Raw genomic sequence first — 57,671 nt, forward strand, 5'->3', positions numbered from 1 at the left:
GCTCACTTAAAATTTAACGTTAGCGCTTTGTTTTGTTCAGTTTTCAAAGAGCAATTTCGATGTCGTCTACTTCGTAAGCGACTTTTACATCTTATCATGTTTTCAACTCTGTTGTCAACATGTTTTTTTATTTTTTTTGTTTTGATGAAGCTGCGAAAGCTGATGTCCCGCAGCGACATGTATTAATATAACACCTATATTATTATTGGTCAACAATAAAAATGCATTTTTTTAAAAGTTTTTTGATACACGATAAAACCGATGATATACCTCGTGCCCTTTTGTCTCCGCTTTGATGACATCGATTACCTTCTTCTCTATCAAATATTCCAATAAAACGCCTAGGTCGACTGAATAAAACTTAACTTCCGGATGCTCCATAAGCTCTGCAATCGTCCACGGGTCTTCTTTCATCCCCATTATTTCGACCAAATGCTGTGAACCTGCATTCGTCCTCGAATATATAAGAAATTCGCTCGCAAGGAATAGAAGCTCCAATCTTTTTTCGAGCGTTTCCTCACTGCTGATCAATTCTTTATACAGCTTATAAATTTCAGGTTCCATATGCTTCACTTGGTTCCAGACAGTAACCTCCGGATAAAAGCCCTGTTCTATTATCTCCAAACGGGCCAAATGATGCAGGGAATGAACGATATGATTGTATGCCTCAAGATGATGGCCTTTTTCAAAGAAGCTTTTCCCATCCATGTACCTGCGAACTAACTTCGCGAACTCCATCCCCATCTTTAACTTCCTTCCATAGAAGGGGAACTCCCGGATTTCAGTTTTCAAACGGTCCAAATATTCATTCCGGTCAAAAAGGACCTTCCCGTTATATATCCAGTCAACCACTTTGCGGTTCGTGCCTAATAGGAGCCATTCTTTTAATTGGTCTTCCTTTACGATATGCAGGGCCGCCTTTTTATCCTGGTATGTGTAATGTTTTAAAAACACGGCCTCTTCTGCTTCGTCTGCAATTACAAAAAGGATGTAGTCAAACGTATCGGTAATCGGGCTATTATCATCTCTTTTTTCTACTAACAAGATTCCAAGTGTAGATTTTAAGCTTGCTCGCTCTTGATAAATCGGGCGAAGGATATCTTCCATCATAAATTCCTCCAAAACCTTTTTTTTAGATTTTCGACAAAACTCTTCAAATTCCTGCTTAGTTCCCTTACCCCAAACCATTTCAATTCAAAAGTAATATGTATCCTTTATTTCTTTTTTGTTCCATCCATTGTTTATGTTATAGTTAAAGTTATATTTTAGGAGGGACAATCCATGGCTAAATATTCTAGCAAAATCAATAAAATACGCACTTTTGCTTTGAGTTTGATTTTCATTGGCTTTATCGTAATGTACCTTGGGCTTTTCTTCAAAACACATCCTGTTGTCATGACGATTTTCATGGGGCTGGGCCTTTTATTCATAATCGCAAGCACAGGGGTTTATTTTTGGATTGGAATGCTTTCTACTAAATCGATCCAGGTTGTCTGCCCTAACTGCAGCAAACCTACAAAAATACTAGGACGTGTAGATATTTGCATGCATTGTGAAGAACCATTGACACTTGACAAAAAGTTGGAATGCGAAGAATTCAATGAGAAATATAACCGGAAAAGCCTGCATGACTAAGTCGATTAGCTGAATTCCCTTTCAAGAAGGCTTTAAACAATTGTACCATTTCTTCATAACATGAAAAAAAGTTCCAACCAAGTGGAGGAACTTTTTTTAATGCGATTCTTTTTTCGCACAATCCATACAGTCGCCGTAGATTTCCATCCGATGGTGACTAACATTGAAACCAGTGACTTGTGCTGCGAAATGCTCGACTTCATCCAGTGCAGGATAATCGAAGTCCACAATTTTCCCGCAAGTTTGGCAAATTACATGATAATGATTCGTCGTCACAAAATCAAACCTTGCCGAAGAATCACCATACGTAAGTTCTTTTACCAAACCTACCTCACGGAACACACGCAGGTTGTTATAAACCGTTGCCACACTCATATTCGGAAACTTGCCTTCCAGCGCTTTATATATATCATCAGCGGTAGGGTGGGACATGCAGCTTATCAAATACTCAAGTATCGCATGGCGTTGAGGAGTTATTCTTACACCGGTATCTTTTAAGGAATCCAACGCTTCTTTTAACTGAACTTCAGACACCGTCATCCACCTCTTTTTCTAATTAAGTATGCATTCTTAAATTATAATGTTTATAAATAGTGTACCTTTTATACGTTGAATTTGTCAATAATTCAATGGCTTAACCATTCTTTTTTAGTTTATTCATGAAGACATTGATTCTTTCCCATTTTTGCATTGGGTTTAGTATCCCCTAGATAAGTCGATTACGTTGGTGAAGTCTTTTCCAGCTCTCAGGTATTCACGCATATTTTTTTCGAATATGGCAAAGGTTCTTGGTAAATATTCTCCGCTTTTACTTGAAAGATGCGGTGTGCCTGTAACATTCTCCATCCTCCAAAACGGATGCCCTTTTCCTAAAGGTTCCGGATCAAATACATCCAAGATGGCATGAGACAAATCTTCGGAATCCAAGGCTTCGATCAGCAATTCATCGTTAATCAGTCCCGCGGTCAATATTCACGAATACTGCAGATTCTTTCATGGCTTTGAAGTGTTCTTTTTGCAGAATGCCCTTCGTTTCATACGTACTTGGCAGGACGGATACACTATAATCGGCTCCCGGTACGGCTTCCAATTAATGATCCAGGACATAAAGGTGATCGATGGATTCCACCGGTTTCCCGCTCCGGTTCATTCCTATCGTCTTCATCCCAAAGGCTTTCCCAAGACGAGCCACTTCCCCTCCAATTGCACCTACGCCCATAATGAGCATAGTCTTGCCATTCAATTCCCCTACTTCAATCTTTCTATTCCACAATTCTTCCTTTTCATTCTTCATAAGCAGCTTCAATTTCTTTTCATATTGCAAAAGCATCCCTATCGTATACTCGGCCATCGGGATTTTATGAATGCCTCTTGCGTTGGTCACCATTATGCCTCGTTCCTCGATGGCGTTAAATGGCATTAGTTCCATCCCTGCACTCATGACCATGATCCATTTCAATTCCGCCCAATGATTTCTTCAGTTAAATCTTCACCATATGTAATTAAGATTTCCGCTTCACGAAGCGGCCCATCCGTCCATCCTTTTTGATAAATGAAGTTCAAATCAGGAAAGGCTTTCATCATTTCCGTTTGGATACCTTCATTCGGAATGACAGTCGAAAGTATTAACATGTTTATCTCTCCCTTTTAATTAACAAAAAAAAACACGGGCTCTATGTGTCCCGCGCAACTTTCTCTGAGGAGGTATTCCCTTAATAAAGCATATTCGGCTGTCCCCTTTTTGAGTTGGACAAAAGCCTCACCCTTATTAAAAAAGGCTTTATTTTAAAGAATTTGGGTTTAATGCATGTAATTCCGGCAAAACAAAAAAGCCATCCCTTCTGATCAGGACGTCGTCGAAATAGATGTCACCACCCCCATATTCCGGACGCTGGATCAAGACCATATCCCAATGTATCGATGACCGGTTTCCATTATCCGCTTCATCATAGGCATGCCCAAGAGCCAAGTGCAGGCTCCCGCTTATTTTCTCATCGAACAAAATATCGTCCATAGGTTCCAATATGTATGGATTGATTCCAATAGCGAACTCCCCTATAAACCGGGACCCTTCATCAATATTCAGAATTTGGTTCATTTCAGGGGCACGATTGGAAGTCGCTTTAATGATTTTCCCCTTTTTCAAGTTCAATTCTATGTCACTAAAGGTGATTCCTTCATAGGTTGTGGGTGTGTTGAAGGATATCCTTCCATTAAGACTATCTTTTATGGGTGCCGTAAATACTTCCCCATCCGGTAAATTCTTTTTTCCGGCACATATGACGGCCGGCATGCCTTTGATGGAAAAGGTCAAATCTGTCCTTGGTGAAACGATCCTGACTTTGTCAGTACGTTGCATCAAATGTTTTAACGGCTTCAAAGCCGCCTCCATTTTCCCGTAATCCATTGTGCATACGTTCAAAAGAAAATCTTCGTACCTATTGAAGGTCATGCCGGCTTTTTGCGCTGATGCCTTGGTGGGATAATTAAGTAAGACCCAACGTCGGTTGTTTACATAAAAAAGTGTAGGGGAATTCATGGCCTCCCCTTGGAGCCGGTGCCTCTCGACGGGAACATCAGTCATTTCCGCATTGTTTTCTTCCCCAGTGATGATGATGACCGCATCGATATCCTTATATTTGTTCAAGGCCCATTGTGAAGCTGTGTCAAGTTGCTCCTTCACATTCCCTAGTAACAGGTGGCGGCTTATCTCATCGTCCTCGAGTTCCACATATGGATAAGCACCCACTCTGTATATTTCATCAATCAACTCTTTCAATAATGGTTTCGTGTTGATATGCCCCCGTATGAGGATTCTCTCTTTAGGCTGTAATTGTATCGAATGATGAATCAGCCTGGCTGCAAGCTTCGTTATCCTCTCATCCTTCATCTGCCTATCCCTTATTTTTCGAGTTTGCGAAGAGTTTCAAGCGCTTCTTCGACGTGGCCTTTAACCTTTACTTTACGCCATTCTTTGACTACATTCCCAGCCTTATCAATCAGGAAAGTTGAACGTTCAATGCCCATATACTCCTTGCCGAAGTTCTTTTTCAATTGCCAAACATCAAATGATTCAGCCGCTTCATGATTTTCGTCAGCCAGCAGCAGAAAAGGCAATCCATGTTTTTCGATGAATTTTTCATGACGTGCCGCTGGATCTGGGCTGATGCCAAGGATGACCGCGTTCAATTCCTCGAATTGCTCATTATGGTCCCGGAAATCACAGGCCTCCGTCGTGCAACCTGGCGTCATGTCTTTTGGGTAAAAATATAAAACAATGTTTTTCCCCTTAAAATCCGATAGGGAAACCACTTCACCATTGTTTGCAGGGAGTTTGAAATCAGGTGCTTTTTCTCCAATTTTAACAGTCATATTGAACCCTCCATTTCTTTCATTATGGTAAGAGTACCCAATAATCGAAAGAAACACAACTTTCATTTATCCTTCCTATCTTTCTGCTCCAGATCGATCACCGTCCGAATCACGAACGCTGCCGGCAGTGTATATCCAATGAAGGCCTGAATGGTAGCTATCATCCTGCCCATGCCAATCGGGGCTATATCTCCATAACCTACAGAAAACATCGTCATCGCACTAAAATAAAAAGAAGTCTTCAATTGTTCATAGAAAGTCCCATCCAACCGATTGCCCATATCAAGAATCACCGAATGATTCTGAAGCTCGTATAATAAATATATCAGTGCAAATCCAACTAATATCGTCGCATATAAATTGCCAAGCCACAGCATATCCTCAAGAGAAAACTTCTTTCCTCCCGACTCAACAAGAAATAACGTACGAATGCTCATCACCATGCAAAAAATGATTCCTGCAATCAAGATGTAGAAAGTCATCCTCCACGCCCCATTTCAAAACGCCACTCCCTCTATACATACTCCCTGTCCAAACAATATATTCTTTTTTAGGAATCAGCCTTATCACCGACAAACGCATTAAACAGAAACTTTTCCGAATCTTCTTTCCATGTTGACCCTTTTGGTCGGATATGTTAAGATTGTCTAAATTTTTATAATAGTTTTTATTTTATAAATATTTGACCTGCAAACAGTTAAAGAGGCAGGCTTTGCAAAATTTCATATGTGGAAATAGGTTCTTAATTTTCATTAGGATTAAAAGGGAAGTCCGGTGTAATTCCGGCACGGTCCCGCCACTGTAATGGGAATGTTAGCGTCAATCAATATGCCACTGATCAACGGATCGGGAAGGCCAGCCGCTAATGATATTCCCTAAGTCAGGAGACCTGCCTATTTCGACAACACTGTTTTAACCTACGGGAGATAGGGAGGTGTTAGGGACCTTATAATTGTAAGGGGCATTTTGCATGCCTCTTTATTTTAAGCATTTCTAACTTTCTTTTTTGACGGTTAGGAATGCTTTTTTTATTGTTCGATCAAATGAATGTAGGAGGATGGGAATTTTGAAAAGCAGCAGTTTGGGTTACCCTCGAATCGGGGAAGATCGTGAATGGAAACGTACATTGGAAGCTTACTGGTCCGGTAAAATCGATGAAGCGGAATTTACGTCACAACTAAAAGCCATCCGTTTAGGCAACTTACAAAAACAGAAGCAACGAGGCATTGATATCATCCCTGTCAACGACTTCACTTTCTATGATCAAATGCTCGATATGTCCGTCATGTTCGGTCTTGTTCCTGAACGTTATTCAGCTTATGAAGGAGGAAGCGTCCCCCTTTCCGTTTATTATTCAATGGCCCGCGGAAACAATGATGAAGTCGCTTCCGAAATGACGAAATGGTTCAATACGAACTATCACTATATTGTCCCTGAATTAAAACTGGCACAGCTTACTTTAACAGAAAATAAACCACTTACAGCATATCGGGAAGCCAAGGAAAAGCTAGGGATCGAAACGAAGCCCGTTTTGATCGGACCTTATACTTTCCTCTCCCTTTCAAAAGGCTTCAATAAACAAGAAATCCCTGGCATCATCCTGAGCCTGCTTCCCCTATACACGCAAATCCTGCGGGAGTTGGAGCAAGAAGGCGTGAAGTGGGTTCAAATGGACGAACCTTCCCTTGTTTCATCCATTTCCAAGGATGATATGCAAACCGTTGCTTACCTCTATGAAAAACTGAATGAAGCAGCACCAAACCTGAACATCATGCTACAAACATACTTTGATGCCGTGGAACATTACCAAGAAGTCATCGAATTACAAGTCCAAGGGATCGGTCTTGATTTTGTACATGATAAAGGGAGGAATCTCAGTAACCTTGAGGCATTCGGTTTCCCGAAGGACAAAGTGCTTGCAGCTGGTGTGATTGACGGAAAAAACATTTGGCTATCTGATTTATCCAAAAAAATCGAATTGATCGAGACACTTAAGAAACAGGTGGCCGAAGACCAAATCTGGCTACAGCCCTCTTGTTCCCTGCTTCATGTCCCGGTGACCGTTCGTAATGAAACCGCCCTTTCAAAAGAAGTGAAAGAGGCCCTTGCTTTCGCTGATGAAAAACTTGAGGAAATTACACTTTTGGTCAAAGGGAATAATCAAGGCATTGAAGCAATCGCCGAAAAAGTCGATGCCAATAAATTTACGGTTCAAACGTTAGCAAATTCAAATGTCAGAAATCACGAGTCTGTACAATCCAATGTCGAAAAGGTTAAAACCAGGACCGCCGGCCGCAAGCTTCCATTTAAAGACCGTTACCAAAAACAACAGGAGTTTTTCAAATTGCCTTTTCTCCCTTCGACTACGATCGGAAGCTTTCCGCAGACATTTGAAGTTAAACAAGCACGCGGGAAATTCAATAGAGGAGAATGGACAGCTCAGCAATATGAAACATTCATTAACGGAGAGATCGGCAGGTGGATCGACATCCAAGAAGAAATCGGTTTGGATGTTCTCGTTCACGGGGAATTCGAACGGACGGATATGGTTGAATACTTCGGCCATAAATTAGGAGGATTCGTCTTTTTAGAAAAGGGTTGGGTACAATCCTATGGATCCCGCTGCGTGAAACCGCCAGTCATCTACGGCGACATCCATTTCATCGAACCGATGACAGTCAGGGAAAGTGTATATGCACAATCACTGACGAAGAAGACGGTGAAGGGAATGCTGACAGGTCCTGTTACGATTTTGAACTGGTCTTTTGTCCGTGATGATATTTCCAAGGAGAGTGTTTGCTATCAGCTGGCGCTCGCTTTGGAAAAAGAAGTCATTGCCTTGGAATCTGCTGGAATTAAAATGATTCAGGTTGATGAGCCTGCACTTAGAGAAGGTCTGCCATTGAAAAAAAGCGATCGCGAAGAGTATTTGAACTGGGCAGTGAATTCATTCTTGATATCCACATCAAGCGTGGAGGATACAACCCAAATTCACACGCATATGTGCTATTGCGACTTCAACAGTTTCATGGATGTCATCTCCTCCCTCGATGCCGATGTAATTTCCATCGAAACATCCCGTAGTCATGGTGAGCTTGCTTCCGCATTCGAGGAAAAAACATATGAAAAAGGAATTGGCCTGGGGGTGTATGATATTCACAGCCCGCGTGTGCCGGCAGTCGAAGAAATGGTCGATATGATTGAACAGGGCATCAAGGTATTGGATAAAGACCAGTTTTGGATCAATCCCGACTGCGGCCTGAAAACAAGGGGTATCCCGGAAACCGTCGCTTCCCTGAAAAACATGGTCGAAGCAGCAAAAATCGTCCGTGAAAACCTTTTAGTAAATCAACATGCAAATGATTGAAAAGAACGTTGCCCATCCAACACAGCAGTCACGGACTTTTTTAACCGACCTTGTTTTTCCACCGGATACAAATCATCATAATACCATCTTTGGCGGAAAAGTAATGGCCTATGTTGATAAAATAGCTTGTATTTCCGCTATGCGACATTGTCGGAAACCCGTTGTGACTGCTTCAAGCGACTCTTTTGATTTTTTGGCCCCTATCAAAGCAGGGGACGCGATCAACCTAGAAGCTTATGTCACATGTGCTCATCGCACATCAATGGAGGTATACGTGAAAGTGGAGCGTGAGAACCTATTAACAGGTGAAAAACAGCTTACGGCACGCGCTTTTTTAACGATGCTTGCCATTGATGAAGACGGTAAGCCAACAAACGTACCCCAGGTCATTCCGGAAACGGAAGAGGAAAAACAGCAATACGTTCAAGCCCAAGCAAGATATATTGAAAGAAAGACAAAACGGAACTAAACAAAAACCCCTTCAACTGAATCTGTTGAAGGGGTTCTTTCAGTTCCCTGCACCGCGGTACCGCTTCACTCCCTGATTCCATATGAAAACGGATATCACGAAAAAGGCTACCCCAATTACAGGTGTGGCAAATGCATATGCATACCACTCTTCTTTTCTTAGGAAATAAGATGCAGGATAGACACCGACAAACGCGAATGGCAGCACCCATGTAAGGACAAAACGGATGACCTTATTATAAATATCTACAGGATAGCGCCCGTAGTTCCCGATATTGTACATCATTGGCATGATGGATGTTTTCGCATCCGACCAGAAACCAATGCTTGCTATCGCAACGAATATGGCTGCATAGGCAAGTGCCCCGCCTATTGCAAAAACGATGAAAAGAATCGGGTCATACCACACAAGCTGCAGATCCAATGAAATCGCCGAATAGAATATGATGATCAAACCGGTCACAACACCAAATAACGCTTCAAGCTCGATTCTTTCTAAAATGACTTGAAAAAGGCTATGTATCGGTCTTGTTAATATCCGGTCCATTTCACCTTTGACGATATAGCGGTCATTAAAATCCCAAATGTTGAAAAAGGCAGAAAAAAGGGCGAATGGAATAAGGAAGAATCCATAAATGAATATGATTTCTTCACGGCTCCAGCCGCTTAAAAATTGGGTATGCCCGAAAACGACTAAGATAAATACCAGATTCACGACCTGATTCAGCAGATCTGATAGGATTTCCATGAAGAAATCCGCTCTATATTGCAATCTTGTTTTCATATACTGACTCACATATTGAAAAAACATCGATACATAAAACATCCCGTCAACCTCCTTGAATAATCAGCTGTTTTTTTGCGACTATCCATAAAAGCTGAATCGGTATTAAGAGAATGATGCACCAAATTAACTGCTGTAAAAGCGCCATGCCAATTTCGCCTGAACTGTACCCATTCGTAAAAATCATGCTTGGTACATAGCTGATCCCTTGAAAGGGTAAATATTTCATCACTTCCTGCGCCCATATCGGGTAGAAACTGATGGGCAGCAGCAGACCGGAAAATAAATCAATGATAACCCTTTTAGCGCGGATCAATCCGGCATTATTATATAAGAAAAAGGTAGTGATTCCCGTCAATAAGTTAATTTGTGTATTGATGATGAAACTGAACAGCAAGGAAATGCCGAAGATCCCCCACACAGCCGGATCGCGCGGCAATTCAATAGGAAAAATGAAAGCTACCAGCAGCATCCCCGGAATCGAGAAGAAGAAGAAACGGAATATCCCTTCCCCAAGTCCTTGCATCGTTTTCATGCCTAAATAGTTATAAGGCCGGATCATTTCAATGGCGACCTTTCCGTCTTTAATTTCAGTGGCGATTTCGCGGTCAATATTATTGAAATAAAAAGCGCGCGCCATCCATGCAACCGCAACATAGGTTGTCATCTGCATACCTGTAAGTCCTTCGATGGAGCTTTTTTCTCCATATATCGCATTCCATAAGAAATAATAAGCACCGATATTAATGCTATAAATTAAAATGCCGGTATAATAATCCGTTCGATACGCAAGCATCATCAAAAAACGCATGCGGATCATGGCAAGATACTTCCCCATGGCCCTCCCCCTTCTTGATAGACACGTTGTTTCTTAATGATAAGAGAGTCAGACAGTGCCTTCTTCGTAAATGTTGCGAACAATTTCTTCAATGGACGTTTCATGAATTTTGATGTCTTTTATTTTAAAATGAGATACGACAGCCGAAACAAGCTGTGAAATATGATCACTTTCTTCTTTCAACAAGGCAATATAAGTTTGATTTTTATCATCATAAACCCAGTTAGCGGTAAATGGGAGCGCTAATGATTGCAATTCCTTCAATGCGATCGGCTCGATGAATTGAAAATGGATCTGTTTTTCCTCTGCCCAGTTATCTTTTAAACTCTGCAATTCCCCATCATAGATGATCTGTCCTTCATCAAGCATGATTACACGCTCACATAATGCTTCAATGTCCCCTAAATCATGGGTGGTCAAAAGGATTGTCGTATTATATTTCTCATTGATTTCTTTCAGGAACTCACGAATCTTCATTTTCACGAGCACATCAAGTCCAATCGTCGGCTCATCGAGGAACAGCAAAGGCGGATTATGGATCAAGGCTGCCGCAAGCTCGCAGCGCATTCGCTGACCAAGCGAAAGTTTACGCACTGGTTTGTCCAGCAAAGGACCGATATCAAGCGTCTTGATGACATGTTCCATATGATCGTTATATTGTTCATCCGTTACCTTATAGACCTTTTTTAACAGCCGGAACGATTCTTGAACCGCAATATCCCACCAAAGCTGTGAGCGCTGACCGAATACGACTCCGATAGTCTGTGTGAACTTTTCCCTCTCTTTATGTGGATTCATGCCATTGACCGTGATTTCGCCTGCTGTCGGTTCCAAAATACCTGTAAGCATTTTGATCGTGGTCGATTTCCCTGCACCATTTTCCCCGATATAAGCTACCATCTCACCCTTTTTTACAGTAAAATTGATATCATTGACGGCAGGGACGACCTTATAATTTCTGGTAAGTAAATCCCGGAAGGCACCCTTTAGCCCTGAACGGCTTGATGCCGACTTAAATTCCTTCCGAAGCTGTTTCACTTGAATTGCATCACTCATCCTGTTACATCCTCCGTAATCTCTTGTCCTAATGAATTAGTTTATCCAAACCAACCTTTTTAGACAATAAAAATGCTTGGATGCCATATACCATTTCCAGGGAGGAAATGGCCGTTGTACCAGATACATATATAAAGGAGACGAGTATGCTATGAATATAAAAAATTTATTACTATCCCAAATTGAAAAGATCGTTTTCGACCTTCGATATGATTTCCTTTATGAAGATGAGTACGGTGAATTATTATGCCAGGTCATCCAAAGGGATTCCAGCGGGTCGATCGAAAGTACACCCATAAGTTTCCACATTGGCATCAATGAAGAAAAAGGAACCGGCCAGCTAATCTATTACCAAGCCCAGGGCGAGATGAACCGCCAATCCTTCGACATCGAAAACCCAGCCACCATCTTGGCCATTCTCACTTACATATCCGGAGTTTTGGGATCCCCCCTACCGAAACAAAATGATGCTTCGGAATCCTGATCCTTCTAGGATTGAAGGGTCTCCACCAGTGTACGAATCACTTTTCCTGGCCATCCACCCCAGATTTACGGAGAAAAAAGTGCTATGATTAAGGGGAATTATGTTTATATTTATAGGAGGTTTTAAGATTGGATTTTAGTAATTCGGAGCTTTTACATAAAGAGGCATTGGAACATATCGTTGGCGGGGTTAACAGCCCATCCCGTTCTTACAAAGCTGTAGGCGGTGGTTCGCCGGTTGCGATGGATCATGCCAAAGGGGCTTATTTCTGGGATGTTGATGGCAATAAATATATCGATTATTTAGCTGCATATGGCCCGATCATCACAGGGCATGCGCATCCACATATTACGGAGGCTATCGTTAAAGCAGCGGAAACCGGCGTTTTATACGGCACTCCGACAAAACATGAAGTCAAATTTGCCAAAATGCTGAAAGAAGCCATACCTTCCATGGATAAAGTCCGCTTCACCAATTCAGGCACCGAATCAGTCATGTCAACAATCCGTGTTGCCCGCGCTTACACAGGACGCGATAAGATCATCAAGTTTGCAGGCTGTTACCATGGACACTCCGACCTTGTTCTCGTCGCTGCAGGTTCCGGCCCGTCCACTCTAGGTACACCTGACTCTGCAGGCGTTCCAAAAAGCATTGCACAAGAAGTCATCACGGTACCTTTCAATGATATCGGTTCATTTAAAGAAGCACTTGATAAGTGGGGCAACGAAATTGCAGGCGTGCTTGTAGAACCGATCGTCGGCAACTTCGGAATCGTGGAACCAAGTCCCGGCTTCCTGGAAGAAGTCATTTCATTATCTCACGTAGCCGGATCACTCGTCATTTTCGACGAGGTCATCACAGCTTTCCGATTCATGTATGGAGGGGCACAGGACTACTTAGGAATTCAACCCGATTTGACCGCGCTTGGAAAAATCATCGGGGGCGGGCTTCCCATTGGTGCCTATGGCGGTAAAAAAGAGATCATGGATTCTGTCGCACCTCTGGGACCAGCCTATCAAGCTGGTACGATGGCAGGAAATCCGGCTTCCATGCTTTCCGGGATAGCTTGCTTAGAAGTACTTAAAGAAGAGGGGCTTTACGAAGAGCTTGACCGCCTGGGGAAAATCCTTGAAGAAGGTATCCTGAAAGCGGCTAGCCAATATAATGTTCCGATCACCATCAACCGCCTTAAAGGGGCTTTGACGATTTATTTCACGACAGAAAAAATTGAAAACTATGAGCAGGCGGAAAATACGGATGGCGAAATGTTCGCCAAGTTCTTCAAACTCATGCTCAATCAGGGAATCAATTTGGCACCGTCCAAATACGAAGCCTGGTTCTTGACAATCGCTCACACGGATGATGATATCGCTTATACTCTAAAAGCGGTTGAACATGCATTCAAAAACCTAATACAATAAATCGAATCAGCATAATTATGCATTTTTTATACACCCTCAGGATGTACATCTATCTTGAGGGTTTCTTATTTCCCTGTAATAAATCTTTAATATTGGCATTTGAAGCCAATCCTCACAAAAAGCCCATCCATCACAGCATCCATCCCATTGTATAAAAAATTGATTTCTGAATATTTAAATGATATGATATGGATACATTTATATACATTTATACACTTTCTTTCAATCTATCAAAACTTGGACTATTGTTCGGGTTTACTAATATTTCCCCCATTAAACACACATGCTACAGGAGGTGAATGGCAGAGAATAAGGGTAACCTTATTCAAGCCGCAAATATGGCCCAACAATGGACACCTGCTACATTCAAAGAATTTCACATGGAAGAACATGATGCCTGCGGAATCGTTTCCTGCATCGAAAAAAAGAAGATCCCTACTAACGAAAACATCTTTGCCTGTATCGACGCCCTGGTTAAAATGAACCATCGCTGCGGCTTCATCAATGGTGAGGGCGATGGCGCCGGCATCCATATCGATATTCCCCGAGCTCTTTGGAAAAAGAAACTTGAAGAGGCAAATGTCGATTCAGGCATCGTCGATCAAGATAGCTTCATAGTCGGCCACTTATTTTTAAGCAAAAAAACAGATGCGAACGACTTAAAGATCGAAGTTAAGGAGAAACTGCTCCAACATGGTCTCTCATTGATATTCGAAACAGATAAAGCCTACCGTTCAGAGGCATTGGGACCGATTGCCATTCAAGAAGACCCGGTGTTCTGGCAATTTGCCTGTTCCTCCACCATCAATAACAGCCAGCAGCTTTCAAATGTGCTTTTTGAGCTGACTTCCGACATCGAAAAAAGTGATTTCATCCATGTTGCCTCTTTAAGCCAGCATCATGCGGTATACAAAGTGATGGGTGCGGGTGATACGCTCCCTGCCTATTATCTTGATCTTGCCGATCCTTTGGCTGCCTCCACCATGACATTGGGACATAATCGTTTTTCAACCAATACTCTATCAAGCTTCTTCCGGGTCCAGCCTTTCAGCGTGCTTGGTCATAATGGCGAAATCAATACCATTGCCAAATTGCGTGATGAAGCGAAAATGATCGGAGTTCCCATCGCTAAAGATGGAAGCGACTCTCAGGATTTAAACAAGACGATCGAAACTTTCATCTGCCGTCATGGATACTCTTTATTTGAGGCTGTCGACCTTATGTTTCCGCCAATCATCAATGAAATCAAGGAATATCCCGAGCACTTACAAGACTTATATACGTATTTACGGGAAGCATGGGGGCATTTTGCACAAGGTCCGGCGGGCATCATCTCCCGTTTCGGCGATGAAGCCGTGTTCTCTGTCGACTCTTTAGGCTTGCGCCCGTTATGGAATATTGAAACGGAATCATCTTTTATGTTCACTTCCGAACCTGGAATCATCCCTTCCAGTGAATATACCGGAGATCCGAAACCGATGGGTCCAGGGGAAAAAATCGGTCTGAAATGGAACGGCGACCGAATTGAATTGTACACTTACAAGGATTACCAGGATAAAGTGTTTGAACTATTCAATGATCGTTTCGTCCTTTCCAATGACCGAGTCCGCTTACAGCCCCAAGTTTTTGAAAAAGTTGTTTCCATGACAAACACGCAAGCGATTCATAATGGTCAGTATAAAGCCTTTGGGTGGGAAAGGGAGCATGTCCAACTAGTGGAACAGATGGCCGAAAAAGGCGCTGAGCCAATTCGTTCACTCGGTCATGATGCACCACTGGCAGCACTTAATCCCCAACGGACCAACATTGCTGATTTTATCAAGGAAAGTGTTGCCGTTGTAACCAACCCAGCGATCGACCGGGACCGGGAAACTGAGCATTTCTCAACAAGGACGATCATCGGAAGGCGCCCTTCCCTTTTCGAGGCGAATAAGGCAGGCAAGGTGACGGAGCTGCTGACTCCCCTGTTGATTGAAGGATCACCGGGTTATGAGTGTTCATCCATTCTATCGCAGCCTAGCTACGACCAGTTCATTAAATTTAATCAAGATCAAAAACTCGTGCACATCATTTCAAGCACGTTCAAAGAGGATGAAAACATCACGGATGCCCTGACAAGGATTACGGATGAAAGTGTCAATGCTGTGGATGAAGGAAAAACGCTGCTCGTTCTGGATGATGCCCTTGCCCATCAAAACGGCAACCTTTGGCTCGATCCACACCTCGTCACTTCAGCCGTCGACCAAGCGTTGGTCCGAACAGGCAAGCGTCGTGATTGTTCCATCCTTTTACGTTCAGCATCTCTAAGGTCACTGCATGATATCATCGTTTCTTATGGGCTTGGGGCCAACTTAATAAGCCCCTATTATATGTTCCTTTCCTTATCTTCAGATGACCATAAGGGGATTACCAATCTATATAACTCCTTGACGAAAGGGCTTGAGAAAGTCATCTCAACCATTGGCATTCATGAGCTGCGCGGCTATGGAAGACTTTTCTCAAGCATCGGTTTACATGAGGAAATCGCGAATTATCTAAATGTGGCTAATTTCTTCGGATCCAATGATCTGGACTATAATTTTGATAAAATCAAGGCAGATGCCATCCAGCGTGCAGAGGATTACGGCAATGAAAAAGAACGGATGGGCAAGACTTTCCATTTATTCCCCAGAATCTGGAAATCTATCGGGGAAGTTGCTTCAACCGGGGACTATGATGCTTATCGCGAAAAGATCACTGAACAGGAAGAATCCAATCCGACGACGATCCGCCACTTGACATCATTAAAAACTTCAGATGCTTCCGTCCCTCCTGAAGAAGTCAGCCTTTCGGTCGGTGAACAGGAATTGCCGTTCGTCATAGCCTCCATGTCCTTTGGATCACAAAATGAGATTGCTTTCCGGGCCTATGCAGAAGCAGCCGAGAGGCTAGGCATGATCAGCATGAATGGCGAAGGCGGGGAAATAAAGGATATGCTGGGCAAGTACCCGAAATCCCGCGGACAGCAAATTGCTTCCGGACGTTTTGGTGTCAATGCAGAACTCCTGAACTCTTCAAATCTATTGGAAATTAAAATTGGGCAAGGGGCAAAACCCGGTGAAGGCGGTCACCTTCCCGGTTCCAAGGTCACAGCTAAAATCGCAGAAGCCCGAAATGCAACAATCGGTTCCGATTTGATCTCCCCTTCCAATAACCATGATATATACTCAATTGAAGATTTGGCCCAAATGATCCATGAGCTAAAAACGGCAAACGACAAAGCAAAAGTTGCCGTCAAAGTGCCAGTCGTTCCAAACATCGGTACGATTGCTGTCGGCGTCGCAAAAGCCGGGGCCGATATCATAACGCTTTCCGGTTTTGATGGCGGAACGGGTGCCGCTAGGATCCATGCACTCGCACATGTTGGCCTACCAGTCGAGATAGGTGTGAAAGCGGCCCATAATGCACTGCTTGAGTCAGGTATCCGGCAGAACGTTGAAATTTGGGCTGACGGCGGGTTAAAAAGCTCGATGGATGTATTGAAGGTAATGCTGCTTGGGGCAAATCGTGTAGGCTTTGGGACCCTTTCGATGATAGCCGTCGGCTGCACAACGTGCCGCGGATGTCACCTTGATACTTGCCATGTGGGAATCGCCACCCAAATTGAATCGGAAGCACAGGCGAAAGAACATGGGCTGCGCCGTTTTGTTCCACGAAAATTTGATTTAGCCGTTCAGGGGTTAACGAATATGTTCAGTGCATTTGCAAAAGAACTCAAATCTTTGACCGGATCACTTGGGGTGAAGAATCTTCAGGATATCGTCGGGCGTTCTGATTTGCTAGAGCAAGTTAAAGGTCAACAATCATTGGATTTAAACTATTTATTAAAAAATCTGGATATAACACCGTTCTCGCATAAGGAAGCGGCGGCATATTTGAATGAAGGCTCCATGCAGGTAGCCGTTGGCGCTGAATATCTTGATTCTCATGTAGATGACCTGCAGCAATCCCGCAGCTATAGCTCGATCACTTCCGAGCAGCGTGTACTCGGCAGCAGGGTCTCCTGTCACCGCGTTAGGGGCAGATTGGATGGATCATACAAAAAACTTCCTCCCGTTCACCTATCCTACCAGGATGGATCCATTCCCGGTAATGGACTTGGGGCATACAATACGGAGGGAATTTCAATCAGCGTGAATGGCGGTGCACAGGATGGTATCGGCAAAACATCGATTGGCGGAAACATTGCCATCTTTAAATCCCCAGGAAAAGATGGGAAGTTCTACAATGGCTCTGTCGGTAAGGGCTTTGGTTACGGTGCACAGCATGGTCTCCTCATTGCCCAGGGTGATGCCGATGCCAGGGCGGGAATCCGGCTTTCCGGAGCGGATATGATCATTGGCGGATTATTGAAACAACCGCTTCCTAAAAAGGAAAACGGTAATATTGCGGTAACATCCAATATTAAGGGATTCGCTTTTGAATACATGACAAATGGAAGAGGTTTAGTACTTGGTGATCCCGGTCCATGGATTTGTGCAGGGATGACAGGCGGTGTCGTTTATTTACGGCAACAGCCTGAATTTGGCTTGACCAAAGAGGTCATTAAGAAACGGGTTGCGAAAGGTGCAAAGATTTCCATTGAGTCCCTATCTGCAAAAGGCCTGCAGGATGTGGCCGAACTCCTTGGCAAATACACGTCCCTCTTGAAAGATCATGGCCAAACCGAAGAAGCGGCCTCTTTAGAGACACTGCTTCAGAACCCTGGAGAGCACTTCCTTCAGGTCGTTCCAGTTAAAGAACAGGCGGATCCTGCTGTATCCACGGAGTGATGTCGAAAATAAATATTAAAAAGGCTGATGCTCTTCAATTCGAGCATCAGCCTTTTCCCGTCATATACCTCTGGGATCGTCTTCAAATGATTGAAAAACAATGCTGAAAGAAAGCAAGAAATTGCCTATCGTTTCTTTATATATTAAACTTGATTTTAACTATTGTAACTCTTAGGAAATTCCTGTATATTACTTTTTGTTTACATCATCTTATTTTAGTGTAAAGTACTAACAAATAAGTTAGAATACAACTTTAAGCAAAGGCCTATAATTAATAGAGCCCTTGCTTTCCAGATCCATTACAACACAAAGAAAGGATTAACCCATATATGAAGTTTGGTGCCCGCATTCTCAAAACAGGAATAGCAATAGTTTTAGCGCTTTACCTATCGGAACTGCTTAACCTTCCTGCTCCTGTCCTTTCTGGGATTGCTGCAATTTTTGCAATACAGCCGACCATTTACCGTTCATATCAAACGGTATTGGAGCAAATTCAAGGAAATATCATTGGCGCATTGGTTGCTGTCTCCTTCGTTTTGTTGTTCGGAAATGATATTTTTATGATCGGTCTTGCCGTAATGGTTGTCATAACCATCAATTTAAAACTGAAAATGGATAAAACGATTGTCCTTTCCATCGTGACGGTCATTGCCATCATGGAAAGCCAGGACGGGGAATTCCTTAATTTTGCCTTTATTCGTCTCTCATCCGTTTTGCTTGGAATCGTTTCTTCGTTTATCGTGAATCTTGTTTTCATTCCTCCAAAGTACGAAGCAAAGCTTTATACACGCATTACAGATGTAACGGAAGACATCTTGAAATGGATCAGAATCAGCACAAGACATGCTACAGAACACACTTTATTGAAAAAGGACATCAGCCGATTGAAGGCGGAGTTACTCGATTTGGAACATATCTATTCCATGTACAAAGAGGAACGGGAATATTTCAAGAAGAACAGTGTTGCTAAAGCAAGAAAGCTTGTCGTTTATCGGCAAATGATCATAACGACGAAAAAAGCGTTTGAAACCTTGAAGAGAATCCATAAATTCGAGAATGAAGTATATCAAATGCCTGAAGATTTCCAACGGAGCATCTTACAGCAGCTTGATTCCTTGATCCGCAAGCATGAGCAGTTGATCTTACTGCATATCGAAAAAATCAAGTCAATCGAGGAGATTGAAGATTGGGACCAGGATTGTTTAAGCCGTAAAGAACTGCTCGCCCATTTTTTCGAACAGCAGAATCAAGTGGACGAAATGCATGATAACCTAGGCCATCTCTCTGCCCGCCTTGTACCATTGATTTCTGCAGTCATAGAATATGACGAACAATTGGAACACCTTGAAAAGCTGATCGTCAGCTTCCAGTCCTTCCATAAGGAAGATAACGAAATATCTGTCCACTATGAAGAAGATTAAAAAAAGACGGTTCCCGGGAACCGTCTTTTTTCGTCTCTATTTAGAGCATGCCCTCATTCAATCATCCAAAAGGTTCTTATCGGCAGCCTTTTCAATCGTATCCAATTTCTTCAAAAGATCCTGCAGCTCTTCTTCCGAGAATGAATTGAAGTTCTTGCCCATCAATTCGTTATGCTCCGCGAGGACTCTCCCCAAAATCGCTTCCCCAGCCTCTTTCAATTCAAGGTTGATGACCCTGCGATCCTTATCAGAGGGCTGCCGTTTCACATAATCCATTTCGACCAACTTATCTACAAATACGGTAATCGCACTTGGCTTTACGGTTAAGAAGTCAGCCAGCTGGGTCGATTTAATTGACCCCTCTTTTTTCAATATCAATAAAATGAAAAACTGAGGCGATGTTAATCCATAAGGCTGAAGATTTTTTGCTACGATGGCCCTAAGCTTCTTCCTGATCCGAAAAATCTGCATTTCTATACTATTAGTTACTTCCCATTTAAATTCCAGCCTTCTCACTCCTTATATAGGACAATCCTACCTCTTAAATTTAATTAAATGGCATTCCAATGTCAACTTTACTTTCCATATATCCTTAAAACTAAAAAAAATTCAAATTTTTACTATTTCACTGTATTTATTTCCCACCATTTTTCCGAATAAATTACATGACAAAAAATAATTAAACTGGTAAACTCTTTACTTAATAATATTAATACTTATAAAAATTAATATTTATTAAAATTAATAAATAAACATTAGAATGGGAGGATGTCATTTCTAGCTAATGAACGTTAATCAAAAAAGAAATACAATATCAATATTTTTTTGGAGGCGAAACAAGTGAATAGAGGACGTTTAGTTTTAATCAATGTCATTGGTTTGGTTATTATAATAGCGGTATTGGCCGGTGGGGCTTATTACTATTATGAAAGCACGAATTTCATTAAAACGGATGAAGCGAAAGTGTCAGGTGAGTTATATACCATCGTTGCCCCCGCTGCCGGTAAACTAGCAGATTGGGACTTGCACGAAGGAGACAGTGTAAGTAAGGATGACAAAGTTGCCAATGTAACCACCTTAGACGGTAAAGAAGCGGTAAAAACCGCAGCACAAGGTACGATTGTTAAAACACAAGTGCATGATGAGCAGCTTGTTCAAGCAGGTCAAACGCTAGCTCAAACCATCAATATGGAAGATCTGTCCATAACGGCTAATATTGAAGAAAATAAATTGAAGGATATCGAAAAAGGTGACAGCGTCGATATTATCATCGATGGAGATCCCGATACGGTCTTCGAAGGTACTTTGGAACAGATCGGTTATGCTACAACGTCTGTCTTTTCAGTGATGGGCAATCAAAACAGCAGCGGGAACTATACGAAAGTCACTCAAAAAGTACCAGTGAAAATTTCCATCAAAGCACCATCCGATAAAGTTCTGCCTGGCATGAACGCAGAAGTGAAAATTTCGACTAAATAAACCGGCTACACAGTTATACAGAAAGGAGGCTTTTCTTTAAATGGCTTCTCAAACCATCACAGTAAATGAAAACAGGGGAATGAAACAGTTTGCCCCCATGTTAATTATCCTAATGCTAGGTTTGTTCATGGTCATTTTGAATCAAACCCTGCTTAGTGTCGCCATGCCTAGGATGATGGCAGAGTTCAATGTAGCTGCGACTACGATTCAATGGTTATCAACTGGATTCATGCTCGTGAATGGAGCCTTGATCCCGCTTTCCGCTTTTTTAATAGAACGGTTCGGCACGCGCATTTTATTCCTGGCTGCCATGTTTCTATTCACCGTCGGGACATTCATCTGCGGTATCGCACCAAACTTCCCCGTCATCCTTACAGGACGGCTGATTCAGGCCGCTGGCGGCGGAATCCTGCAGCCTTTGGTCATGACGATCATTCTTTTCATCTTCCCTCCGGAAATGCGCGGGAAAGGAATGGGGATCTTTGGACTTGCCATTATGTTTGCCCCTGCAATCGGCCCGACGTTATCAGGTTGGGTCATTCAGGAATATAGCTGGCGTGTCATGTTCTACGCAATGGTGCCATTAGGCATGATCGTCATGACACTCGCCTTTTTAAGTATGCGTAATGTAGCGGAACCAAGGAAAATCAAATTGGATTTGCTGGGTGCCACTCTATCCTTGCTAGGAGTAGCATCATTACTATACGGTGTCAGTGAAGCAGGTTCCAAAAGCTGGACGGATCCCATCGTTCTGGGAACGATCATCATTGGGCTGATCCTTTTGACGCTTTTTGTGGTTCAACAGCTAAAATCGGAAACACCTATGCTCGACTTCCGTGTATTTAAGTATGATATGTTCGTATTATCCAATATCATTTCTGCAATCGTCACAGTGGCCATGTTTACCGGGATATTCTTATTGCCTATATATTTGCAGACTTTAAGAGGCTTCACACCAGTTCAATCCGGCCTGTTGATGCTACCCGGAGCCCTTGTGATGATGGTGATGTCACCCATTTCAGGAGCATTATTTGACAAAATCGGACCTCGTCCATTAGCACTAATTGGGTTGGCGATCACTGCCGTCACAACCTTCGAATTCGCTAAATTGACTACGGAAACAACCTATTCGACTTTGGTCATCATTTATGCCATCCGCGCACTTGGAATGTCTTTACTGATGATGCCAATCATGACTGCTGGGATGAATCAGCTACCCAAGCATTTGAATACACATGGTACGGCAATGAGCAATACGCTGAAACAAGTGACCGGAGCCATTGGTACGAGCTTCGTGACGACCATTTATACAACCCGTGCTTCTTTCCATGGAACTGCTTTAGGAACGGAAATGAGTACGAGTGATCCCGGTTTTGTTCAGAATTTCCAAACTATCGTTCAATCCATCATGACTTCGATGAATCAAACTAGTGAACAGGCACAGGAAACTGCCATGTCGCTGATTTCTTCTCAAATCCAGGGTCAGGCAAATGTAATGGGAATCAATGATGCATTCTTTTGGGCAACAGGCTTCGCAATTGCCGGCATCGTTCTCTCACTATTTTTGCGCGACGTTCGGAAGGATAAAGCAATGAAACAAGCTAAACAAGAACCTTTGGATGTACCTTTGCTTCCTTCACCAGTAAAAAAATCGGTTTAATTAAATGGAGGAATTAAAATGAAGATCTATGTTGTTTACGACAGTGAAGGTAACCATACGAAAGCACTTGCCGAATCAATAGCTCAAGGAGCCGCTGCGGTTCCTGGGGCTGAAGTTCTCATTGACCATGTAAACGAGGCTGATGTTTATAAGCTTCAGGAAATGGATGCGATCATTTGGGGCTGTCCCGGTCATTTCGGAACCATCAGTTCGAGTTTGAAAACATGGATCGATAAACTTGGGTATCTATGGGCGGAAGGTGCGCTGATCAATAAAGTGGGTGCTGTGTTCTGTACCACGGCCACCGTACATGGCGGAATCGAGGCTACCATGCTGAACTTAATCACCCCTATGCTTCATCAAGGCATGATCATTGTCGGCTTGCCCGGCACTGTCCCGGAAAATGCCTTATATGGTTCCTACTATGGAGTAGGGATAAGCTGTCCGCCCGGTGTGGATGACAATATCACCAAAAATGACTTAAAGCTTGGAGAAGCATTAGGAAAACGGGTAGCCCATGTCACCCGTTCATTCATAAACGGGCTCTAGGAGGCTTGATTAAATGGGCATAATTCTAATTATCATCGTTGCCATATTAGCGGTTACGGGCTTAATCACATTCAATATCAAAGCCTTATCACCTGAAGGTAAGCCGCCTGCAGTCGAGGAAGAGAATTCGTCGGATTCATCCGCTTTCCCTACAGCAGATGAATCCATTACCGAAATCATCACCCCGACAGACAATGATGAATTGAAAATGAAAGATCAAGATTATCGGTTGGCACTTTCCAAGCTACACAAACAAAAACCAAATGAAGAGCAAACTTCAGAAAAAAAACCTGATCTTCGCAAAATGAAAGACAAGGAATACCGTGGTACATTGGAAGACTTCCGACAGAATGGCGATTGAAACACGCCCCCCATCCGGCTTATTTGCCATTTGGGGGTTTTGTTTTATATGCCATGATTGGATCTTCTCTTATCTCTGCGGCCACCTTCAACTTAGTGATTGACGTACAGTCTTTAACTTTATTTTCTGGTTGACAAATATTCACAAAGACTTTAAGCTAAGGTAATGCAACGCATACAATTTGTTAAACTCAGCTTTTGTTGAGAGACGGAATTTTAAAAGGATTTCCTTTTTTCGTTCGTCACTTGCCTTTTTGGCAGGTGGCGATTTTTATTTTTATAGGGGTGAAAAATATGCAACTTTTGAAGTATTCCATAATGGTCTTAATCGGTTCGATTTCATATGGCACTTTATCCACCATGATGAAGTTTGGATTCATGGATGGCCATTCTTCTGGAGAACTGGTCGGCAGTCAATATCTTGTCGGTTGGCTGATTGTCTCCGTTATATTTCTCTTTTCGTTTAAATATAAAGTTTCATGGAAGAGTGCCGGATTACTTTTAATCACGGGCATGATGTCCACTTTCGTCGGAAAGGCATATGCCGTTTCCGTATCCGAGCTTCCCGCTTCCATTGCCGTTGTTTTTTTATTTCAATTTACCTGGATAGGCGTCCTTATTGAAAGCTTCTTAAATAAAAGACGCCCGGATAAAAATAAACTCATTTCCATTTTCGTTCTTTTCATCGGTACATTATTGGCAGGGGCAATCTTTGGTCAGCCTCTATCTGGCCTAAGCCTAAAAGGCGTATTGTTCGGACTATTGTCTGCATTGCTTTTTGCGCTGTATATGTACTGCAACTCTCAATTCGCTGTTGGGGAATCTTCCATGAAACGGCTGTTTTTCATTGCAACGGGTGGTATGCTGACTGCTGTATTCACGACTAACCCCGTCACACTTGTGACGAATCTTGTCCAGACGAACTTATGGTACTACGGTCTGCTGCTTGGCACATTGGGTGTTTTAGTTCCTTTCTTTTTCTTTGCTGTCAGTTTGCCGAAAGTGGGGGTCGGGCTTGGAACGATTCTTTGTGCTGCAGAACTGCCTTCAGCGATGGTCGTTTCCGTCATCTTCTTGAATGAACAGGTTACGTCACTGCAATGGTTCGGGATGTGCTTGATCATCGTCGGCATCGCCTTGCCTGAGGGAATAAAACATCTGCCGCATTTCCTTCCTGGAAAAAAAACGCTGCATGAAAAAAGGATTTCATAACGTTCATGCACCAGTTCGTATCAGAAAAGAAGACCATTCCTTTAGCGGAATGGTCTTCTTTTTTATCTTGGATTCCTTAAGAATCCAATTGTTGTACTTGAAATAGGTTGTAGTAATGCCCTTGCTTTTTCATAAGTTCTTCGTGTGTTCCCATTTCCGTAATTTCCCCATTATCGATATGAATGATCCGATCGGCATGGGTGATGGTTGATAACCGATGGGCGACAATGATCGTGGTCCGGTTTTTCGCCAAAATATCCAGCGCCTCCTGGATAAAGTGTTCACTTTCCAAATCCAATGCCGAGGTGGCTTCGTCGAGAACAAGGATTGGCGGGTTTTTCAAAAATACCCTCGCAATGGCCACCCGTTGCTTTTGGCCCCCGGATAATTTAACTCCCCGCTCCCCGACTTTCGTTTCATATCCTTCTTTTAGACCCATGATGAAGTCATGGGCATTCGCCGCTTTTGCCGCTTCAAATACTTCTTCATCACTTGCATCAGGTCGTCCCATAAGGATGTTGGCCTTAACCGATTCACTAAATAAGATATTGTCCTGTAGAACCATTCCTATTTTATCTCTTAGGCTGCGGACTTGATATTTACGGATATCCGTCCCATCCAATAATACCCTTCCCTCCGTCACATCATAGAAACGGGAAATCAAACTGACGATCGACGATTTCCCGCCGCCGCTCATACCGACAAGTGCAATGGTTTCCCCTGGTTTAACATCCAAGTTTATATGTTTCAAAACGGGTGCCTCTTTCTCGTCATAAGCAAACGATACATCCTGAAAGGTTATTCGGCCATCTACATGCTTCAGCTCTTTCGCCCCTGGTTCGTCATCGATATCATACTTCTCATCCACAAACTCAAAAACCCTGTCCATGGACGCCAATGTCTGGGTCATTGTCGTCGAAGAGTTAACTAAACGTCTGAGGGGATTATATAGCCGGTCAATGAAACCGACGAAAGCAACCATGGTACCCAGTGACAATTGTTCATGAATGACCTGATAACCGGCAAATCCTATCACGAGCAAGGGCGCAATATCCGTGATCGTATTCACGACAGCAAATGACTTGGCATTCCAGCTCGTATGCTTTAGGGCCTTATCGAGGAAATTCTTGTTCTGCTTCGCAAACAATTCCTGTTCCCTGTCTTCTATCGCAAAGCTTTTGATGACTGACATCCCTGAAACCCGTTCATGAAGGTGACTCTGTACATCCGCTAAGGCTTGGGACCGAATCCTTGTATAGGTTCTCAACTTGCCAAAAAAATGCTTAATCGAAAATGCGTAAAATGGAAGCATGATGATGGATACGATGGTTAATTTCACGTCCATCGTAAACATGATGACTATCACTATGATGATCGTTGCGATATCGAGCCAAAGGTTCATCAAACCCGTGATGACAAAGTTCTTCGTTTGTTCCACGTCCGTGATCATCCTTGAAATGACCTCGCCCACCCTTGTATTGGAATAATATTTAAAACTCAGTTTCTGTATATGAGTAAATAAATCATTACGAATATCATATAAGATTTTCGTTCCGGTCCATTGAGCGAAATATTGTCTGTAATACTCAATCGGCGGTCTAACTGCAACAAAAATGAATATCATGATGGCCATCGCCCATATAAGGCGTTCGGACTTCACCGCTTTGGACAGATCACCGTTTCCGATGATGTCATCCACTATATACTTACTGAGCAATGGAAGCAAAAGCGGAATCGCGAACTTTAGCATTCCAATCAGTACCGTTCCGATTATCTGCCATTTATATGGTTTGACGAATTGCAAATATCTCTTAATGCTCCCCACGGAATTCCTCCTTTTCTTAATCAATAAATCCAAATGCTAAAAAAGCCAATAACGGTCAATTGGGAATCTTATATGCACTATTCAATTATATTTTCCTTTTCGGTAATTAACTATCAATAGGATCACTTTCATAAACATTTGTAGGAGGTTTAATGGTTCCTGCGCCTAGAAAGATTTAATCAGAAGTGTAGGTACGATACACAATGAAAAAGCCTGCCAATTATGCAGCAGGCCTTTTCTATCATCGATAGGTTAAAAAGCGTTCATACCAACTATCAATAAACTCTGCGGAGAATGGTCCTTTTCGCTGGCGTATCATATAAATCAAATAGTCTACGTTCTGTTTCAATATTGAATCGATGGCATCCGGGTAATTCATTTCTTTCCGATGCCTTTCATATTCATCCTCATCCAGCAAATTAAACGTCATATCTGGGAATACTTTAATGTCCAGGTCATAATCAATGTATTTCAATGCTCCCGAATCGTATGTGAACGGCGAACTGATATTGCAATAATAATAAACCCCGTCCTCTCTCAACATACCAATAACATTAAACCAATACTTTGAATGAAAATAGCAAATCGCCGGCTCTCTCGTAATCCAGGTCCTTCCATCTGATTCCGTTACCATAGTACGGTCATTCGCTGCTATCACCAGATTTTGGGTCCCTTTTAAAACGGTTGTCTCTTCCCAGATACGATGGATATGTCCATTATGTTTATAGCTATGGATTTGGATTTTTCCTCCTTCGGCAGGAACAATCCCCATTTATCTCTCCCTACTTTCTATAGACACCCTGACAGCGTACTGTGCCCTATTCCGTTTGCAGTTGTTATGTGTATTTAAAATATATACTTTTTTCCATTTACCCTATATTCCTATATTATAGCGATTTATTCATAAATTTAAAACAAAAGTGGCTAATCTCCCAGTGAAAATGTGTAAATAAGTCGAAAAAGTCTGACCATCCACCCATTTCATCTAAGAAATTAGCCGGTTATTTATCGTATGGCTGCCTGTCCTTGCTGAAAATAACGGATGACTTCTTCCGTTTGCTGTTCGAACATTTCATGGATATTTTTCAATTCCTGCTTTTTAAGTTGAATCTCTTCCTGAATGGTGACCGCTTCACTCTCCTCTTCAAGGGCAAGGAGTTGCTTCTCTATATCTTGGCATCTTTCGATTTCGGATTGTAAAAGTAAAAGCTTATCCATCGTTTTCAACTGGTTGTTTATAAGCCGGTTAAATTCCTCCATGAATGCACCTTCCTAATCTGTATTTTTTCTATAGTATGTATATTCTATTTTTATCAGCTTTCTCCTTTGACATAAAATGTAAACACAACGAAACATTTGTCGAATTCAATGGAAGCCAAAAAAAAAACACCCTTCATAAGAAGGATGCTTTTCATCGGCAATTAGCCTTGGTTTTTATTGCTTTGAGATTTTTGGTTTTGTTGTTTCACTTCTTGAACGTTAGTTTCAGAAGCAAACTCTGTACCGAATTGGCCTTGTGCTTGACCTTGGCCTTTTCTTTGTTGAGATTGCGCGTTTTGTTGTCTTACTTCTTGAACGTTAGTTTCAGAAGCAAATTCTGTACCGAATTGGCCTTGGCCTTGCTGAGATTGCGCGTTTTGTTGTCTTACTTGTTGAACGTCAGTACCTGCTTGTGATTTATTCATGTTGTTTTTAGCCATTGATATCACCTCCACGATAATAAGATAACCATTATCCAGGAGTGCTATCCAACAAAAATCATTTAAATTTTTCCAGTTATATTAAACAAGCAATGAAATGCCTCCATCAACTATTACGGTTTGTCCACGAATCATCCTGGCTCCATCGGAAATTAAAAACAGGATGGTATTAACCATATCTTCCACCTCGACCATCCGTCCAGCGGGAGTCTGTTCTGCCGCCTCAGCAAGCATTTCATCCCGATTCGGGAAAGACTTCAGGGCATCCGTATCGATCACACCGCCTGAAACGGCATTGACACAAATATTTTTAGCAGCCAATTCGACCGCTAAATATCTTGTCAGGGCTTCAAGCGCAGCTTTGGAAACTCCAACAGCTGTATAATTTTTCAAATAGCGAATGGATCCTAACGAACTGATGCTGACGATTTTCCCCCCGCCGTTCCTCTCCATTAGTTTCGCCGCTTCCTGTGCGCAGAAAAGGAGAGCTTTTGTATTGATGTCCATGGTCCAGTTCCAATGGGATTCCTCCAGCTCCATCAATGGACGCTGGACGCCAGAGGCCGCATTATTGATGAAAATATCCAACCTTCCGTAATAAGCATCGATTTCCTCGAACATGCTTTTCACTTTCGCAACATCACCGACATTTGCCTTAACTACAAGGGCTTTTCGCCCCAACGCTTCAATTTCGGCTGCCACTTCTAATGCTTTCGACTTGCTCCGGGCATAATTAATAACGAGGTCGTAACCCTCCTCTGCAAGCCTTATTGCCGTACTTCTGCCTAAACCTTTACTGCTACCTGTAACGAGTGCCACTTTTTGTTCCATTCGTTTATTCATCCTTTCTGAGTAAACACCGAGTAATAAAAATCATTTTTTAAGGAGTGTTACTGTTATGTATGTTGGACGTGATATGACTGAGTTGTCGATGATGAAAAAATCGGATTGGGAAAATAGTGAACTTGCCTATTTTCATCACTCCCTTCAACAAATGGTACCTTATTTAAACCAAGAAGGACAGAGTATCCATAGCGAAATCGTCAAAGAAATTGAAAATAGAGGCGGACTTAACAGGCAAGAAGCCGATTATACTCATGGAACGAAAACCAGTTACGAATGATTTTATACGGATATTGCTTTAAAAATCAACAAAGGGAAGAGGATATCCTATAGGATATCCTCTTTTATGCATATATCACGATTTCATTATAAGGCGTTATCGCCATGGCACAAATCAAGGCTGTCCCCCAATATTGTTAAGGAATATTTCATCGTACTGAAAAAATTGAATGAACCGATTTACTCATATTTCCATAAAAAGCAACTAAACCGCTTATTCAATGTACTCTTTTTCTTTATACGCCTTCATCATTTTTTGGTGGGAGACCGGAAATGCCAACTCCTCCATCTCTGCTTCACTCACCCACTTAAGTTGCTGTTCTCTCAGCGTCTCTTCAGCAATATTCTCTTTGACCACACCGATATACGTGTCCACTTTCCAAACGAGATGTGAGAAAACATGTTCAATTCTTACAAGTGATTCAGTGATTTCTGGTTTGACGCCATACATTTCCTTAAACCGACTCTCGAAGAATTCCCTCTTATGCAAAAGGGATGAATGGTTTTCGAAATTCGGATATTCCCAAAGATTAGCTAGCAATCCTTCTGATGCTCGCTTGTGAATCAAGAATTCACCTTTTTCATTCGTTAAAACGGCAGCTACAATTGGTACATCCCTTGTTTTTTTCTTTTGGATTTTTACCGGCAATTCCGACTGAACCCCCGCTTCAAATGCTAGACAATGACTTTGAACGGGGCATAATAGGCAGGCAGGCTTACCAGGTGTGCAGATTAATGCTCCAAGTTCCATCAAGGCTTGATTGAAGGCAGAGGTATGTTCATGATCAATCAGCTTCCTGACGGCAGCTTCAAATGTTTTTCTTGTCTTTGGCTTTGCTATGTCTTCATATATCATTAATATCCTTGATAAAACACGCATGACGTTTCCATCAACGGCTGGCTCCGGCTTGCCGTATGCGATGCTTAGAATCGCACCAGCAGTATATGGGCCGACACCTTTCAATTTGGAGATTTCCTCGGGTTCATCCGGCACAATCCCATTGTAGGATGCCTTCACTTCCTGAACGGCACTATGCAGATTCCTTACACGCGAGTAATATCCCAGCCCTTCCCAAGCTTTCAGGACCTTCTCTTCATCCGCATTGGCAAAGTCCTCTAGTGTCGGGAACCATTCGATGAACCGATTGAAATAAGGAATCACCGTGTCCACTCTCGTTTGCTGCAGCATTATTTCAGAAACCCAAACGCGGTATGGGTCCTTATTTTCCCTCCATGGCAATTCTCTTTGTTCTTCGAGAAACCAGGAAACCAAATCTTTTTGAAATTCATCGATTTTTATTTTTTCTATTGTCGGGATCGTTATTTCTTTCACATCAGTTCCTCCAAAGATGTTACACTCTAATCAAAATTGGGAATACCTATAGTAGGCCATTCTTTTTTTAATATCATGTTCATATCCATTTATTTGTAACGGGTCACTTCAAATAAGTCAAAATTATATTCATTTGATGGTTATTATATAAATACGGTATGATGAAAGAAAGACCATTTTCTTCAAATTGTGGCAGGGAGGTTAATTTTTTGGATACAGGTACTCACTTTGTCATGGGAATTGCTCTTGGAGGTCTTGCCACATTAGATCCAGTCATTGCGCAGAGCCCAGTTACTGCAAGTGCAGTCATAGCAGGTACGATTTTGGGATCACAAGCTCCAGACATTGACACCGTTTTAAAATTAAGGAATAACGCTGTATATATACGTAACCACCGTGGAATCACGCATTCCATTCCCGCTGTTTTACTTTGGCCCTTGATTATCAGCGGGGCAATTTTCGCCATCATACCTGAAGCAAATTACCTTCATCTTTGGCTTTGGACCTTTTTAGCCGTATTCCTTCACGTATTCGTGGATATATTCAATGCTTATGGGACCCAGGCTCTTAGGCCGATTTCGTCAAAATGGGTAGCTTTAGGAGTCATCAATACATTCGATCCATTCATTTTTGGAATACATGTTGCAGGCCTGATATTATGGGGCTTCGGATTTCCTCCAGGCTATTTATTTCTTTCCATTTACGGGATACTTGTCATTTATTACATTTCCAGGTTCAGGGAACAAGCTTTTATAAAAAGAGTGGTCAAACAGCAAATTCCTGGAGCAAGGAAAATTCTTTTATCCCCGACCATGCGTTTTCACCGCTGGAAAATTGCGGTGATTACCGAAAAGAATTATTATGTGGCACGAGCCGATAAGGGATATGTGACGATTCTAGATACTTTCGATCGAGTGCCATTGCCTGAAAGTGAAATTCTCGAAGCCGCCAAGAAGGATATCAACTTGGCAGCCTTTCTGTCCTTTTCTCCGGTTTACCGCTTCGAAATCGAACAGATAAAAGAATATTATGAAGTCCGTTTTATCGATTTAAGATATCGCAGCAATGGATATTACCCGTTTGTGGCAGTGGTTCACTTAGACAGCGAATTGAATATCTTGAATTCTTATACCGGCTGGATCTTTAGCGAAGCGAAGCTGCAGAAGAAGTTGAATATTATTTTGTAGGATATTGAAAAAGAGCTGATTCCAGGAACTCCTCTGGAATCAGCTTTTTTAATGCAGTCGATTCTGCTGATTTAATAACTGCTTATATTTAGGATTCTTTGCAATGAATTCATGGAATTGCTCACCGTAGTTATCAATCCAGGTCCTTACAACGCGCGATGTCATTTCTTCACCGGCATATTCATGCCCAGCCTTTGCATAGGTCGCTTCGAAATCTTCCCATAATAATTCCACCCAAGTCAAAGCTTGTTCATACGTGATGTGTTCATTTTTCTCAAGCAGTATCTTGGTTAATCTTTCATGGTAATCATTCATTAGAACCACCTCATTGCCAATATTTTTACAGAATGAACTATACTGTCCCATACCCATACTAGTTGTAAGCGGAAACGCTTCTTTCTTTAATCTGATGCTTGGAGGAGAAAAATTTGCGAAATAAACAAAAAGGATTCCCCAACCAAAACAATAACAAATTCCAAGGCGAGCCTCGTGCAAAGGCAAGATATGCTTCAAAGCGTGCAGATGGAAGTATTAATACACACCCTCAGGAAAGAATGAAAGCTTCAAACGAGCGATCGAATTAAAAGGTACATCTGAAGGAATCGGGTACTTCCCCGGTTCCTTTTTATTTAAGCATTGAAATCGGGAGTGCTTCTTCCTTACCGCTACCGCCCAAGCGGTAACCCCAAGCGAATACGCCGTTCATATAATCAATTTTGAAATAGACACCGGGATCTCCGTCAATTTGATATATTTCACCTTTCTTGAAATCATCAGGATTTAACAAATAGGCCTTGGCCATCGTCACTTTTCGTTCCAATACTGAATATTCATTAACCATTCCCAATTGCTCTGCTTTTCTCGCTTTTTCAGTCAACGCTGCGATTTCTTGTTGCAGTTCATAGGCAGACAGCTTGCTGTATCTTACTTCGCTCATATATATGACTCCTCAAATGAATAATTAATTTACTTCTATATTAAACAAAATTTTGTGATTTGGCTATTGATGCACTTATTCCCCATCAGGATTGGAAAGATAACGCTCAATCAATTCTATTGGAAAACCTTTTCGGTATAATGCCTGCTTCATTTTTTGTTCATATTCGAAGCCTTCATGGTTTTTATAGCGGCGTTGCATTTTTTCGGCATGGTGGCAAAGAGAATCCCATTGTTCATCTTCATCCTTTTCAACCGTCACATCTTCAAGTGCTTCATGGATGACATCTCTAGGGAAACCTTTCCGTAACAAGGTTTGTTCAACCTTCAGCCTTAACGCTCGTTCGGAAATGTTTTTTTCTTTTTTGACCGCTTTTCCAGCGAGATTCCTTGCATGTTCAATTTGAATATCATAGGGGTATTCCTTCAATGCCTCGACAATCAACTTATCCTGCACCCCTTTTTCCTTAAGCTCAAGCTTAAGGGTAGTGGGCCCTTTATTCCCTCCATTCACATGGGTCCGTACGTAAGCCTTGGAAAATTCAAGGTCGTCTAAATAGTTAAAACTGTATAGTTTATGTACCGCTTCCTTAATGATCGGCTCTTCCGTTTCCTTCTTTTTTAAATAAAGGCGAATTTCCGATTCCGAGCGCATCCGGTATGATAAATAATTAAGTGCATCGGTAAATGCTTTTTGGATTTCATCATGGAATTGTATTTCGGCCAAAAGCAGGTCATCAAGTTCCATACCCTTTTTCAACTGAAATTTCAATAGCACTTCTTCGTCTACACTGAAGGCATATTTTTCCTCGACGAAGATGTTATAACGATCTTTACGTTTCTTCTGGGTTGTTATTTTTGTTATGTTTGGCATAAATCCACCCCCCACACCTACTTTACCCCTTTACGTTTACCATTTCTATATGTAGCATGCCTAAAAATGAAAAAAGAACATGGGCATGTTAAAGTGAAGGAAAGACAGGGAAAGGAAGTGGTTTCCATGAAAATAGCCATTGCTGGTGGAAGCGGTTTTGTCGGCACAGCCCTTATTGATGAATTATCAAAAGAAAACCATGAACTATATATATTGACCCGTCATCCCGAAAAATTTAAAAAACGGACTAATTTGATATATATCGGCTGGTTGACCGAGGAGGCAACGCCGGAAATGCACTTGGAGGGGCTCGATGTGTTCATTAACCTTGCTGGTGAATCCCTGAACAGCGGCCGTTGGACACCTGAACGAAAGCGCCGGATTGTCGAAAGCAGGATTGAAGCTTGCAAAGAGATGAACCGGATCATTTCCATACTCCCCGATAAAGTGTCCGTCATCATCAATGCAAGTGCAATCGGATATTATGGTATTTCGGACGGTGAGACCTTTACCGAAACCTCTGAATCCATTGGTGATGATTTCTTGGCCCGTACTGTTCAACTATGGGAAAAGGAAGCGGCTAAATCACGCTCTTTCAGTAAAAGGTTGATCTTTACAAGATTCGGGGTGATTCTTGGAGAAAAAGACGGAGCACTGCCAATGATGTCCTTCCCCTATAAACTATTTGGCGGAGGAAAGATTGGCAAAGGGAATCAGTGGCTTTCCTGGATTCATATCCATGACGCGGTCCGTGCAATCATCTTTTGCATGAATGATTCTAGGATAGAAGGTCCAGTCAATTTTACGGCGCCGAACCCCGTTCAGATGGATACATTCGGTAAAACGATAGGAGCTGTCCTGCACCGGCCCCATTGGTTAACTGTCCCTCCTTTCTTCCTCAAGAAATTGTTGGGGGAAATGAGCATCCTTGTACTTGAAGGGCAAAATGTCCTTCCCACTAAACTTAAAGAGGAAGGTTTCACCTTCTCCTTTCCAACCCTTAAAGAAGCCTTACAAAATATCTTAAAAGAAGATTCCCACGTATGAAAGGGTCATTTTAGGAAAAAATAGGGATATTAAGTGAATGGAGATGATCTAATTGCTCAAAAAACACGATAAAGAAAAAAGTAACTTAACTAGTACACAAGCGATTCTTTATGCTCGCGAATTTAAAAAAGCAGATCGAGCTGGTGGATATACCGAGAAGAAATCCCGTCGTTAGGTTTGGAGTTTTTTCCCTTACATTTTGAACAGCCACTCAACACAAAATAAGCTGGAGATGATTAGTGAATTCATCTCCAGCTTATTTTATATTCCAGGGGGCGATGACATGGGACGAAATAACATACACCATAATCGAGATAAGAACAAACAGAAACTTCCTCAGGTTCCCAAAAACCTGAAAAGTGACGGACTTGACGTTGAATATTCTTCCGAACTGGCTGACCAGGAAGATATCGAGGCACAAGCCCGTGCAAATGCGGCTGACCGCCGTGCTCATAATCGCCGATAAGCAGAATAAACCAACCCAAGGGGCTGATTTACAGCCCCTTGGTTCTCTTTATTTACATAGCTTATCCACACCCTTGTGTATATTGTGGATATATTCTGAAAATACTGACAAGGAATAAGTCCATTAACTCACCTTATCAACATGAAAATAATGTTATTTCTGGATAACCCTGTGGATTATGTGGATAAAAGAGAGATTGGGCTAATCCGCCGCATTTTTGTTGTGGATAACTATTCTCTCTCCTTCATTTGTTCCACAAGATTATTATTCATAAAATAATGCATCCATATCTTTTTCCAGCGATTCTAAACTCCAACCCTAACTTGGTATTGTATCGGCTGCTGACGCCGGCATTTAAAGAAGGCTCCCTAAACCTTTGCCATCAACATTTTCCTCCAACTGTTTACGAAGCAAGAACTTTTGAATCTTCCCACTTGCGTTCCGAGGCAGCTCATTACAGAAGATATATCTCCTTGGACGCTTATAGTTCGCCAGACTATTGCTGTTCTTACACCAAGTTTCTAAATCGCTTTCGGCAAGAATTGGGTCTTTGGCTACGATGAAGGCCGTTACCGTTTCCCCCCATTGATCATCTGGCTGACCAAGTACCGCACAGTCGAGAACTCCTTGATGCTCATATAGTGTATCTTCGACTTCACGCGGATAAATATTTTCCCCTCCAGAAATAATCATGTCGTCCACACGGTCCTTGACCCATAGATATCCATCTTCATCTAGGAATCCGATGTCACCGGAATGGTACCAGCCTTTGTAAAGCGCCTTTTCGGTCTCTCTATCTTTTTGAAAGTAACCCTGCATGATACACGGCCCCTTTACAAGGATTTCCCCTGTTTCCCCAGGTTCCAGCATATCCTCGGGATCTGATGGCCCTTCGTCATTCGGACGGGCAATGATGATTTCATGATCGGAACATGCCTTGCCGGCAGAACCCGCTTTCCTAATTTGATCTTCCTCCAATAGGAGCGTTATGGCCGGCCCCATTTCAGTCATTCCACAGGCTTGGATGAACTGGATGCCGAGTTTCTCCCGACAGGCACGTACAAGGGATGGAGCCATCGGTGCTGCTCCATAAAGCCCTAACTTCAAGCTCTGGAATTTATACTCCTCCAATTTTTCCTGAATGAGCATGTTCCACATCGTAGGTGCAGCAAAAAACTTGGTGACCCCCTCGGATTCAATCAGTTCCATGACCTTTTTGGGATGAAACTGATGTAATATGACATTAGCTGCACCGACCTGTACACGAGGTAAAAAAGAGCAGTGCAATTCAGCACAATGAAACATCGGTGCAGTAATCAAACCGATATCAGAGCGTTCATACTTCATGGCCTCTATTAAAATCTCGGCTTGTTTGACCATGTCTTTATGAAGGTGAATGACCCCTTTGGGACGTCCGGTGGTCCCGCTCGTATACATGATGGCATAAATGTCATCTTCGTGCACTTCCACTTCATCTGGCTTTGAGGAGATACTGGCCAATTTTTGGCGGTAACCTTTGGCATAACCAGGCACATCCTCATCAATATACCAGAAGGCCGTTTCCGGAAATCGCTTTTCAACCGCGGCAACGTTCGTTTCCAATTCGCGTTCGAATAGAACGACCTTTGGAGCAGCGTCGTTCAAAATGAAGGCCAACTCTTCCGGCATTAAACGGAAGTTGATCGGATTAAAGATTGCACCGATTTTTGCACAGGCAAAGAACGCTGTTGCAAGCTCTTCATTGTTATAAAGGTACGTAGATACCCTATCCCCTTTTCGCACCCCTTCCGCTTGAAGGGCCGCCGCCAACCTATTCACCTGTTCATTCCATTGGATGTACGTATAGCGGATATTTCTTCTCACGTCGTAGATAGCTTCTTTAATGGGGAATTTCTGAACCGTCTGATCAAAGATATTTTTAATCGTTACTGACAAATCATTCTCCTCCTCAAGTAACCACAATCAACAGGAAGAATTCAGCAAATCCTGCCGATGGTCGACTTCATCCCTTTTTAAGCTTTTACTTTCGTGTGAATTACGAATATTCATAAATGGTTAGTCCAGCTTCAGTCCATTCTTTCAATGATGGTGGCATTCGCCATACCGTGGCCTTCACACATTGTTTGCAGCCCATAACGGCCGCCCGTCCTTTCTAATTCATGGATCATGGACACCATCAATCGGGCCCCGCTGCCTCCAAGAGGATGTCCCAATGCAATCGCCCCGCCATTTGGATTCAGCTTCTTGGGGTCTGCCCCCGTTTCTTTTAGCCAGGCAATAGGTACAGGAGCGAAAGCCTCGTTCACTTCAAAGATATCGATATCATCAATTGTAAGACCCGCTTTTTCCAAAACTTTTTGGGTGGCAGGAATCGGTCCCGTTAGCATCAGGGTGGGATCTGACCCGACAACAACCCGTGTATGCACTTTAAAGCGCGGTTTCAATCCAAGTTCTTCGGCTTTACTGCGTTCCATCAATAATAAAGCGGCGGCACCGTCACTGATTTGACTTGAATTCCCTGCATGGATTAAACCGCCTTCTTGAAATGCCGGTTTCAATCCAGCCAGCACTTCAAGCGTAGTTCCGCCCCTTGGGCCTTGATCTTCCGTAACTTCGATTTGATTTCCTTCTTTATCAGTACCCGTTACTGATATCATTTCACGGTTAAAATGACCTTCTTTTTGAGCACGTATTGCCTTGGCATGACTTTCAACGGAAAACCGATCACAATCTTCACGTGTTATTTCCCACTTATCTGCGATTCTTTCAGCTGATAAACCTTGGTTGATCACCTCGTAAAGGTCCATATACTTTTGACTTGTTACAGCACCTTGAAGATTTGACCCCATGGGAACTCGTGACATGTTTTCCACTCCGCCAGCCACTACTACATCCATATCACCCGACAGGATGGCCTGGGAAGCAAAATGGACTGCCTGCTGACTTGATCCGCATTGTCGGTCAATCGTCGTTCCCGGCACTTCAATCGGAAATCCTGCTATCAGTGCGGCAACCCTCGCTATATCACCGGCCTGTTCGCCCGACTGTGAAACGCAACCTAAAATGACATCATCGACGATAGCAGGATCGATTCCCGCCTTTTCAATGAGCTTCTTCAATACTTCCCCTGCCAAATCATCAGGACGAACGTCTTTCAAGACACCGTTTCTTCTGCCTACCGGCGTGCGAATTCCTTCAACGATAACCACTTCCCGCATATACTCTCTTCCCTTCTCATCTTTTATTATAGCCCCAGATTCTTAGCGATGATTTTCTTCATGATTTCATTTGTGCCGGCATAGATGCTTGCTACCGGGACATCCCGATACCTTCTGGCAATTTTGTATTCCTCCATATATCCATAGCCGCCATGGAGCTGCATGCATTCAATGGATATTTTTCTGGCAGTCTCCGTCAAACGCCATTTCGCCATCGAAACTTCCGTTACAACCTGCTCACCAGCCATATGTTTGGTGATCAATTGATCTAGGAAGGCACGCCCCATTTTGATCTCCGTAGCCATTTCCGCGATTTTGAATTGAGTATTTTGAAACTCACTTACAGATTTTCCGAACGCTTCCCTGCCCTTCACATACTCAATCGTATCGGCCAGCATATCCTCGGACGCGGTTTGGGCACAAATTGCCACCACAAGGCGTTCCTGCTGCAGTTTTTCCATTAAATAAATAAACCCCTTGCCTTCCTCACCAAGCAGGTTCTCCTTTGGAACACGGCAATCCTCAAAGATGAGTTCTGCTGTATCTTGACTGTGCAAGCCAAGTTTCTTCAGTTTTCTTCCCCTGGAAAACCCGGGTGTATCCCTTTCGACCACTACTAAGCTAACGCCTTTATGTTTTGGAACGGCACTGGGATCCGTTTTACAGGCAACGATGATCAAATCCGAGTGAATGCCATTTGTGATGAATGTCTTTTGGCCATTTAATATGTAATGATCTCCATCCAAAATGGCAGTCGTTTTAATATTGGCCAAATCCGAACCTGTGCCAGGCTCCGTCATGGCAATGGCTGTAATGATTTCCCCCGTCGTGCATTTAGGAAGCCAGCGCTGTTTCTGCGATTCATTTCCGTATGCGGAAATATACGGAACGGTTATATCACTGTGAAGTCCGAAACCAATAAAACCAGAACCGACTCTTTCCAATTCCTCATTAATTATGACCGCAAAGCCCCAATCTACCCCTGAGCCCCCATAATCTTCTCCTAGATCCGGACATAAAAAACCCTGTTCCCCCATTTTCACCCAAAAAGACCGGGGAATGATCCTTTCTTCTTCCCATCGTTCATAGTGAGGAACTGCTTCTTTCTCTAAAAATTTTCGGAATGACTTTCGGAAAATCTCATGATCTTCACTTAGGTATGGATGTTTCATCTGTTATATCTCCTCTCCAATTCTTTGTCAGAGGCTCTTTTCCTGGATTTAGAATGGATTGCCCTGAATAATGAACATCTTACCTTGGTGACATTCTAATGGCCCCATCCAGTCTGATGGTTTCCCCATTCAGCATTGGATTTGTTATGATGCTTTCCGTTAGTTTAGCGTACTCTTCGGGATACCCGAGCCTTGATGGGAATGGCACGGTTTTACCTAATGACGTCCTTGCTTCTTCAGGTAACGAATCGAACATCGGCGTATGGAATAGTCCGGGTGCAATCGATACGACACGTATCCCTTTGGTGGCAAGCTCCCTTGCGATTGGCAGCGTCATACCGACAATCCCTCCCTTGGAGGCACTATATGCCGCTTGTCCGATTTGTCCTTCAAAGGCAGCGACCGAAGCTGTATTGATGATGACTCCACGCTCCCCCTCTTGATTCGGTTCATTTTCGACCATTTTTTCCGCCGCAAGCCGGATTACGTTAAATGTACCGACCAAATTGATTTGCACAACCTTTGAGAACGTTTTCAATTCATGGATGCCTTTCCTGCCTATGACCTTCTCTGCAATGGCAATGCCTGCACAGTTGATGACAGCATTGATGCTACCGAATTTTTTTATTCCTGCTTCCAATGCTACCGATACGCTTTCTTCGCTAGTTACATCCGTTTTAATAAACAGGACAGAATCTCCCAACTCCTGAGCCACTTTAGCGCCATTCTCTTCCGAGAGGTCAAATATGACCGCTTTTCCACCTTTTTTAATGATGTTCCTTACTGTCGCGGCTCCCAGACCTGAAGCTCCGCCTGTCACAACTGCAATGGTTTCTTGAATTTCCAAATTCTCACCCCATTTGTTTCTAGAATATATATTCATCTTTCACTACCATCAAAACCTATTTTCAAGATTAATTTCACCCCTTGCCTGTTTTATCGTTCATTTTCAAGTCATGAAGGGTTTCGGTAAAGCCTTTGATTACCTGTTCGAAATCCTGCTTCAACCCATCCAGCTCTTTAATGCGTTCATTTATTTCGTTCAGCTTCTGTCCTGCAGTTTCAATCGTTTTTTCCAATTGCTTTATGCCTGTCCTATCCTTATCGAATAAAAGGACGATATCCTTTATTTCCATTAACGAAAAACCATACTTCTTACCGCGCATTATGATTTTGAGCTGTGCATATTCTTTCTTTCCATAAACTCTTTTTCCCGTTTCGGTACGCTTTGGCCTAAGCATACCCAGTTCCTCATAATATCGGAGGGTCCTTGTCGTCAATCCGAATTCTTTTGCTAACTGAGAAATGGTGTACATGTTAAAACCACACTTTGCAAAGGGATTATTTACCTTTATTTTAACATTAACGTTAACGTAAACTTCAATGAAATATTCACAAAATTTATAATATATGAAACTATATGAACGATTTAAATTGATATACTATGGGTATATTCTTTTAAAGAAGGGAATGATCGATCAATGCTATGTTCAAAAATATTAGTTGCTTATGATGAATCTGAATTGGCCCTCAAGTCTTTGGAAAAAGCGATTGAATTAGCGAAGCTGGATCCCGCTATCGAAATCCAGGTGCTTCACGCTGTTACGCTGCCAATCAAGCCAAATATATATGGCAATGCTTTTCAGGAAATTGAACAATCCATGCTTAAGTATGGTAAGGAAGTAATTAAAAAAGCGGAAGCGCTTTTATCCGAAATCCCGAATCCATCCCAAACATTTGTATTAGAGGGTTCAGCCATCACAACTTTATTGGAACATGCAAAATCCGAGAATTGTGACCTTATTATCATGGGGAGCCGCGGATTGAGCGGCTTCAAGGAATTCCTGGGCAGCGTGAGCCACTATATCGTTCAACATTCTCCAGTCCCTGTCTTGTTGGTCAAATAAAACTTACGGCAGATATGGCCAGCCCCTTCATAGGCTGGGTTCCCCTTTGGAATCCAGCTTATTCATGCGTACATGAACTCCAAACTTATCATGTTTTACAAACACTTCCGTTTACGGGTAAAATGAAACTAATTTCAAACGAGGATAACAGGTGACGCAATGGATATTAAACATTTGCAATACTTCATAGAGGTTGCCAATTTCAATAGCTTCACTCGGGCTGCCGATCATTTATTCATTACCCAGCCGACCATCAGCAAGATGATCAAAAACCTGGAAACCGAGCTAGGTGTTGAGCTTTTTGATCGTTCACGTAAGCAACTGATTTTGACCGATGCAGGCAGGGTTGTCTTGGAGCAAGCAAAATTGATAGATAAGGCCTTTCACAATTTAGAAACGGAAATGGACAATTTATTAGGTTTAAAAAAGGGACATATACGCATCGGGCTGCCGCCGATCATCGACGCTTCTTTCTTCCCCCGAATTCTTAGCCGTTTTCACCAGGACTATCCCAATATCACCTTTCAATTAGTAGAGGATGGTTCAAAGAAAATAGAAGAATCCGTCCAAAATGATTTAATCGATATAGGCGTAATAGTCCTGCCAACCAACAACGCGCTTTTTCACCATTTTGCTTTTTTGGAAGAAGACATCAACTTGATAATTCACCCCTCCCATCCCCATGCTTGTGGGGAAGAAATTGATTTGGCCGACTTGCAAAATGAATCTTTCATCTTATTCAATAAAGATTACGTCCTTCGGGATCTCATCATTTCATCCTGTAATGAAGCTGGTTTTTCTCCGCATATCGTTACTGAAAGCTCACGCTGGGATTTTATTGAGGAAATGGTTTACTGTAAACTTGGCGTTGCTCTATTACCGGAAAGTTTATGTCGACATGATGAACGCGTAAAGACAATCAGGGTTAGAAACCCCTCCATTAGTTGGAATTTAGGATTCATATGGAGTAAGGACCATTACCTTTCATACGCTGCAAAAGAATGGCTGAAATATACTAGGGAAGCATTGTCCCATAAGTAGTGGATCATCCAGCATGATCGATGTAAGCACTATCATAGATTTGGGTTATGTACATGATAACATCTAACCATTTTACAATGCGTTACGGCGGGGGTAGACTAGTATGAGTAAAAAGCACGTTAAATGCTGATGGATTCCATATGTTCTAAAAAGGAGATATTCATGATCACTTTATCTAATGTCGATGAGTTACAGGCATCAGAAGCAGCTCTGGGGAAAATTAAAAATTCATACCCCGAACTATTTAATAAACTGCTCCATGTCGTTGCCTTAACACGGGCTCTTCAATTTAAATATCAATTTATGGGCACGTTAATCATGGATGAAAATCCTAACGAATACACCCCTGAATTCGTTATGCCCTCCATTATCGAATTATATATAGAAGAAGTTCAAAAGTTAAAGGATGATCCGAATATCCAGGTATTACTTCAGACCTTCTCTCAAAGTAAAAGTATTGGATATGCCAAAATCAGTATGCTTGTGCTCGGTAAAAGCCCTGAATCGCTTTTAGGAGCTTCATGCATCAAATGAGGCCCCCTGATATGCCCCGAAAAAAAACCTCCCATAATGGAAGGTTTTTTTCTATACGTGTAATTAAAGCACTTTACTCAAAAAGGCTTTAGTTCTTTCCTGCTGGGGATTATTAAAAATCTCACTAGGAATATTTTCTTCAATAATATAACCTTCGTCCATGAAAATCACGCGATCTCCAACTTCTTTTGCAAACCCCATCTCATGGGTCACAACTACCATTGTCATGCCTTCCTTAGCCAGTTGCTTCATGACCTCAAGGACTTCACCGACCATTTCCGGATCCAGGGCGGAAGTGGGCTCGTCGAATAGCATGATTTTGGGTTCCATCGCCAACGCCCTGGCAATTGCGACGCGTTGCTTTTGTCCACCTGATAATGAATCCGGATATGCGTTCGCTTTCTCTGCAAGTCCCACTTTCTTAAGAAGTTCCATACCTCTTTGGGATGCCTGTTCTTTGGATATCTTGCGGACCTTTATAGGCGCCAGCATTATATTCTCAAGAACAGTCTTATGTGGAAATAAGTTAAAATGCTGAAATACCATGCCAACTTCCGTCCGGACTTTATTGATATTGACCTTCTTGTCTGTCGTATCAAGCCCTTCAATGAAAATATGGCCTCCCGTTATCGTTTCAAGTTGATTGATGCATCTGAGAAAAGTGGATTTACCCGACCCAGAAGGACCAATTACCACGACTACTTCCCGAGGGGAAACGATTGCATTGATATTTTTCAATACATCATTTTCACCAAATGACTTCTTTAGATTCTCCACCTTTATCATTCTGTTTTCAACCTTCTTTCGAGTCTATTTAATACGAAACTTAAAATGAGGGTCAGGAATAGATAGATGAAGGCACAAGCCAAGTATGGCTCCCACACTTTAAAGTACTGACTCCCCATCGCTTTCCCCCAATACATTAATTCCGGGGCAGCAATGACACAAAGCAGGGATGAATCCTTCAACAATACGATGAATTCATTTCCTAACGGAGGAATCATTCGTTTGAAAGCTTGAGGCAATACAACATGTATCATTGTTTGGGCATGGGTCATCCCCAATGAACGCGCCCCTTCCATTTGCCCTTTATCGATGGATTGAATGCCCGCCCGGAAAATTTCTGCGATATACGCGGCTGCATTTAACGATAAAGCAATGACACCGGCGGTTACTGCATTCGTTTCCCCGGTAAAAAAGGGCACGATTCCAAAATGGATTAAAAAGATTTGAACTAAAAGCGGTGTTCCGCGAAAGACCGTGACATAACCGTAAAATGGAAGGGCGAGCACTTTGTTTCTCATGATTTTCCCTAAACCGATCAATAACCCCAAAAAGGTTCCGATAAGGATGGAGGAAACCGAAAGCCCAATAGTAAGCAATGTCCCTTTTAATAAGAAAGGAGCATATTCAAAAATAATATCCCAGCGAAAACTCATTTCGTTCCCCTCCTAAAGACCAAAAAAACTGCGTAACTTCACACGTAAAGTTACGCAATCTTTTACTATCCATTTTTTTTATTGTTGTGCTTTCAACGTTTCAATATCTGGATCAGTACCAAACCACTCTTTATAAATTTCTGCATATTTCCCATTTTCATAAATGGCATTCACGGCTTTATCGAACTCCGATTTCAATTCACTGCCTTTTGGGAACATAAGACCATAAAACTCCTCATTGAAACTATTGCTGTCTTCAACGACTTTCAGTTTTTGATCGGGGTTATTTTTCACATATTCTTCAACAACCGTATTATCAGCTACGACAGCCGATGCTCCGCCTTTCAGTAGTTCCTGAATGGCCAGGTTATTATTTTCGAATTTTTTGATATCCTTGTGATTCTTTCCAAGTAGCTTCTCTACCGCTTCCTGTCCTGTAGTACCGGTCTGAACGGCAATGACGTTCCCTTTCAATTCATCTCCAGATTTTATATCACTATCCTCAGGAACGAGAATTTTGTTTGTGGATAAGAAATACGGAACCGAGAAGTCATAAGATTGTTTTCTTTCATCATTCACTGTAATCGCAGATATGGCGACATCCGCTCTCTTACCTTCGATTTCAACAAAAATCGGATCCCAACCAACACTTTCCAATTTAACTTCATATCCCGCTTCTTTTGCAACGGCATGGATGAAATCAACATCGAAGCCTACAATCTTATCGCCTTCAAGATATTCAAATGGAGCATAGTTGGCGTCAGTCACGATCCTGAGTGTTTTCCCATTGGACTCTTCTTCTTTACCAGTTGTCGAGACTTCCTTATCCTTCCCGCATCCTGTTACCAGTAACAAAGAAGCAACCATGGCAAACACTAAAAAAGAAACCTTTTTCAAAATAATCCCCTCTTCTCTCTCGTAAACTCTCTTTTTTTTAAAAAAACAGATAAATCTAACTTTAGAGAACATTCAGTATATTCTTTTAAGAATATTATACGTTTATTTGTTTTTTTATGCAATAAAAAGTCGATAAATAACTTTAGCAAAATAAAAATTTAATTAATTAACTTGGTAAATCAAAAACGCAACTATACTCTAATGGGGAAAGATGCAGTCTTTTATCCTTTACTAGAATTAATGGATATTATATTGAAAACAGATAGTGCCACCGTTCAAAAGTTTTAATGGAACAAAAATAAGCAGCCGCCATATTAGTGGCCGCTGCTTAAGTGATTTTAAGGGACTTCCTTATTCCCCTCTTCAATATCCAACATATCCAACAGGAAGATGAAGATCGGTATTCCGATGATCAATCCCCATATTCCAAGGAAATGCTCGGAAAACAATAGGATGATGAAGGTGAAAAATGTTGGAAGATTCGTTTTTGCCGACATGAATTTTGGATTCAAAATATAGCTTTCAATTGCATGGATCACAACAATCATGATTAATACCGCAATCACTTTGGGCATGCCGCCGATACTATAGGCAATCATGCTAAGCGGGATGAGGGAGATGATGACCCCTGCAACCGGAATCAAACCCAGGAAGAAAATCATGATCCCTAGACCGAGCAACTGCGGGAAGCCAAGAATCCATAAGAAAGTGACGGATAGGACGGCATTCGTGATGGCTATCAAGAACTGGACCTCAATCACCTTTCCGAATGAATTGATGAATTTGACGCCAAAATGGCTTAAGTTTATAAAGAAAGATTTAAATTTGGCCCGCTTGAATTTAGAAGTGAAGCGAATGATTTTATCTTTTTCCAATAAGAAAAAAAGACTAAGCAACATGGAAATGAAAATTTGAAATGCCAGTTTACCGAAATCGGATATATAAAGATAGAGTGTATTCATCTGTGTTTGTAGATCGAGCGGAGATTTCAGCTCGTTCATTATATTAATGGCATATTGAATGACCCTGCTATCTGGTGGATGTTGAAAGAAGAAAACGATCTGTGTCACTAATTCCGTGAATTGTAGCGTAATGACCGGTAGATATTTATAAAGAACGATGGCTAAACAAGAAATGACGACTACATATAAAAAGCTTATAACAACCTTGGAATTGATATGCATCACTTTATTCAGCCGAATCATGATAATTTGCTCCAGCCTTCCCATCAGGAAAGTGAAAACAAATGTGAATAACACGATATTAACCATACTTCCGATGCTAATTAAAAAGAGGACCAACACAATTAATGTAATTAACCTTGAAAAACCTTCGCTTTGCAAATACTCTTTTACCACTTACCTATCTCCTAACTACCGTTCTGCCGTAATAATTCCTTTACCTTTCATTTTACACGGAATTGAGGAATTCTACTACAATTACCTTCCATTGACAACAAAATTATTTGAATGATCAGTAAAACCCATGAAGGAGACGTCATTAATATTTTTCTGGCAGATTCGATCTTTTACCCCAAGCCATTTCTGCATGAAAAAACATCTGCCAAATCGTCAGATGCCAGGCCTTGGACAAACTCAATGAAAATCGAGTATATCTTAGGTTCTTTATTGGTTTGTTCAATTTGGGCGTTGATTTATGCTCCAGGCACGCGCTTTTCCAAGCAGGAGTCTTTCACCTTTCCCCTTTTTGAAACTCATCATTTGCTAAATGGACGGATGCTAATCTTCATCCTTCACATCGATATCTTCTGGGATGGGCTCGTTATAATAATCCGCTAATTGCTTCTTATATTTCTCCATCTGTTCAAGATGCATATTAAACTGCTCTTTAAAAATCAAATGCTGCTCACCATCATGAACGGTGCGAATTTTATTTTGAATGATCAAATTTTCTATATAAGATTCCGGCATCGATAGATATTCCGCAGTCTCTTTTACTGTCAAGTACATGCCTTCACCCCTTTTCCTCTCTAACTATACTAGATATGGGGCATTATTTGAAGTGCCTGATTTTCATTGCATGGCAAGGAAAGTGACGAAACTGTTCCAGGGTTTTGGCATGAAACCTCCGCAGCTTAATCGTTTTCAGCCAAGGGAACATTTTGGATAAATAACTTACAATCACCCCCAAGTAGATGTAAGATAATGTTAAAGCAATATATCCATAGATTAAGAGGAGTGGACAAAAATGACCTTCTTTTATGTCATTCTTGCGGCAATTTTTGCTGTTTTCCTGGTCAATTTCGTTAAAGGGCTAAGTGAACCGGCTAAAATGGAACGCTATCAAAATGAATTCCGTAAATACCGTGAAGAAACTTTAGATATTCATGCAACGGAAATCGTTTCAGAAGCATTGATAGAAAAGCTTAATAAAGCACTGGATTTCGATTATATGGAAAAAGTCAATATTGAGTTCCGACTTCAGCATCCACGGGACTCACAGTTAAAGGTCAATCAGGCCTGGCGTGAATTGAAACGCTATTTGATTATGGCTGCAGTGTTTGGAAAAGTTGAAATGTTTAATTCAGCCATCGATGAGTTGTGGCATATCATGCTGAAATATGGACGGGAATATGATGAGTTTTGCCAGGCTTTCATCGGTAGGACCATTCAGCACCATCCTCATTCTGAACCCGTTTTCAAACCCGAAGAGCGCACTCTTTTTGACTTTTACTATGTACAGCTATTTACGGTGGACACCCATTCCATTCAAAAGTGGGGAAAATTTTTCAAACATGATAAAGGGCTAAAGCTTCTCCGCGATTTTGAAACGTTGGAGCTGGAGCAGTTAAAAGGGAAATATATGCGGAAACCGACAAGTATACAAGCGGAACGGACCTTTGAAGCCTTCACTTCACAATTTAAAGAAAATCGCCCCATGACAGAATTGAATGGGCGGAAAACCTACGACCAGACGGACTACGCAGCTCCTGCCTATTTCACTTATGCAAGCACAGATGATTTTGACAGCGAATTTAAAGATATATTCGGGAATGAACCGAACACGGTTTCCTCCGGATCCGGCCATGTCGATCATGGTGGCCATACCGGTTCCCATGACAGCAGTTCTGATTCGTCTTCCAGCTGTTCTTCATGCAGTTCTTGTTCGTCTTGAGTTTATCGCTTGGAGAAATCCAAGCGTTTTTGTATACACAAGCATTAGATGAAATGGATTGATCAGGCTTACGAAAATCCAGACCAGTTTTTTTCTATGCAAATTTGGAAAGTAAAAAAAATTAGTGCAAGGATTAACTGAAGATCGAGTGAAATTAATTCAAGAACTAGAAAAATACAGAAATGTCCTATCACCATTTTTAATTAATGTTTTGCAAACTAATATAGATCAGTGGGAAATAGAAATTCATGATTGGGAAGAGGAAATAAAAAAAATAGAAGCAGAGAAAGAGAGCTTTTAAGTGCTCTCGGTTTGCAGGCAAAATGGGGTTCGGAATTTATAAATTCCGAACCCCATTGAATTGTCGTCCAAGGTTAAGAGCCTTGGTATCTGACGCATTCCATTTTCTTCTTCATTAATTCCACCGATTGAGCCAATTCTTGATCTTTTGTTTATTTTTCTCAAGAACCTCCTTAGAGGTCCTGTTATCTTTTTGTTTTTTCCATTCAAAGAAAGATGCAATTCCGATAAGCAGCCCTCCGCCGATGATTAAATACAGCCACCATGGCATCTCGCCCCACATCGAATTGGTATTCATATAGACATTGAATAAAATGGTCCCAGTTCCAGCGATGAAATAGGATTTGTATTTCATCATGAACCCAAAGAGCATTGCTGCCAATGATACCGTGCCGATAATGAGGGCATCATATATGGTATTTCCCGCCATTGCATCAATGATCAAGGCTAAAAACAAGAGGATAACAATACCACTCTCGATATATTGTGTGATTTTTCCTTTAACAAAGATTTTCCTCAGCAGGGTGGTGCTGACAATGAACAGCGGCAAAATATTAACCTCTTCCACAAGTACAGGAGGTATCGTGAGCTGATCGGCTATGACCCAATACGGATATAGACTGAACAATATCGCTGCAGCCAATTGGGTCTTTCTTTCGACCTTGCCTGTCGTTGTGCTTCTCATCAAAATGAAATAGGCCGGAATCAGAAGCGCCACGAAGATTTCCAAAATGAAATGTGCTGGTCCGCGCGTCAAAACATCCATGTTCATGGCAAGAAGAAACAGCAGACCATAGACTCTGTAAAAATCCAATTGAAGTCCTGAGCTGCCTTTATCCAGCAAGCCTTTAAAGTATTTCCTGCTTAGCAGTACCATTATGGCCGTACACCCAAAAAGGACTGCCGTTCCAACGAAAGGCCGTAATGTGTCCGCGTAGATGGTGATGGTCCAATACGGATACAAACTGAGAATTCCTGTTAGCCAAACGTAGATGCCCTTTTCTTTTACATCCTTTGTGAAACTTTTAATCAAGATGAAGTAAACCGTGATCAAGAGCGAGACGAAAACCTGAAGTAACTGGCTTGATGTTTCAGTTACTGGGATTCCCCTATTCATGGCAAGTAAAAACAGCAGGCCATATATCCTGTAAGCATCGATGGTCATACCTGCTTCTTCCCTTTTGATTAAACCATCGAAATAACGCCGGCTTAAAAGCAGCATCGCTGACATACAGCCGAAAAGGAACAGCAATCCCATTACAACCGATAGGCTGTCGGCATAGCCGATGATGATCAGGAAGGGATACAGACTGACCAGTGCAGCAATATTGGAATAGATTTTCCTTTCTAGCTTTTCCGCTGTCAGGCTCCTCAGGAAGATGAAATAGGCGGTTAGCAGCAGCGATACAATGACTTGTAGTAACTGATGTTTAGTATCGTTAATAACCTCCGCATTCATATCGATCAAAAAGAATAAACCATAGATCCTGAAAGGATCAAAGCTGATGATGCCTGATCCGTTTTGCTTGAGTGAACCGCTGGAGAGCCTGCTCAGTAACAACATTCCTACCATACAGCCAAAAAGAACAGCCAAACTCGGGACGGTTGGGAGTGTCTGGGCATAATTTATGATATTGATGAACGGGAAAAGGCCAATGATGGCCGCTATACCCGAGTAAATGCTTTTTTCTTTCTTATAGACCGTGAATCTTTCCATAAGAATGAAGTAGCTAGGCAACAGCAGGGAAACAAAAATCCCCAAAATCGCTGAAGCTGTATCGCTCATAAACACTTCCAGGTTCAGAGCACACAGATATAACAAGCCAAAAATCCGATAATGATCAATGACTTTCTCCGTTCCCTCTTGGTTGACCAATCCTTTGAAATGCCGTCTGCTGGCCATCACCATCACTGCCATACATCCAAGCAATATGATAATCGCCATTACCAGAGGCAATGTATTTACATACATATTATAGAAGATGAACGCCAGGCTTAGAGGTACCGCAACATAGTTCCGCCAGTTCCTTTTCATGAGCAGATACCAGGCAAACACGAACTGTACAGTCATCACTCCCACCCAGACCCATTCCCTGTTAAGTGGAAAGTCCCTGATCGCCGTTTCCAGAATGGTTATGCTTATCCCTAAATGAATGAATGGAATAAGGTAATACTCCATGATGCCTTTCCGATACTTATTGGATAACCCCCACAGAATGGTTATGAGTCCTGCCGTAATCATCATGCTTATTGATGTAATGAATCCTATTTGCTCCATGTTTACCACAAATAAATGGACCTGTAGGAAAAGGACTGAAAACCCTAGGTACGTAAAAACGTATTTTTCCCATTTCACATGCGCCCTTAAAGCACTCAAAATATAAATCGACAGTTGTGCAACATATAGTAACGGTGAACTTTCCGTATGAATGATGAGCAAATAGCCAACGGGAATCGCAAGTAAATTGGCAAGGTGACTAGCGTAAAAGAAATACAGTTTCCCATTTTCCGAATATTTCCCAAGCCATTCTCCTAGTAGGAAAAAGATAAGGGGGCCGAGCAACACGAACGCAATCCTCAACACCATTGAACCAAAATCAAAAACATCGTAGAGTGAAGCATATAAGCTGGCACTTGTAATCACGACAGGCACCCAGAATATGTGCTTCCGTTGAATATGGACGGACCAGCCGTTTATTGCAGTAGCTACGGCAATCACTCCGCTTGCCTCCAAAGGATTCAGTGGATCGAATGGAATCGATATCAAGGAAAGGAAGGAAATAATCTGTCCGTTATATAAAAAAACTGGAAATAATTTATGGTATCTCTTTCTAAATGTGTAAGCTGCACTGATGGAAATCAGTGAAACACCCATTAAATAGATGCTGAGCGGGATATTTGAATGTACCCACCCTACGCTTTCCAGCAAATATGGATAGAAAGTAACCAAAGCAAGTACGAAAGTGATTGGAAATCCGTATATGGCGATTTCCTTCATATGCTTTGATTCGTCTTTTATATAGGTGATGAAGAAAAGCCCCGAGATCATGGCGAGCTCTGCACTAACAGCAAGCCAATCCACTTCGCTCAATTTACTTGTCAGTATCACTAGCATGATCATTGGGGAGATAAGTAAGATACTCTTCTTAAACAGGCTGTACCTTGGGTGACGGTTATATAAATATACTCCAAGATATTGAATGACCTGAACAATAAATAACAGATTTAAAATGGTAGAAAAAGAGACTGGCAAGGCTAAGAAAAGATATAGGAACGCTAAGTCGAAAACAACAACAGCCGGGTACGTGAAGCTTGAATTTCCCGAATGAAGGGAAACATATGCAAGCTGGGCGGATACTAACATGAGCGCGATGAATATTTGCGCATAGTTATCCTGGTACACCATCGCGTTACTATATAAGAAAACGATCCCGCTCTCAATCAAACTGGTAATCATGAAGTTCTTCGAAAGGTTAGTCCTTTTGGCTTTAACCAGATATTTCGATAGCATGGTAAAAATGATTGGAACAAGTGCAAATGCAATGATCATGTACTCACTTATAAACGAGTTATAAACAAGATGGATATATCCATACGTGAAAACGGCGCTAAAAGCCATTTCATAATATTTTTTTTGGAATTTGACCGAAAAAATCAAAAACAAAACAGAAAAGACCATCAACGTTAGCGAATACACTAAGTTACTTGAAAATAACGTTAGGATCACAAAGGCTTCCACGATGAGCTTAAACTGGATGAATTGAAAAATGAATGGTTTGAATAACGTTAAGGCTTTTTGATTTTTCAATTGCTCCATATTCCATACTAGTATTAAATTAAGAATGCCAATCGCCAATAACATCCACTCGATAGTCGGCGTCACAAAAGCCAATCCGAAATAGCAGGTAATGCCAAACGTGAATATTGAAATGAAAATGAATATTTTCGACTTGAAGTAGTCAGCAATCTTATAATAAATGGCTAAGCAGAGGAATCCCCCAAGAAACCCCAGAAGCCCCCTCCCCCCACCATTAAGTGAAAGGTACTCTCCAAAAATCCGATAATATGAAGCTGATAAAATCGTAATCGGAATGAACAGCCCCGCTAGCGTCAGGAATGCAAAAGAAGTCTGTTCAATTTTCAGTTTCGAAGCGATGAAGGCCATCCCTGCAAAAATGACGGAAACCATTCCAATGAAGAAAACTTTCAGGACAGCATTCAGATCCCCCCATGAAGTGGTTGCTAAAATCAACCCGCCAAACAGAAGCAATATGACCCCAGTGAGCAGGATGACAGAAATATTCCGTTCCCTGATTTGTTCAGGTGTTTTCTTCGGCTTTGCCGGTTTTATCGGTTTCTCGCGCTTGATGGCCTGCTTTTGAATAACCGGTTTCCTGTCATTGATCTCCTTGGCAGGTTCAAGGCTCTCCTCGTAACCGGATTCAATAGATGTAAACTCGGCCTTCTTATCTTTCATTATCGGCTCATTCAACCCACTGGATTCCCGTAATTGGAATGAAGATTCTTCAATCAGGCTATCCCGCACCCTCTTATCGGCACTTTCACCGATAGTCAATTCAGTTCCATGGGTGGATTTCTTCTTTTCTTCCTCTAAGCGCTTTTGTTTATGGAGGGCTAATTGGAAATGCCGATTGTATGCCCTGCTAATCCGAATATAGTCTGATTTAGGGATGAGCCGCCTTTCCCATAAAACATCCAGCTCTTCTTGGAAAATACGCTTCCTTCTTTCTAATGTCATTTCTTCGTTTGAAGAATCATTCATCCCAAGATTCCCCTTCCTTCATATAGACCTTCTATCATCTTATGTATATTGTCTTTTCGATAATAACAAAGTTTTCCCATTTTTAAAATATTTAGGATAATATACCAAGAATGCTTCTGCTGACTCAAAAAAAAAGAATGACTCCCATTGAAGCCATTCAACGTCCCTATATTGATTTTCCTTTATCCTCGCTCCTAATAATGAATAAATAAACGATCATCGAAATGAAAATCGAGGCGGCTGCGGTGATATAGATGCTCCTATAGCCAAAGAGGAAGCCTATCTGCCCGAACACGATGGCACCTATGCCCACGCCAAGATCAAAAAATGAAAAGTAGGTGGCATTCGCCATCGCCTTCCGATTGGGTGCCGTCTTTTCAATCGACCATGCCTGCAGCGCCGGCTGAACAGAACCGAATCCAAATCCATAAAGCACTGCCGCAATGTAAAGGACCGCTTCACTCGGCATCCATGCAAGCAGCAGCATTCCAGCCATGATGAGTACCGTTGAAGGCACGAATACGGCTCGATGTCCCCTTCTGTCATATAGTCGACCCGCGAATAATCTCGTGACCATGAGGGCCATTGCATATACTAAAAAGTACCACTGAATTCCATCCACACCTTTTTCCGCTGTATACAGGGGAAGGAAGGTTGCAATTCCACCAAATGTAACGGAAATGAAGAAAATGAGCAAAGATGGCTGAAGGGCACTTTTTTCATAAATATCAAACCTTTTGGCTCTGATAGCCGCCGAAGGATCACTTTCCACTTTTTGATACCGAATAAGTGATGCTGCAATGATGGCAAGCAATCCTAATAAAGAGCAGATCAAAAACAACTCTTGGAACGGAAGGACCGTAACTAGGAAAAGACCCAATGATGGCCCGAATGCCAGTGCTAAATTACCCGATAATCCGTAATACCCCATCCCCTCACCACGCCGTTTCGCAGGGATTATATCGGAAGCAATCGTTCCTGAAGCCGTTGAAGAAAATCCCCAGCCGACGCCCTGTACAATCCGCATCATGAATAACAAGCCGATGCTCCCCATGAAACCGAAGGAACCCACTGACAATGCAAAAATGGCTAACCCGGCAAGAAAAACGATACGCCTTCCTTTCGTCTCCAATAATCTTCCGGCAATTGGCCGGACAAGCAAGGCCGAAAAGGTGAAGATTCCAAGGACAGCCCCCACAAGACGGTCATCACCGCCAAGCTGTTCTACAAACAACGGGAGGGTCGGCATCGTCATTTGAAAACCCATGAAGATGCACATATTTGCCAAACAGATCATGATGAAATCACGTGTCCAGATTTTATCAGTCCCTCTTACCCGTTCATCCACTAAGGTTTCCCTCATATCCCTTCACCTTCTAATTATAATAGTCATTGCCAGTTTACTAAAATTGCTTAAAATAAGCGAATGATTTATTTCGTGTACCTAAATATATATATATAAATAAAAGCCCAATATGACATCGGGCTCCCCCTTTAACATTCATGATCATTTCCGTCCACTTACCTTCCGTATACAAACCAATAATTTAGGTTCTCCATGCTGTAATGCATTAAACCATTGCCTCTATTCATTCGTAACGGTTCTTAGCTGAACGCATCCCGCCAACATAATGGATTTTCCTTACATTCATAATTTCATAAACATCCCCTGAAACAACCATTTTGTAAGTGAAGAATGGTTCTACCGCCCTATCTTATCGTTTCCCATTTCTTTCATCTGCCCGCCCGAACGAGTTTCTGTTCTTTTCTTCGCCGTTTCTCTTGAAACATTTTTTGATCCGCTTCCATGAATAAGCTATCCATATTCCCTTTGGAATGCGAACGGTATGCATGCCCGAATGACATACTGATATGAGGGCCCTTTTTTAGGGAGTTTTGCAAAAGGATTTCTTCCATTAATAATTCACAAAGAGATTCCACCTCTCGCTTGCTTCTGTCAATCAGAAGAATGGCAAACTCATCGCCTCCCACTCTCGCTACAACAGCGATTTCCGAAAAAATCCGTTTTAATAGATTTGCCGCCGCTTTAATCAATTCATCTCCTTTCTTATGTCCATACGTATCATTCATAAATTTCAGTTCATCCAAATCACACAAAATCATGGCAACCGGAGTGTCAAAATCCAGATTGGATTTGGCAGATACATTATCGAAAAACTGTCGATTATGGATGTTCGTCAATGGGTCATGGGACATTTGATACTCAATATCCTGTATGAATTTCACTCTTTCATCGATATTGCGAATGATTCCTTGAACGGCTACCAATTGCTCTTTTTCATATATGGGTGTAGCATATTCCTCGAACCACAAAAAATCCCCCTCGATAGTTCTCCAGCGTTGAATGACCGGCTTAGTATAATCTATTCCACCATATATCTTTTCATTTAGTAGTTCTAAGTCATCAGGATGAATCCTTTCGAAAGGGGAGGAAGGGTCATTGTATGCTTCTTCCAAGACACCTTGACCTAAAAGTGTATTGATGGATGGACTTAGATACCTGAACTTGGATTCGATTCGTAGCAGTAGATAATATCCTTAGAACTTTCCACTATATTAAACACCTTTTTTTGCACTTCGAAGCCTTTCTTAAGATAATCCTTTTCCCTTTTCTTGCGAGTGTAGATCATACCTTTAAATATATCCAATGACCATTTATTGAATTTCATTCTACAGCCCCCATTCTTTTGAAGTCGTTTCCTTAAAACCCTATCCTTAGATTTGAGGCCGGACTTACACTCATTACTTTTATCATGATTATCCTTTCTATATTATAATTCCAAAGACATCTTAAAGGAAAAACTTTAAATTTCTTTCATTATTTCCTTAGCAGGGGGACTTTTTTAGCAATGCAGCATAACTGAAAAAAGCCGACTCCAATTGGATCGGCTTTTCATGCTTCCACTATTTCGTTATCTCGATTTTCCCATTATTCGTTTGCAATTTAACTAGATTTTCACCTTTGCCAATGACAGTATCGCCCTCATACTTACCAAGGATATCCACTCTCCCATTGTCAACATGAACATCGAAAGTTGTATTCGTCGGTTCATTCTCCGTTTTGATCATGATTTTACCATTATTACTTTCGAGTTCGATCTCCCTATCCAAGTCTTTCGTGACTAATATGATTTTACCGTTATTCGATGAACCAATCAGTTTTCCCTCCACATTATTAAGCTCTACTTTTCCATTAGCAGATTTCACTTCAACTTTTTGGGTTATTATATCATTTAATTCTACCCGGCCATTTTGAGATCTCACATTTAGATTTTCACTTTTCAATCCTGATATTTGCAGTTTTCCATTATCGGATTCGGCGACAAAGGATTTATAAGATTCATCAGGCACATACACCTTTAAATGTAAGGATTGAATATGAAAACCAAAGCTAAACGTACGTCGATCCTTTAATTGTACCGAAAGCTTCTTCCCTTCCACATCTGCAGTGAAATCCAACTTGGAAACATCCATCCCTTTTGAAACCAACTCTATCCTGGTTTCCTTATCCTTCGTTGGCACGATCTCTACAGCTGCATTGTCAGCGTCGATCTGAATGTCCGTCACGATTTCCGAAATCGTTTTTTCCTCTGTAGTCGTTTCCTTATTCGTCACTTGGGAAAACGTAAACAGACTTCCTATTACTCCGATCAATAACAATACAAGTGCAATGATCGATAATTTTTTTACACTAATCATTTTTCAAACCGCCTTTCACAAGGGAAGCGTTGAATTTTAAATAGCGAATGAATCCTTTAGTTAAAGCACTCGTAGCGACAAACATTCCCATGGCAATGAAAATGCCAATCCCGCATAG

General features: G+C 41.9%; 58 protein-coding genes, 1 pseudogene and 1 riboswitch (1 of these 60 running past the window's edge). Of the genes and pseudogenes, 23 read left to right on the forward strand and 36 right to left on the reverse strand.

The features are described 5' to 3' along the window. Nucleotides 1-231: 231 nt before the first annotated feature. Nucleotides 232-1,107 (reverse strand): nucleotidyltransferase-like protein, encoded by an 876-nt coding sequence (locus tag J7I96_RS00470; protein ID WP_214923360.1) that lies wholly within the window; start codon nt 1,105-1,107, stop codon nt 232-234. 174 nt (nt 1,108-1,281) lie between these two features. Between J7I96_RS00470 and J7I96_RS00475 the strand changes: the two genes are divergently transcribed. Further along, nucleotides 1,282-1,635: a YgzB family protein gene (locus J7I96_RS00475; RefSeq protein ID WP_214923338.1), complete on the forward strand. Its 354-nt coding sequence runs from the start codon at nt 1,282-1,284 to the stop codon at nt 1,633-1,635. Nucleotides 1,636-1,731: 96 nt separating this feature from the next. Here J7I96_RS00475 and perR read toward each other — a convergent pair whose 3' ends face one another. The 6 genes and pseudogenes from perR to J7I96_RS00500 form a co-directional block, all read right to left on the reverse strand. Beyond that, a complete protein-coding gene (perR, locus tag J7I96_RS00480; RefSeq protein ID WP_034305329.1) occupies nt 1,732-2,175 on the reverse strand; it encodes a peroxide-responsive transcriptional repressor PerR in 444 nt (147 codons plus the stop codon). A 156-nt stretch (nt 2,176-2,331) separates the two neighbouring features. After that, nucleotides 2,332-3,082 (reverse strand): annotated as a pseudogene (locus J7I96_RS28695) (D-2-hydroxyacid dehydrogenase). A gap of 8 nt (nt 3,083-3,090) precedes the next feature. Further along, a complete protein-coding gene (locus tag J7I96_RS28565) occupies nt 3,091-3,267 on the reverse strand; it encodes a hypothetical protein (protein ID WP_251025398.1) in 177 nt (58 codons plus the stop codon). A 148-nt stretch (nt 3,268-3,415) separates the two neighbouring features. Then, entirely contained in the window at nt 3,416-4,525 is a 1,110-nt protein-coding gene (locus J7I96_RS00490; protein ID WP_214923335.1) for an aminopeptidase, read from the reverse strand. A gap of 11 nt (nt 4,526-4,536) precedes the next feature. After that, a complete protein-coding gene (gene bcp / locus J7I96_RS00495; RefSeq protein WP_214773561.1) occupies nt 4,537-5,007 on the reverse strand; it encodes a thioredoxin-dependent thiol peroxidase in 471 nt (156 codons plus the stop codon). A gap of 62 nt (nt 5,008-5,069) precedes the next feature. Continuing rightward, nucleotides 5,070-5,489 (reverse strand): potassium channel family protein, encoded by a 420-nt coding sequence (locus J7I96_RS00500; RefSeq protein ID WP_034305333.1) that lies wholly within the window; start codon nt 5,487-5,489, stop codon nt 5,070-5,072. A gap of 237 nt (nt 5,490-5,726) precedes the next feature. Continuing rightward, nucleotides 5,727-5,918, forward strand: a riboswitch (cobalamin riboswitch). Between the two features lie 146 nt (nt 5,919-6,064). On the opposite strand from J7I96_RS00500, the gene metE reads away from it, so the two are divergent. Beyond that, nucleotides 6,065-8,374: a 5-methyltetrahydropteroyltriglutamate--homocysteine S-methyltransferase gene (metE, locus tag J7I96_RS00505; protein ID WP_214923333.1), complete on the forward strand. Its 2,310-nt coding sequence runs from the start codon at nt 6,065-6,067 to the stop codon at nt 8,372-8,374. After that, entirely contained in the window at nt 8,361-8,843 is a 483-nt protein-coding gene (locus tag J7I96_RS00510) for an acyl-CoA thioesterase (protein ID WP_214773563.1), read from the forward strand. The genes metE and J7I96_RS00510 overlap by 14 nt, the downstream gene beginning before the upstream one ends. Before the next feature lie 39 nt (nt 8,844-8,882). Here the strand turns inward: J7I96_RS00510 and J7I96_RS00515 are convergent, their stop codons facing one another. The 3 genes from J7I96_RS00515 to J7I96_RS00525 are packed head-to-tail and all read right to left on the reverse strand — an operon-like array spanning nt 8,883 to nt 11,520. After that, nucleotides 8,883-9,668 carry an ABC transporter permease gene (locus J7I96_RS00515; protein WP_214923331.1) on the reverse strand — a complete coding sequence of 262 codons (786 nt, stop codon included), beginning with the start codon at nt 9,666-9,668 and terminating at the stop codon, nt 8,883-8,885. Nucleotides 9,669-9,672: 4 nt separating this feature from the next. Continuing rightward, nucleotides 9,673-10,464 (reverse strand): ABC transporter permease, encoded by a 792-nt coding sequence (locus J7I96_RS00520; RefSeq protein WP_214773565.1) that lies wholly within the window; start codon nt 10,462-10,464, stop codon nt 9,673-9,675. A 48-nt stretch (nt 10,465-10,512) separates the two neighbouring features. Next, nucleotides 10,513-11,520 (reverse strand): ABC transporter ATP-binding protein, encoded by a 1,008-nt coding sequence (locus J7I96_RS00525; protein WP_214773566.1) that lies wholly within the window; start codon nt 11,518-11,520, stop codon nt 10,513-10,515. A 151-nt stretch (nt 11,521-11,671) separates the two neighbouring features. Between J7I96_RS00525 and J7I96_RS00530 the strand changes: the two genes are divergently transcribed. The 4 genes from J7I96_RS00530 (at nt 11,672) to J7I96_RS00545 (ending at nt 19,657) form a co-directional block, all read left to right on the forward strand. Continuing rightward, entirely contained in the window at nt 11,672-12,004 is a 333-nt protein-coding gene (locus J7I96_RS00530) for a hypothetical protein (protein WP_214773567.1), read from the forward strand. Between the two features lie 128 nt (nt 12,005-12,132). Then, nucleotides 12,133-13,425 (forward strand): glutamate-1-semialdehyde 2,1-aminomutase, encoded by a 1,293-nt coding sequence (locus tag J7I96_RS00535; protein WP_214923329.1) that lies wholly within the window; start codon nt 12,133-12,135, stop codon nt 13,423-13,425. 338 nt (nt 13,426-13,763) lie between these two features. Beyond that, on the forward strand, nt 13,764-18,236 hold the full coding sequence (locus J7I96_RS00540; RefSeq protein ID WP_214923357.1) for a glutamate synthase-related protein: 4,473 nt from the start codon (nt 13,764-13,766) through the stop codon (nt 18,234-18,236). Nucleotides 18,237-18,565: 329 nt separating this feature from the next. Continuing rightward, nucleotides 18,566-19,657, forward strand: coding sequence for an FUSC family protein (locus J7I96_RS00545; RefSeq protein ID WP_214923327.1), 1,092 nt, complete (start codon nt 18,566-18,568; stop codon nt 19,655-19,657). Between the two features lie 57 nt (nt 19,658-19,714). On the opposite strand, the gene J7I96_RS00550 is transcribed toward J7I96_RS00545, so the two are convergent. Continuing rightward, a complete protein-coding gene (locus J7I96_RS00550; RefSeq protein ID WP_214773569.1) occupies nt 19,715-20,173 on the reverse strand; it encodes a MarR family winged helix-turn-helix transcriptional regulator in 459 nt (152 codons plus the stop codon). Between the two features lie 324 nt (nt 20,174-20,497). Between J7I96_RS00550 and J7I96_RS00555 the strand changes: the two genes are divergently transcribed. The 5 genes from J7I96_RS00555 (at nt 20,498) to J7I96_RS00575 (ending at nt 24,917) form a co-directional block, all read left to right on the forward strand. Further along, on the forward strand, nt 20,498-21,136 hold the full coding sequence (locus J7I96_RS00555) for a biotin/lipoyl-containing protein (protein ID WP_054397801.1): 639 nt from the start codon (nt 20,498-20,500) through the stop codon (nt 21,134-21,136). Nucleotides 21,137-21,191: 55 nt separating this feature from the next. Then, complete coding sequence (locus J7I96_RS00560; RefSeq protein ID WP_396020040.1) at nt 21,192-22,796, forward strand: DHA2 family efflux MFS transporter permease subunit; 1,605 nt, start codon at nt 21,192-21,194, stop codon at nt 22,794-22,796. Nucleotides 22,797-22,814: 18 nt separating this feature from the next. Beyond that, nucleotides 22,815-23,345: an NAD(P)H-dependent oxidoreductase gene (locus tag J7I96_RS00565; protein ID WP_214923322.1), complete on the forward strand. Its 531-nt coding sequence runs from the start codon at nt 22,815-22,817 to the stop codon at nt 23,343-23,345. Between the two features lie 13 nt (nt 23,346-23,358). Beyond that, entirely contained in the window at nt 23,359-23,706 is a 348-nt protein-coding gene (locus J7I96_RS00570) for a hypothetical protein (RefSeq protein ID WP_214773571.1), read from the forward strand. Nucleotides 23,707-23,999: 293 nt separating this feature from the next. After that, complete coding sequence (locus tag J7I96_RS00575) at nt 24,000-24,917, forward strand: EamA family transporter (RefSeq protein ID WP_214923321.1); 918 nt, start codon at nt 24,000-24,002, stop codon at nt 24,915-24,917. A 76-nt stretch (nt 24,918-24,993) separates the two neighbouring features. Here J7I96_RS00575 and J7I96_RS00580 read toward each other — a convergent pair whose 3' ends face one another. The 5 genes from J7I96_RS00580 to fabL all read right to left on the reverse strand — a co-directional run bounded on the left by J7I96_RS00580 (nt 24,994) and on the right by fabL (nt 29,273). Then, complete coding sequence (locus J7I96_RS00580; protein ID WP_311315199.1) at nt 24,994-26,742, reverse strand: ABC transporter ATP-binding protein; 1,749 nt, start codon at nt 26,740-26,742, stop codon at nt 24,994-24,996. A 241-nt stretch (nt 26,743-26,983) separates the two neighbouring features. Beyond that, nucleotides 26,984-27,514, reverse strand: a complete 531-nt coding sequence (gene ntdP / locus J7I96_RS00585) for a nucleoside tri-diphosphate phosphatase (RefSeq protein ID WP_048685440.1) — start codon at nt 27,512-27,514, stop codon at nt 26,984-26,986. A 233-nt stretch (nt 27,515-27,747) separates the two neighbouring features. After that, complete coding sequence (locus J7I96_RS00590; RefSeq protein ID WP_214773573.1) at nt 27,748-28,002, reverse strand: YgaB family protein; 255 nt, start codon at nt 28,000-28,002, stop codon at nt 27,748-27,750. A gap of 161 nt (nt 28,003-28,163) precedes the next feature. Continuing rightward, nucleotides 28,164-28,442, reverse strand: a complete 279-nt coding sequence (locus tag J7I96_RS00595) for a gamma-type small acid-soluble spore protein (RefSeq protein WP_048685445.1) — start codon at nt 28,440-28,442, stop codon at nt 28,164-28,166. A gap of 81 nt (nt 28,443-28,523) precedes the next feature. Then, complete coding sequence (fabL, locus tag J7I96_RS00600) at nt 28,524-29,273, reverse strand: enoyl-[acyl-carrier-protein] reductase FabL (protein ID WP_048685448.1); 750 nt, start codon at nt 29,271-29,273, stop codon at nt 28,524-28,526. Nucleotides 29,274-29,340: 67 nt separating this feature from the next. Here fabL and J7I96_RS00605 point away from each other — a divergent pair, with 67 nt between their 5' ends. Then, nucleotides 29,341-29,565, forward strand: coding sequence for a hypothetical protein (locus J7I96_RS00605; protein WP_034305377.1), 225 nt, complete (start codon nt 29,341-29,343; stop codon nt 29,563-29,565). Between the two features lie 213 nt (nt 29,566-29,778). Here J7I96_RS00605 and mutY read toward each other — a convergent pair whose 3' ends face one another. Then, on the reverse strand, nt 29,779-30,897 hold the full coding sequence (gene mutY / locus J7I96_RS00610) for an A/G-specific adenine glycosylase (RefSeq protein WP_214923319.1): 1,119 nt from the start codon (nt 30,895-30,897) through the stop codon (nt 29,779-29,781). Nucleotides 30,898-31,106: 209 nt separating this feature from the next. Between mutY and J7I96_RS00615 the strand changes: the two genes are divergently transcribed. Continuing rightward, nucleotides 31,107-32,084 (forward strand): metal-dependent hydrolase, encoded by a 978-nt coding sequence (locus J7I96_RS00615; RefSeq protein ID WP_214773575.1) that lies wholly within the window; start codon nt 31,107-31,109, stop codon nt 32,082-32,084. 48 nt (nt 32,085-32,132) lie between these two features. Here J7I96_RS00615 and J7I96_RS00620 read toward each other — a convergent pair whose 3' ends face one another. Continuing rightward, the gene (locus J7I96_RS00620; RefSeq protein ID WP_096339008.1) at nt 32,133-32,399 is read right to left on the reverse strand and encodes a YfhJ family protein; all 267 of its coding nucleotides are present in this window, start codon (nt 32,397-32,399) and stop codon (nt 32,133-32,135) included. A 113-nt stretch (nt 32,400-32,512) separates the two neighbouring features. Here J7I96_RS00620 and J7I96_RS00625 point away from each other — a divergent pair, with 113 nt between their 5' ends. Then, entirely contained in the window at nt 32,513-32,668 is a 156-nt protein-coding gene (locus J7I96_RS00625) for a small, acid-soluble spore protein K (RefSeq protein WP_034305387.1), read from the forward strand. Between the two features lie 41 nt (nt 32,669-32,709). Here the strand turns inward: J7I96_RS00625 and J7I96_RS00630 are convergent, their stop codons facing one another. Next, nucleotides 32,710-33,021, reverse strand: a complete 312-nt coding sequence (locus tag J7I96_RS00630) for a YfhH family protein (protein ID WP_214773577.1) — start codon at nt 33,019-33,021, stop codon at nt 32,710-32,712. A 75-nt stretch (nt 33,022-33,096) separates the two neighbouring features. Next, on the reverse strand, nt 33,097-33,894 hold the full coding sequence (gene recX, locus J7I96_RS00635; RefSeq protein WP_214923317.1) for a recombination regulator RecX: 798 nt from the start codon (nt 33,892-33,894) through the stop codon (nt 33,097-33,099). Nucleotides 33,895-34,020: 126 nt separating this feature from the next. On the opposite strand from recX, the gene J7I96_RS00640 reads away from it, so the two are divergent. The 3 genes from J7I96_RS00640 (at nt 34,021) to J7I96_RS00650 (ending at nt 35,407) form a co-directional block, all read left to right on the forward strand. After that, entirely contained in the window at nt 34,021-34,941 is a 921-nt protein-coding gene (locus tag J7I96_RS00640) for a TIGR01777 family oxidoreductase (RefSeq protein WP_214923352.1), read from the forward strand. A gap of 52 nt (nt 34,942-34,993) precedes the next feature. Next, complete coding sequence (locus tag J7I96_RS00645; protein WP_081088510.1) at nt 34,994-35,116, forward strand: YfhE family protein; 123 nt, start codon at nt 34,994-34,996, stop codon at nt 35,114-35,116. Between the two features lie 108 nt (nt 35,117-35,224). Beyond that, nucleotides 35,225-35,407 (forward strand): YfhD family protein, encoded by a 183-nt coding sequence (locus J7I96_RS00650; RefSeq protein ID WP_034306455.1) that lies wholly within the window; start codon nt 35,225-35,227, stop codon nt 35,405-35,407. A 354-nt stretch (nt 35,408-35,761) separates the two neighbouring features. On the opposite strand, the gene J7I96_RS00655 is transcribed toward J7I96_RS00650, so the two are convergent. The 5 genes from J7I96_RS00655 to J7I96_RS00675 all read right to left on the reverse strand — a co-directional run bounded on the left by J7I96_RS00655 (nt 35,762) and on the right by J7I96_RS00675 (nt 41,113). Further along, complete coding sequence (locus tag J7I96_RS00655; RefSeq protein WP_214923315.1) at nt 35,762-37,342, reverse strand: fatty acid--CoA ligase; 1,581 nt, start codon at nt 37,340-37,342, stop codon at nt 35,762-35,764. Nucleotides 37,343-37,473: 131 nt separating this feature from the next. Further along, the gene (locus tag J7I96_RS00660) at nt 37,474-38,625 is read right to left on the reverse strand and encodes a thiolase family protein (RefSeq protein ID WP_214923313.1); all 1,152 of its coding nucleotides are present in this window, start codon (nt 38,623-38,625) and stop codon (nt 37,474-37,476) included. Between the two features lie 26 nt (nt 38,626-38,651). Then, nucleotides 38,652-39,797 carry an acyl-CoA dehydrogenase family protein gene (locus J7I96_RS00665; protein WP_214923312.1) on the reverse strand — a complete coding sequence of 382 codons (1,146 nt, stop codon included), beginning with the start codon at nt 39,795-39,797 and terminating at the stop codon, nt 38,652-38,654. Nucleotides 39,798-39,876: 79 nt separating this feature from the next. After that, a complete protein-coding gene (locus J7I96_RS00670) occupies nt 39,877-40,644 on the reverse strand; it encodes a 3-hydroxyacyl-CoA dehydrogenase (protein ID WP_214923309.1) in 768 nt (255 codons plus the stop codon). Between the two features lie 73 nt (nt 40,645-40,717). Further along, complete coding sequence (locus tag J7I96_RS00675) at nt 40,718-41,113, reverse strand: MerR family transcriptional regulator (protein WP_214923305.1); 396 nt, start codon at nt 41,111-41,113, stop codon at nt 40,718-40,720. Between the two features lie 165 nt (nt 41,114-41,278). On the opposite strand from J7I96_RS00675, the gene J7I96_RS00680 reads away from it, so the two are divergent. From J7I96_RS00680 to J7I96_RS00690, 3 genes are all read left to right on the forward strand, one after another. After that, complete coding sequence (locus J7I96_RS00680; RefSeq protein WP_214923303.1) at nt 41,279-41,704, forward strand: universal stress protein; 426 nt, start codon at nt 41,279-41,281, stop codon at nt 41,702-41,704. A gap of 159 nt (nt 41,705-41,863) precedes the next feature. Next, nucleotides 41,864-42,745, forward strand: a complete 882-nt coding sequence (gene cidR / locus J7I96_RS00685) for a cidABC operon transcriptional activator CidR (protein ID WP_214923300.1) — start codon at nt 41,864-41,866, stop codon at nt 42,743-42,745. Between the two features lie 162 nt (nt 42,746-42,907). Then, on the forward strand, nt 42,908-43,279 hold the full coding sequence (locus tag J7I96_RS00690) for a hypothetical protein (RefSeq protein WP_214923298.1): 372 nt from the start codon (nt 42,908-42,910) through the stop codon (nt 43,277-43,279). Between the two features lie 63 nt (nt 43,280-43,342). Here J7I96_RS00690 and J7I96_RS00695 read toward each other — a convergent pair whose 3' ends face one another. The 5 genes from J7I96_RS00695 to J7I96_RS00715 all read right to left on the reverse strand — a co-directional run bounded on the left by J7I96_RS00695 (nt 43,343) and on the right by J7I96_RS00715 (nt 47,585). Then, nucleotides 43,343-44,065, reverse strand: a complete 723-nt coding sequence (locus J7I96_RS00695; RefSeq protein WP_048685484.1) for an amino acid ABC transporter ATP-binding protein — start codon at nt 44,063-44,065, stop codon at nt 43,343-43,345. Then, the gene (locus tag J7I96_RS00700) at nt 44,062-44,718 is read right to left on the reverse strand and encodes an amino acid ABC transporter permease (RefSeq protein WP_048685487.1); all 657 of its coding nucleotides are present in this window, start codon (nt 44,716-44,718) and stop codon (nt 44,062-44,064) included. Before J7I96_RS00700 ends, J7I96_RS00695 begins: the two co-directional genes overlap by 4 nt. Nucleotides 44,719-44,796: 78 nt before the next feature. Beyond that, the gene (locus tag J7I96_RS00705) at nt 44,797-45,615 is read right to left on the reverse strand and encodes a basic amino acid ABC transporter substrate-binding protein (RefSeq protein WP_214923295.1); all 819 of its coding nucleotides are present in this window, start codon (nt 45,613-45,615) and stop codon (nt 44,797-44,799) included. Between the two features lie 338 nt (nt 45,616-45,953). Next, entirely contained in the window at nt 45,954-46,973 is a 1,020-nt protein-coding gene (locus J7I96_RS00710) for an AI-2E family transporter (protein ID WP_311315198.1), read from the reverse strand. Nucleotides 46,974-47,354: 381 nt separating this feature from the next. Further along, nucleotides 47,355-47,585 carry an excisionase family DNA-binding protein gene (locus J7I96_RS00715; RefSeq protein ID WP_214773588.1) on the reverse strand — a complete coding sequence of 77 codons (231 nt, stop codon included), beginning with the start codon at nt 47,583-47,585 and terminating at the stop codon, nt 47,355-47,357. Between the two features lie 238 nt (nt 47,586-47,823). Here J7I96_RS00715 and J7I96_RS00720 point away from each other — a divergent pair, with 238 nt between their 5' ends. Next, nucleotides 47,824-48,750 (forward strand): glycine-rich domain-containing protein, encoded by a 927-nt coding sequence (locus tag J7I96_RS00720; protein WP_214923292.1) that lies wholly within the window; start codon nt 47,824-47,826, stop codon nt 48,748-48,750. Nucleotides 48,751-48,898: 148 nt separating this feature from the next. Continuing rightward, a complete protein-coding gene (locus tag J7I96_RS00725) occupies nt 48,899-49,051 on the forward strand; it encodes a hypothetical protein (RefSeq protein WP_214923289.1) in 153 nt (50 codons plus the stop codon). A 114-nt stretch (nt 49,052-49,165) separates the two neighbouring features. On the opposite strand, the gene J7I96_RS00730 is transcribed toward J7I96_RS00725, so the two are convergent. The 6 genes from J7I96_RS00730 to J7I96_RS00755 all read right to left on the reverse strand — a co-directional run. Continuing rightward, nucleotides 49,166-53,833 carry a hypothetical protein gene (locus J7I96_RS00730; protein ID WP_214923286.1) on the reverse strand — a complete coding sequence of 1,556 codons (4,668 nt, stop codon included), beginning with the start codon at nt 53,831-53,833 and terminating at the stop codon, nt 49,166-49,168. Between the two features lie 166 nt (nt 53,834-53,999). Further along, a complete protein-coding gene (locus J7I96_RS00735) occupies nt 54,000-55,196 on the reverse strand; it encodes an MFS transporter (protein ID WP_214923283.1) in 1,197 nt (398 codons plus the stop codon). 371 nt (nt 55,197-55,567) lie between these two features. Continuing rightward, nucleotides 55,568-56,311: a sensor domain-containing diguanylate cyclase gene (locus J7I96_RS00740; protein ID WP_214923281.1), complete on the reverse strand. Its 744-nt coding sequence runs from the start codon at nt 56,309-56,311 to the stop codon at nt 55,568-55,570. A 35-nt stretch (nt 56,312-56,346) separates the two neighbouring features. Continuing rightward, complete coding sequence (locus tag J7I96_RS00745; protein ID WP_214923279.1) at nt 56,347-56,523, reverse strand: hypothetical protein; 177 nt, start codon at nt 56,521-56,523, stop codon at nt 56,347-56,349. A 235-nt stretch (nt 56,524-56,758) separates the two neighbouring features. Continuing rightward, complete coding sequence (locus J7I96_RS00750; protein WP_214923277.1) at nt 56,759-57,553, reverse strand: DUF4097 family beta strand repeat-containing protein; 795 nt, start codon at nt 57,551-57,553, stop codon at nt 56,759-56,761. Next, nucleotides 57,546-57,671: the final stretch of a DUF1700 domain-containing protein gene (locus J7I96_RS00755; protein ID WP_214923275.1), read on the reverse strand. It continues 429 nt past the right edge of the window; 126 of the gene's 555 nt are visible here — the last part of the coding sequence; the start codon falls outside the window, past its right edge; its stop codon occupies nt 57,546-57,548. Before J7I96_RS00755 ends, J7I96_RS00750 begins: the two co-directional genes overlap by 8 nt.

This window comes from Bacillus sp. ISL-78 (assembly GCF_018613455.1).
GTDB classification, from domain to species: domain Bacteria; phylum Bacillota; class Bacilli; order Bacillales; family DSM-1321; genus Peribacillus; species Peribacillus frigoritolerans.

Excerpts from the sequence above, each read along its gene's own strand:
- J7I96_RS00565 (WP_214923322.1), top strand. The coding sequence starts at position 22,815 with ATGAAGATCTATGTTGTTTACGACAGTGAAGGTAACCATACGAAAGCA.
- J7I96_RS00520 (WP_214773565.1), bottom strand. The coding sequence starts at position 10,464 with ATGGGGAAGTATCTTGCCATGATCCGCATGCGTTTTTTGATGATGCTT.
- J7I96_RS00660 (WP_214923313.1), bottom strand. The coding sequence starts at position 38,625 with ATGCGGGAAGTGGTTATCGTTGAAGGAATTCGCACGCCGGTAGGCAGA.
- J7I96_RS00500 (WP_034305333.1), bottom strand. The coding sequence starts at position 5,489 with ATGACTTTCTACATCTTGATTGCAGGAATCATTTTTTGCATGGTGATG.
- J7I96_RS00475 (WP_214923338.1), top strand. The coding sequence starts at position 1,282 with ATGGCTAAATATTCTAGCAAAATCAATAAAATACGCACTTTTGCTTTG.
- J7I96_RS00515 (WP_214923331.1), bottom strand. The coding sequence starts at position 9,668 with ATGTTTTATGTATCGATGTTTTTTCAATATGTGAGTCAGTATATGAAA.
- J7I96_RS00605 (WP_034305377.1), top strand. The coding sequence starts at position 29,341 with ATGTATGTTGGACGTGATATGACTGAGTTGTCGATGATGAAAAAATCG.
- recX (WP_214923317.1), bottom strand. The coding sequence starts at position 33,894 with ATGCCAAACATAACAAAAATAACAACCCAGAAGAAACGTAAAGATCGT.
- cidR (WP_214923300.1), top strand. The coding sequence starts at position 41,864 with ATGGATATTAAACATTTGCAATACTTCATAGAGGTTGCCAATTTCAAT.
- J7I96_RS00735 (WP_214923283.1), bottom strand. The coding sequence starts at position 55,196 with ATGAGGGAAACCTTAGTGGATGAACGGGTAAGAGGGACTGATAAAATC.
- J7I96_RS00530 (WP_214773567.1), top strand. The coding sequence starts at position 11,672 with ATGAATATAAAAAATTTATTACTATCCCAAATTGAAAAGATCGTTTTC.
- J7I96_RS00595 (WP_048685445.1), bottom strand. The coding sequence starts at position 28,442 with ATGGCTAAAAACAACATGAATAAATCACAAGCAGGTACTGACGTTCAA.
- J7I96_RS00590 (WP_214773573.1), bottom strand. The coding sequence starts at position 28,002 with ATGGAGGAATTTAACCGGCTTATAAACAACCAGTTGAAAACGATGGAT.
- J7I96_RS00570 (WP_214773571.1), top strand. The coding sequence starts at position 23,359 with ATGGGCATAATTCTAATTATCATCGTTGCCATATTAGCGGTTACGGGC.
- J7I96_RS00680 (WP_214923303.1), top strand. The coding sequence starts at position 41,279 with ATGCTATGTTCAAAAATATTAGTTGCTTATGATGAATCTGAATTGGCC.
- J7I96_RS00575 (WP_214923321.1), top strand. The coding sequence starts at position 24,000 with ATGCAACTTTTGAAGTATTCCATAATGGTCTTAATCGGTTCGATTTCA.
- perR (WP_034305329.1), bottom strand. The coding sequence starts at position 2,175 with ATGACGGTGTCTGAAGTTCAGTTAAAAGAAGCGTTGGATTCCTTAAAA.
- J7I96_RS00650 (WP_034306455.1), top strand. The coding sequence starts at position 35,225 with ATGGGACGAAATAACATACACCATAATCGAGATAAGAACAAACAGAAA.
- J7I96_RS00545 (WP_214923327.1), top strand. The coding sequence starts at position 18,566 with ATGAAGTTTGGTGCCCGCATTCTCAAAACAGGAATAGCAATAGTTTTA.
- fabL (WP_048685448.1), bottom strand. The coding sequence starts at position 29,273 with ATGGAACAAAAAGTGGCACTCGTTACAGGTAGCAGTAAAGGTTTAGGC.
- J7I96_RS00525 (WP_214773566.1), bottom strand. The coding sequence starts at position 11,520 with ATGAGTGATGCAATTCAAGTGAAACAGCTTCGGAAGGAATTTAAGTCG.
- J7I96_RS00640 (WP_214923352.1), top strand. The coding sequence starts at position 34,021 with ATGAAAATAGCCATTGCTGGTGGAAGCGGTTTTGTCGGCACAGCCCTT.
- J7I96_RS00490 (WP_214923335.1), bottom strand. The coding sequence starts at position 4,525 with ATGAAGGATGAGAGGATAACGAAGCTTGCAGCCAGGCTGATTCATCAT.
- J7I96_RS00675 (WP_214923305.1), bottom strand. The coding sequence starts at position 41,113 with ATGTACACCATTTCTCAGTTAGCAAAAGAATTCGGATTGACGACAAGG.
- J7I96_RS00745 (WP_214923279.1), bottom strand. The coding sequence starts at position 56,523 with ATGAAATTCAATAAATGGTCATTGGATATATTTAAAGGTATGATCTAC.
- J7I96_RS00715 (WP_214773588.1), bottom strand. The coding sequence starts at position 47,585 with ATGTACTTGACAGTAAAAGAGACTGCGGAATATCTATCGATGCCGGAA.
- J7I96_RS00665 (WP_214923312.1), bottom strand. The coding sequence starts at position 39,797 with ATGAAACATCCATACCTAAGTGAAGATCATGAGATTTTCCGAAAGTCA.
- J7I96_RS00690 (WP_214923298.1), top strand. The coding sequence starts at position 42,908 with ATGATCACTTTATCTAATGTCGATGAGTTACAGGCATCAGAAGCAGCT.
- ntdP (WP_048685440.1), bottom strand. The coding sequence starts at position 27,514 with ATGGGGATTGTTCCTGCCGAAGGAGGAAAAATCCAAATCCATAGCTAT.
- J7I96_RS00720 (WP_214923292.1), top strand. The coding sequence starts at position 47,824 with ATGACCTTCTTTTATGTCATTCTTGCGGCAATTTTTGCTGTTTTCCTG.
- bcp (WP_214773561.1), bottom strand. The coding sequence starts at position 5,007 with ATGACTGTTAAAATTGGAGAAAAAGCACCTGATTTCAAACTCCCTGCA.
- metE (WP_214923333.1), top strand. The coding sequence starts at position 6,065 with ATGGGAATTTTGAAAAGCAGCAGTTTGGGTTACCCTCGAATCGGGGAA.
- J7I96_RS00730 (WP_214923286.1), bottom strand. The coding sequence starts at position 53,833 with ATGAATGATTCTTCAAACGAAGAAATGACATTAGAAAGAAGGAAGCGT.
- J7I96_RS00630 (WP_214773577.1), bottom strand. The coding sequence starts at position 33,021 with ATGAGCGAAGTAAGATACAGCAAGCTGTCTGCCTATGAACTGCAACAA.
- J7I96_RS00695 (WP_048685484.1), bottom strand. The coding sequence starts at position 44,065 with ATGATAAAGGTGGAGAATCTAAAGAAGTCATTTGGTGAAAATGATGTA.
- J7I96_RS00750 (WP_214923277.1), bottom strand. The coding sequence starts at position 57,553 with ATGATTAGTGTAAAAAAATTATCGATCATTGCACTTGTATTGTTATTG.
- J7I96_RS00510 (WP_214773563.1), top strand. The coding sequence starts at position 8,361 with ATGCAAATGATTGAAAAGAACGTTGCCCATCCAACACAGCAGTCACGG.
- J7I96_RS00620 (WP_096339008.1), bottom strand. The coding sequence starts at position 32,399 with ATGAATGATTACCATGAAAGATTAACCAAGATACTGCTTGAGAAAAAT.
- J7I96_RS28565 (WP_251025398.1), bottom strand. The coding sequence starts at position 3,267 with ATGTTAATACTTTCGACTGTCATTCCGAATGAAGGTATCCAAACGGAA.
- J7I96_RS00540 (WP_214923357.1), top strand. The coding sequence starts at position 13,764 with ATGGCCCAACAATGGACACCTGCTACATTCAAAGAATTTCACATGGAA.
- J7I96_RS00470 (WP_214923360.1), bottom strand. The coding sequence starts at position 1,107 with ATGGAAGATATCCTTCGCCCGATTTATCAAGAGCGAGCAAGCTTAAAA.
- J7I96_RS00700 (WP_048685487.1), bottom strand. The coding sequence starts at position 44,718 with ATGAGTTTTCGCTGGGATATTATTTTTGAATATGCTCCTTTCTTATTA.